This is a genomic window from Agromyces mediolanus (assembly GCF_014648575.1).
Classification (GTDB): domain Bacteria; phylum Actinomycetota; class Actinomycetes; order Actinomycetales; family Microbacteriaceae; genus Agromyces; species Agromyces mediolanus.
Genome location: NZ_BMRJ01000001.1, coordinates 1,505,600 through 1,553,570 on the forward strand (window position 1 = coordinate 1,505,600; position 47,971 = coordinate 1,553,570).

A 47,971-nucleotide genomic window follows, 5' to 3' on the forward strand; every position below is an offset into this window, starting at 1 on the left:
CGCCCTCGCCCATGTCGGCGGGCTTGCGGACGAAGAAGGTGCCCACGACGGCCGCGACGGAGATGATCGCGCCGACCAGGAACGCGGCGCGGATGCCGGCCGCCTCCGAGGTCTCGAGGGCGGCGCCGGTCGCGGCGACCGCCGCCGACTGCGCCGTCATCACCGTGATGAACAGGGCCGTGCCCGCGGCGCCCGCCACCTGCTGCACCGTGCCCACGATCGCCGAGCCGTGCGAGTAGAACCGCGGCTCGATCGAGCCGAGCGCCGAGGTGAACAGCGGCGTGAACATGAACGCCAGGGCGGCGGAGAGCACGATGTGCGCGACGAGCATCAGCCACCACGGGGTCTGCTCGCTGACCATCGTGAGCGACCACAGCACGCCGCTGACGACGATGCTGCCCGGCACGAGGAGCGGGGTCGGGCCCACGCGGTCGTAGAGACGCCCGACCGTCGGCCCGAGCAGGCCCATGACGAGTCCGCCGGGCAGGAGCAGCAGCCCGGTCGCGAGCGGCTCGAGGTGCAGCACGTTCTGCAGGTAGATCGGCAGCAGGATGATCGTGCCGAACAGCGCCGCCATCATGACGACCATGAGCGCGATCGACACTGCGAAGTTGCGCGAGTGGAAGGTGCGGAGGTCGAGCAGCGCCCGGTCGCGGCGCTGCAGGCGCAGCTGACGCCAGATGAACGCCCCGAGCGCGACGGCGCCGACGCCGAGCGCGACCCACAGCGGCACGGTGTCGCCGGGCGCCTTGCCGGTGACGACGCCGCCGAGGATGCTCAGGCCGTAGACGAGGCCGCCGAAGCCGAAGGCCGAGAGCACCACGGAGAACACGTCGAGCGGGAGCACCCGGGTCTCGCTGACGTTCTCGACCTTGCGGAAGCCGATCACGAGCATGACGAGGGCGATCGGCAGCACGAACCAGAACATGAACCGCCAGGAGAGGAAGTTCAGCACCAGGCCGGAGATGGTCGGCCCGATGGCGGGCGCGACCGACATCACGATCGAGACGCGGCCCATGAAGCGGCCGCGGTCGCTCGGCGCGACGACGGTCATGAGCGTCGTCATGAGCAGCGGCATCATGATCGCGGTGCCGGTGGCCTGCACGATGCGGCCGCCGAGGAGCACCTCGAAGCCGGGCGCCGTCGCGGCGATCAGCGTGCCCGCCGAGAACAACGACATGGCCGTGATGAACATCGAGCGGGTCGGGAAGCGCTGCAGCAGGAAGCCCGTGATCGGGATGACGACGGCCATCGTGAGCATGAACGCCGTGGTCAGCCACTGCGCGGCCGACAGCGAGATGTGCAGGTCGTCGACGAGGTGCGGGATGGCGACGCCCATGATCGTCTCGTTGAGGAAGACGACGAAGGTGGCGCCGAGCAGCAGCCAGATGACCTTGGTGTCGCGGGCGCCGTGCTCGGGCTGGGCGGCGCGGATGGCCGCGTCCTCCGCGGCGGCGGCGGGCGAGTCGGCGAGGGCCGCGTCGGCGGCGGCAGCGGTCGAGGCGGAGTCCGCCAGGCCGGCGGACGGGGCGGGCTGAACGGAGTCGAGGTCGGAAACGGCGCGTTCGGTCAAGGAGGTTCCCATCGAGAAGGGCGGCGCGGACGAGCGCCTGAGAGTGGTGCGTCGGTGCAGAGTGCAACCCGCCCTGGTTCAGGCGCTATTCCCAGATCGACCGATCGATAGGAACGAATACGAAACGCGGGGAATCGCGGCGGATTACGGGGCGGGCGCGGGCCCGTCGGTCGGGCTCGGCTCGGGGAGCCAGCCCTTCAGCAGCTGCTCTTCGGGAGCGAGCTCGTCTTCGATGCGGCGCTCGCGCTCGTCATCGGAAGGGGTGGGAGTTGCATCGCTCATGATTCCAAGATAGCGCGGCCCACCGACATCCGCACCGGTGCTCCGCCGACGGCGCCGGATCGCGAGGCGTCGCTCGTCGCTCAACCGCGGTGGCCGAGCCTGCGCACCGCGGCGACCGCCCGGCTCGCCGCGAGGACCGTCGTCTCGATCTCCCCCGCGGTGGTCGCCGCGCCGAGGGTGAAACGCACCGCCGTGCCCGCGAGCTCCGCCGGCACGCCCATCGCCGTGAGCACGTGCGAGGGCTCCGTGCGGCCGACCGCGCACGCGGATCCGCTCGAGGAGATCACGCCGTCGCGCTCGAGCTCGAGCAGCACCGCTTCGCCGCTCGCTCCGGGGAAGAGGAACGACGCGGTCGAGGCGAGCCGCTCGGTGGGGTGGCCCGTGAGGCGCGACTCGGGGATCTCGGCAAGGACGCGGGCGACGAGCCGCCGACCGAGTTCGTCCGTGCGGGCGGCGTGCTCCTCGCGCTCCCGTTCGGCGAGCTCGAGCGCCGTCGCGAAGGCCACGGCGCCGGCCACGTTCTCGGTGCCGGAGCGGCGGCCGCGCTCCTGCCCGCCGCCGTGCAGCACCGGCTCGAGCGGCACCCGCCCGCGCACGACGAGCGCCCCGACGCCCTTCGGCGCCCCGACCTTGTGCCCCGCGAGGCTGAGCGCGTCCGCGCCGAGGGCGTCGAGATCGAGCGGCAGCCGGCCGGCGGCCTGCACGGCGTCGCTGTGCACGACGGCCCCGCGCTCGCGGGCGAGGGCGGCGAGCTCGGCCAGCGGCTGCACGGTGCCGACCTCGTTGTTCGCGAGCTGGATCGAGACGAGCGTCGTGTCCGGCCGCAGCACGGCGGCGAGCGCCTCCGGGTGCACGAGGCCCGAGGCGTCCACCGGCACGAGGTCGAGGGCGAAGCCGTGCGCGCGCTCCAAGAACCGGGCGGACTCGAGCACCGCCTCGTGCTCGATGGCCGAGACGACGAGGTGCCGTCCGCGCGGCGCGGCGAGCGCCGGTCCCTTCACCGCGAGGTTGTCGGCCTCGGTGCCGCCGCTCGTGAAGACGACCTCGCCCGGTCGGGCGCCGGTCGCGGCCGCCACGCGCTCGCGCGCCCACTCGAGCGCCGCGGCCGCCTGCTCACCGAGCCCGTGGCTGCTGGAGGGGTTCCCGAAGGCGCCCGTCAGGTACGGCCACATCGCCTCGAGCGCCTCGCGGCGCACCGGGCCCGTCGCGGCATGGTCGAGGTAGATCACGTGGCCGGTCCGCCCTCCGCGCGCACGTCGAGGTCGAGCCCGAGGTCGAGGGAGCGGACCGAGTGGGTGAGGGCGCCGACCGAGATCACGTCGACCCCGGTCGCGGCGATCGCGGCGACGGTGTCGAGGGTCACCCCGCCCGAGGCCTCGACGATCGCGCGGCCCGCGATCCGCTCGACGCCCGCCGCGAGCTCGTCGAGCGAGAAGTTGTCGAGCATGATCGTGTCGGCGCCGCCGTCGAGCACGGCGTCGAGCTGGTCGAGCCGGTCCACCTCGACCTCGAGGTGCACGGTGTGGCCGAGCCGCTCGCGCGCCCCGCGCAGCGCCGTGGCGAGGTCGAGTCCGCCCGCCGTGAGGACCGCGAGGTGGTTGTCCTTCGCCATCACCGCGTCGGAGAGCGAGCGGCGGTGGTTGCGTCCGCCGCCGTCGCGCACCGCCCGGCGTTCGAGGCTTCGCAGGCCGGGCGTGGTCTTCCGGGTGTCGACGATGCGGGCGCGCGTGCCGGCGGCCGCGGCGACGTACTCCGCGGTCAGCGTGGCGATCCCGCTCATCCGCTGCACCAGGTTGAGGCCCACTCGCTCGGCGGTGAGCACTCCGCGCGCGGGGCCTCGCACGGTGGCGAGCGTCTGCCCGGCCTCGAAGCGCTCGCCGTCGTGCACGAGGAAGTCCACGTCGATCGCCGCGTCGACGAGCCGGAACGCGGCCCGGAAGGCGTCGGATCCGCTGAGCACGCCCGGCTCCCGGGCGACGAGCGCGGCGTCGGCGACGGCGTCCGCCGGGATGAGGGTCTCCGAGGTCAGGTCGCCCCAGGGGGCGTCCTCGTCGAGGGCGGCGGAGACGAGCCGGTCGAGCTCACGGTCGGTGGTCATCAGGCGGCCTCCTCGTACGGGGCGGGTGGGATCTGGGTGGCGGGCTCGTCGGTGCGGCAATGCGCGCCGACGCTCTCGCGTCGGGCGAGCGCCGCGGCGACGGTGCGGCGCGCGAGCTCGAGCAGGTTGCGGTCCTCGGCGCTCGCCCGGTCGCCTACCTCGGGTGCGCGCCAGCCCGCGAGGACGGATGCCGCCGCCTCGAGTCCGGCGGCCGAGCGCTCGAGCCCGGCGGCGTCCCACATGAGCGTGCGGAGCGCTCCCCGGTCCATCGCCCGCCCCGCCTCTCGACGTGCCCGACTTCGATCCACGTCGGGCGACTCGGGGGAGGTGGGGACGGGGGTCGGAACGGTGGGAGCGGCGAGGAGGGCGCGCGCGGCGCGCTCGGCGAACACAGCGGCCTCGAGCAGCGAGTTCGAGGCGAGCCGGTTGGCGCCGTGCACGCCGGTGCGGGCGCACTCGCCCACGGCGAAGAGGTTCGGCAGGGTGGTGCGGGCGTCGAGGTCCACGACGATCCCGCCCATCGCGTAGTGCGCGGCGGGCGTCACCGGGATCGGCTCGCGCGACCAGTCGAAGCCGGCGTCGCGGACGATGCGGTCGAGCCCCGGGAAACGGCGGGCGAGCACGTCCCCGCCGAGCGCCGTCGCGTGGAGCAGCGCGGGGGCCCCGCCCTGCTCGGCCATCGTGCGCCACACGGCGCGGGCGACGACGTCGCGCGGGGCGAGCTCGGCGAGCGGGTGCGCCTCGGCGAGGAAGCGCCGCCCCGAGGCATCCCGCAGCACCGCGCCCTCGCCGCGCACCGCCTCGGAGATGAGCGGGGTGCCCGGAACCGCGAGCGCGGTGGGATGGAACTGCACGAATTCCAGATCGGCGACCGCGGCCCCGGCGCGGGCGGCCGCGGCGACCCCGTCGCCCGTCGCGACGGCGGGGTTCGTGGTGTGCAGGTAGAGCTGCCCCGCCCCGCCGGTGGCGAGCACGACGTGATCGGCCCGGCGTTCGACGACGGCCCCGTCGGCGTCGAGCAGGACGGCCCCGACGACGCCCCCGCCCTCCACGAGGAGGTCGAGCAGCATCGTGCGCTCGTGCACCGCGACCGTGCGCCGTCGCACGGTCGCGACCAGGGCGGCCTCGATCGCCGCGCCGGTCGCGTCGCCGCCGGCGTGCACGATGCGCGCACGGGAGTGCGCCGCCTCGAGCCCGCGCTCCAGCCCGGACTCGTCGCGGTCGAAGCCCACGCCGAAGCGGATGAGGTCGCGCACCCGGGCCGGCCCCTCCTCGCAGAGCACGCGCACCACCGCTGGGTCGGCGAGCCCGGCGCCTGCGGCGATCGTGTCGGCGTAGTGCCGCTCGGCGGAGTCGTCGGGGAAGAGGGCCGCCGCGATGCCGCCCTGCGCGTACCGGGTGCTGCCCTCGGCGAGCTCGGTCTTCGTCACCAGCTCGACGGTGCAGCCGGCCTCGGCGGCGCGCACCGCGGTCCACAGGCCCGCGATGCCGCCGCCGACGACGAGCACGCTCGGCACGGTCAGCTCCGAGCCGCGGCGGGAGGCGCGCTCGGCGCCGTGGGCGCCGCGCCGCTCACGGGCGCCCCGCTCGGCAGGGCCCGCAGCATCCGCTCGAGCGCGACCTTCGCGTCGGCGGCGACGGCGTCGGGAACCTGGATGCGGTTCACGACTCGGCCCTCGACGAGCTCCTCGAGCACCCAGGCGAGATAGCCGGGGTGGATGCGGTACATCGTCGAGCAGGGGCATACCACCGGGTCGAGGCAGAAGATGGTGTGCTCGGGGTGCTCGGCGGCGAGCCGCTGCACGAGGTTGATCTCGGTGCCGATCGCGAAGGTGGTGCCCGCCGGGGCGGCCTGGATCGCCTTCACGATGTAGTCCGTCGAGCCGGCCGCGTCGGAAGCATCGACGACGGGCATCGGCGACTCGGGGTGCACGATCACCCGCACGCCGGGGTGCTCGCGACGCGCCTGGGCGATCTGCTCGACCGTGAAGCGGCGGTGCACCGAGCAGAAGCCGTGCCAGAGGATCACGCGGGCGTCGCCGAGCGCCGCCGCGTCGTTGCCGCCCAGCGGCTGCCGCGGGTTCCACATCGGCATCGCCTCGAGCGGCACGCCCATCGCCTTCGCGGTGTTGCGGCCGAGGTGCTGGTCGGGGAAGAAGAGCACCCGGCGGCCGCGCTCGAAGGCCTGCTCGAGCACGGTGCGGGCGTTCGAGGACGTGCAGACGATGCCGCCGTGCCGCCCGACGAAGCCCTTGAGCGCCGCCGAGGAGTTCATGTAGGTCACCGGCACCACGGGCAGGAGCCCGTCGGCGTCGGGGGTGTCGAGGTCGCCGTAGACCGTGGCGAGCTGCTCCCAGCAGGCCTCGACGCTCGCCTCGTCGGCCATGTCGGCCATCGAGCAGCCCGCCGCGAGGTTCGGCAGGATGACGGCCTGCTCCGGGCGCGACAGGAGGTCGGCGGTCTCGGCCATGAAGTGCACGCCGCAGAAGACGATCGCCTCGGCATCGGGCCGGGTCAGCGCGGCGTTCGCGAGCTGGAAGGAGTCGCCGACGAAGTCCGCGTGCTGCACCACCTCGTCGCGCTGGTAGAAGTGGCCGAGGATGACGACGCGCTCGCCGAGGGTCTGCTTGGCGCGGCGGATGCGCTCGTGCAGCTCCTCGTCGCTCGCGAGCCGATAGGCCTCGGGCAGCGCGCCCTGCCGGGGCGAGCCGGTGGGGATGACGTCGCCCATCGATGCGCCGGGCCCGTAGGAGGCGGGGCCGGCGTCGAAGGTCCAGGGGCCCTCGGCGAGTTCGGGTGCGCAGCTCTCGCCGCCGCTCGCGCCGCTCGCGATGAGACGGATGCTGCGGTCGACGGATGCCGCGCGGCGGGTGTCGAGGGAGGTGGGGCTCATGACGCGGTCCTCTCGGCGTCTCGGAACGGTTCCCGGATGCCCGGCGCGGGGCCGGCCGGGTCGTAGCGGTACAGCTTCGGCGGGCGGTGCGGAGTGCCGGCGCGGTGCTCGCCGGTCTCCTGCAGGCCGCCCGAGGCGAGCATGGTGCGGCGGAAGTTCGCCGGGTCGAGCGGGCGGCGGAGCACCGCCTCGTACACTTCGCGCAACTCGGCGAGCGTGAAGGTGCGGCCGAGCAGCGCGTGCGCGATCTCCGAGTACTCGACCTTCGTGCGGAGTCGCCAGAGCGCGTAGGCGATGATCTCGGCGTGGTCAAAAGCGAGCGCGGGCAGGGTGTCGGCCGGCACCCAGCGCACGTTCGGGCCGATGGTGGCGCGGGCGGCCTCGTCGCTCGGCAGCAGCGCCCAGTAGACGACGGAGACGACGCGCTCGCCGGGGGAGCGGTCGACGCCGCCGAAGGTGTAGAGCTGCTCGAGGTAGCTCGGCGCGAGGCCGGTCGTGGCCCGCAGGGTGCGGGCGGCGGCGGTCTCGAGCTCCTCGTTCGGCGGCAGCCAGCCGCCCGGCAGGGCCCAGTGGCCGAGCTGGGGCTCGCGGGTGCGGCGCACGAGCGGGGTCCAGAGCGCGGGCGGGCCGCCGGCGCGGTCGGCGCGGAGCGCGAAGATGACGGTGGAGACGGCGAGGCGCGCGGTGCTCGGCGGGGTCGTGGGCATCGCTGCTCCCTCCGGCGATTCCGTCTTCGAGTCAGGATGACTCGAAGGCCATGGACGGCAGCTTACAGTCAGGATGACTCGAAGGCGAATCCGTGCGCGCCGAGTCCCGCCCCCGGGAGCCGGGGCCGGTGCGGTAGGATCGGGCACACAACCGCATACCGGGCCATCGACGCGTCGCGGGAGAGCCACCGGCAGTCATCGTCGGGGGCACCGAAGGAGCAAGCCTCCCCGCCAATCTCTCAGGTACACGACACCGCGATGACGAGGCCGCTCTGAAAAGTGCCCGTTTCGGGCCGCCCACGGTGAAAGCGCACATCCCGCGCGAAACTCTCAGGCTCATGACAGAGGGGGAGTTCTCACGCGGCATCCGCCGCGCGTCTCGACGATCGAGGAGAACTCGTGTCCGATTCCGGAACCACCCCCGAAGAGCGCCGCAGCCCGCTCGACGCCGTGCACCGCGCCGCGGGCGCCTCCTTCACGGACTTCGCCGGCTGGCAGATGCCGGTGCGGTACTCCAGCGACCTCGCCGAGCACCACGCGGTGCGCGAGCACGCGGGCCTCTTCGACCTCTCCCACATGGCCGAGATCTCCCTGATCGGGCCGGGCTCCGCCGAGGCGCTCGACCACGCCCTCGCCGGCAAGCTCTCGGCGATCGCCGTCGGCCAGGCGAAGTACTCGCTGCTGCTCGCCGAGGACGGCGGCATCATCGACGACCTCGTCGTCTACCGCACGGGGGAGGACCGCTTCCTCGTCGTCGCCAACGCCTCGAACCGCGACGTCGTCGCCGCCGAGCTGATCGACCGCGCCGAGGGCTTCGAGACCTTCGTCTCCGACGAGAGCGACGACATCGCCCTCATCGCCCTGCAGGGCCCCGACGCGCTCGCCGTGCTGCTCGAGACGCCCGGACTCGGCGTCGAAGGTCCCGGCAACGACCAGGAGGACTTCGACCGGGCCATCACCGAGCTGAAGTACTACCGCTCCTTCCCTGCCACGTTCGAGGGCGAGCCCGTGCTCGTCGCCCGCACCGGCTACACCGGCGAGGACGGCTTCGAGCTCTATCTCGCGCCCGAGCTGGCGCCCAAGCTCTGGGAGGCGCTCGCCGAGACCGGCGGGCCCCGCGTCGTGCCGTGCGGCCTCGCGAGCCGCGACACGCTCCGCCTCGAGGCGGGCATGCCGCTCTACGGGCACGAGCTCGGCCGAGGCATCCTGCCCGCCCAGGCCGGTCTCGGTCGCGTCGTCTCCTTCGCCAAGGAGGCCGAGTTCATCGGCCGGGCGGCGGCCGAGCGCGGCCCGGCCGAGGACGCTCCCGTGCTCGTCGGCCTCACCGCGGAGGGCCGGCGAGCCCCCCGCGCCGGCTACGAGGTCTACGACGGCGAGTCCGCCGAGGCCCGACGCGTCGGCGAGATCACGAGCGGGGCGCTCTCGCCCACCCTCGGCCACCCCGTCGCGATGGCGTTCGTGGCGCCCGAGCTCGCCGAGCCCGGCACCGCCCTCTTCGTCGACGTCCGCGGCACCCGCATCCCGGCGACCGTCGTCGCCCTCCCCTTCTACCGACGCGCCTCCTGATCCGGCCTCCCGCCCGAGCACGGGCGAGCCGGCCGCAGGCGACACGACGAGCCATCCACCGACCCCACCACCGAGGAGCCCCATCATGACCGACGTCACCGCACTGCAGTACACCGAAGAGCACGAGTGGGTGAAGGTCGACGGCGACACCGTCGTCATCGGCATCACCGACTACGCCGCCGAGAAGCTCGGCGACGTCGTCTACGTCGACCTGCCCGCCGCGGGCACCGCCGTCAGCGCGGGCACCGTCGTCGGCGAGATCGAGTCGACCAAGTCGGTCGGCGAGCTCTTCGCCCCGATCGACGGCGAGGTCGTCGAGGCGAACCAGGCCGTCATCGACTCCCCGGAGCTCGTCAACAGCGACCCGTTCGGCGAAGGCTGGCTCATCAAGCTCTCCGCGCCCGAGCTGCCGACGCTCATGACCCACGCCGAGTACCGCGCCTTCGTCGGCGAGTAAGGACCCCAGCGCCCGATGAGCACCACCTCGACGTTCGACCTCGACGCCTTCGGGCGCCGCCACATCGGCACCACCGCCGCCGACCAGCAGCGCATGCTCGCCGAGCTCGGCTACGACTCGCTCGACGAGCTGATGTCGGCCGCCGTGCCGGCCTCGATCCGCATGGGCGAGGTGCTGAACTCCGCCATCCCGGCCGCGGCGACCGAGCGCGAGGCGCTCGCCGAGCTCGCGGCGCTCGCCGCGCAGAACACGGTGCGCACCTCGATGATCGGGCTCGGGTACTCGGGCACGATCACGCCGGCCGTGATCCAGCGCAACGTGCTCGAGAACCCGAGCTGGTACACGGCGTACACGCCGTACCAGCCCGAGATCAGCCAGGGCCGGCTCGAGGCGCTCATCAACTTCCAGACCATGGTCGAAGACCTGACCGGGCTCGACATCGCCAACGCCTCCATGCTCGACGAGGGCACCGCGGTCGTCGAGGCGATGCTCCTCGCCCGGCGCGCATCGAAGTCGCCGTCGAACCGCTTCGTCGTCGACGCCGACGCCCTCCCGCAGACCAAGGCGCTGCTCGCCTCGCGATCGGCGGTGCTCGGCATCGAGCTCGTCGAGGCCCCGCTGGCCGAGACGAGCGACGTCGCCGCGCTCGGCGAGCACTTCGGTGTCTTCGTGCAGTACCCCGGCGCCTCGGGCCGGGTCTGGGAGCCGTCGGCCGTGCTCGCCGCCACGAAGGCGCAGGGCGGCCTCGCCGTCGCCGCGGCCGATCTGCTCGCCCTCGCCGTGCTCACGAGCCCCGGCGAGCTCGGCGCCGACGTCGCCGTCGGCACCTCGCAGCGCTTCGGCGTGCCGATGGGCTTCGGCGGACCGCACGCCGGGTACATGGCCGTCCGCAAGGGCCTCGAGCGCCAGATGCCGGGCCGGCTCGTCGGGGTCTCCGTGGATGCCTCGGGCGCGCCCGCCTACCGGCTCAGCCTGCAGGCGCGCGAGCAGCACATCCGCCGCGAGAAGGCGACCTCGAACATCTGCACCGCCCAGGTGCTGCTCGCCGTGATGGCGTCGATGTACGCGGTCTACCACGGCCCCGCCGGTATCCGGCACATCGCGGTCTCGACCGCGCAGAAGGCCGCCGCGCTCGCCGAGGTGCTGACCGGCTACGGGCTCACGCTCGCGAGCGAGGCCTACTTCGACGCGATCGAGGTGCACGTGCCCGGCCTCGCGAAGAACGTCGTCGCCCGCGCCCGCGAGCTCGGCGTGCACCTCTGGGAGGTCGACGAGGCGACCGTGCACGTCGCGGTCGACGAGACGACCACGGAGGCGGAGCTCGCGCTCGCGGCCCGGGCCTTCGGCCTCCCCGAGGAGACCGTCGTGCCGGTCGACGTGCGCGCCCTGCCGGCCGGGCTCCCGGCGGGCCTCGCCCGCACGAGCGGCTACCTCACGCACCCGGTCTTCAACACGCACCAGTCCGAGACGCAGATGATGCGGTACCTGAAGACCCTCGCCGACCGCGACTACGCGCTCGACCGCGGCATGATCCCGCTCGGCTCGTGCACGATGAAGCTGAACGCCGCGACCGAGATGCAGGCCGTCACCTGGCCGGCCTTCGCGAACCTGCACCCCTTCGCGCCGGAGGCCGACGTCGTCGGCAGCCTCGGCCTCATCGAGCAGCTCGAGAGCTGGCTCGCCGAGGTCACGGGCTACGACACCGTCTCGCTGCAGCCGAACGCGGGCAGCCAGGGCGAGCTCGCGGGCCTGCTCGCGATCCGCGGCTACCACGACGCGAACGGCGAGCACGAGCGCGACGTCTGCCTTATCCCCTCGAGCGCGCACGGCACGAACGCGGCGTCCGCGGTGCTCGCGGGCATGCGCGTCGTCGTCGTCGCGACCGACGAGCTCGGCAACGTCGACCTCGACGACCTCCGCGCGAAGATCGCCGAGCACGCGGCGTCCATCGCGGCGCTCATGATCACCTACCCCTCGACGCACGGCGTGTACGAGCACGAGGTGAAGGAGATCACCCAGGCGGTGCACGACGCCGGCGGTCAGGTCTACGTCGACGGCGCGAACCTCAACGCGCTGCTCGGCTACGCGCGCTTCGGCGACTTCGGCGGCGACGTCTCGCACCTGAACCTGCACAAGACCTTCTGCATCCCGCACGGCGGCGGCGGCCCCGGCGTCGGGCCGGTCGCGGCCAAGGCGCACCTCGCGCCGTACCTGCCCGGGCACCCGCTCGCCCAGCGCCCCGACCACGCCGGCGGCTTCGTGCACGCCGGCGGACCGGTGTCGGCGGCGCCGTACGGCAGCCCGTCGATCCTGCCGATCTCGTGGGCGTACGTGCGGATGATGGGCGCGCAGGGGCTGCAGGACGCCACGGCGGCCGCGGTGCTCGCCGCGAACTACGTCGCCGCGCGGCTCCGCGAGCACTTCCCGGTGCTCTACACGGGCGAGCACGGGCTCGTGGCGCACGAGTGCATCCTCGATCTGCGGCCCCTCACGGCCGAGACGGGCGTGACGGTCGACGACGTCGCGAAGCGACTGATCGACTACGGCTTCCACGCCCCGACGATGTCGTTCCCGGTCGCGGGCACGCTCATGGTCGAGCCGACGGAGTCGGAGGACCTCGCGGAGCTCGAGCGCTTCGTGGAGGCGATGGTGAGCATCAAGACCGAGGCGGACGCCGTGGGACGGGGCGAGTGGCCCGCCGACGACAACCCGCTGCGGAACGCGCCGCACACGGCCGAGTCCGTCATCGCGGGGGAGTGGGCGCACCCCTACTCCCGCGAGCAGGCGGTCTACCCGGTGCGCTCGCTCGTGCGCAGCAAGTACTGGGCGCCCGTGCGCCGCATCGACCAGGCGTTCGGCGACCGCAACCTGGTCTGCGCGTGCCCGCCGGTGGAGGCGTTCGCCTGACGCGGAGCTGAGTCGAGGGGCGGATGCCCCGGGCGCGACGCGTCCGGGGCATCCGCCCCTGCCGTTCGGCGCGGCGCGGGTCTAAACTGAGGAACATTCACACGCGGAGGTGTCGGATGCTCCCCATGGACGCCCTGCTCGGGGCCGGATTCATCCTCTTCGTCGTGGGCCTCGCGGCCGCGACGAGCGAGCGCTTCGGGCTGGACACCCGCGCCGGCCTCCTCGAGCGCCGCGACCCGGCGACGGCGAACGCGATGCGACGCGCGCAAGCGGTCCTCGAGCTGCGGGGCGGGGGCTACGGCGACGAGTGCGTCGGCGCGGTCTGCACGCCGAGCCGACGGAGCTGGACCGACGGGGCCCGCGTGCGCGGCGCCGACACCGATCCCCGGGTCGAGGTCGCGGAGGAGCAGCTCCCGCCGATGCCGGCGACGGTCGTCGCCCTCGCGTCGGCGACGCACGTCCCCGGGGTCAGGCGGCCGGCGCCGCGAAGAGCCCCGGCCACCACGCGAGCGCCAGCGGATACCCGATGAAGGCCGCCATGTCGAGCACCCAGTGCGCGATGACGAGCGGCATCGTGCGCCCCCAGCGCACGTAGCACCAGCCGAACACGAGGCCCATCGCGACGTTGCCCGCGAACGGGCCGAAGCCCTGGTAGAGGTGGTACGTCCCTCGCAGCAACGCGCTCGAGACGATCGTCGCCCACGGTCCCACGCCGAGCTCCCGGAGCCGCGTGAAGAGATAGCCGACGACGATGATCTCCTCGGTGAGCGCCGCCTTCATCGCCGCGAGCACGAGGATCGGCACCGTCCACCAGTGGGTGTCGAGCGGGGCCGGCACCACGACCACGGTGATCCCCATCGCGCGGCCCGCGGCGTAGAGCGTGAGGCCGGGGATGCCGATCGCCGCGACGAGCGCGAGCCCGGAGGCCGCATCGCGCCCCGGTCGCGTGAAGTCGAAGCCGATACGGCGGAACGGGCTGCGGCCGGGCCGCCAGAGCAGATAGAGCGCGAGCGCGACGACGAACAGCCCGAAGAAGACGTCGAGGAACTGGTACGTGAAGTCGAGCCACTCGCGGCTCGAGCGGGACTGGTTGATCGCCGCCGACTGCTCGGCGAGCGGCGTCGTGTCGGTCACCCGCGCGACGATCGAGACGATCGAGTAGACGGCGGACGCGCCGAGCGAGAGGCCGAGCACGATGGCGAGCTCGACTCGCATGCGACGGGCGGCTGGCATGCGATCATCTTCGCACGGCGTCACAGAACGCAAGATTCCTGCGCATACGCGTCGGAATGCGGCGCGTCGAGGGTCGCCAGGTTTCGCGTCGGTAACGGTTTGGCCGCGGAGTTTGCTTCGAGTGAGAGGACTCCTTAGCCTCGATTTACCAGCGCTCGGGCGCGGCCAGAAGCCGTGCCTGCATGCGCACATCTCACAGGAGGAACATTGAAGATCAAGAGAATCGGCGTTGCCGCCATTGCTCTTGCTGCGGCCGGGGCGCTCACGCTCACCGGTTGCACGAGCGGTTCGCCGTCGTCGAGCGGTGCTGCCGGCGACTCGTCGGCCATCATCACGACCAACGGTTCCGAGCCCCAGAACCCGCTGATCCCGACCAACACCAACGAGGTCGGCGGCGGCAAGATCCTCGACGCGATCTTCGCCGGTCTGGTGTACTACGACGCCAAGGGTGCCGTGCACAACGACGTCGCGGAGTCCATCGAGTCCGACGACGCCCAGAACTACACCATCAAGATCAAGCCCGACCTGAAGTTCACGAACGGCGACCCGGTGAACGCCGAGTCGTTCGTCAAGGCGTGGAACTACGGCGCGGCGCTCGACAACGCGCAGCTCTCGAGCTACTTCTTCGGCGACATCGAGGGCTTCTCGCTCGACGAGAACCGCCCCGAGCTCTCGGGCCTCAAGGTCGTCGACGACCTGACCTTCACGGTCGCGCTCGTGCAGCCCGAGTCGGACTTCCCGCTCAGCCTCGGCTACTCGGCGTTCTACCCGCTCCCCGAGTCGGCGTGGGAAGACCTCGACGCGTTCGGTGAGAACCCGGTCGGCAACGGTCCGTACATGCTCGACGGCGAGGGCGCCTGGAAGCACAACGAGGAGATCAGCCTCGTCACGAACCCCGACTACGACGGTCCGCGCAAGGCGCAGAACGGCGGGCTCGACATCATCTTCTACGCCTCGCAGGACGCCTCGTACGCCGACCTGCAGGGCGGCAACGTCGACGTCGTCGACCAGATCCCGGAGGCGGCGCTCGCCAGCTACGCCGACGAGTTCCCGGACCGCTCGGTCAACCAGGCCGCGGCGATCTTCCAGTCCTTCACCATCCCCGCGCGCCTGCCGCACTTCTCGGGTGAGGAAGGCCAGCTCCGTCGCGCCGCCATCTCGATGGCGATCAACCGCGAGGAGATCACCGACGTGATCTTCGAGGGCACCCGCACCCCCGCGCACGACTTCACCTCGCCCGTCATCGACGGCTACTCGGAGGACGTGCCCGGCTCGGAGGTCCTCGAGTTCAACCCGGAGAAGGCGAAGGAGCTGTGGGCCCAGGCCGACGCCATCGCACCGTGGAGCGGCACCTTCCAGATCGCCTACAACGCCGACGGCGGCCACCAGGGCTGGGTCGACGCCGTGTCGAACCAGCTGAAGAACAACCTCGGCATCGACGCGTCGGGCAACCCGTACCCGACCTTCGCCGAGGCGCGCACCGAGATCACCAACCGCACCATCCAGACCGCGTTCCGCAGCGGTTGGCAGGCCGACTACCCGGCGCTGTTCAACTTCCTCGGGCCGCTGTACGGCACCGGTGCCGGTTCGAACGACGGTGACTACTCGAACCCCGAGGTCGACGCCCTCCTGAAGGAAGGCCGTGCGGAGACCGACATCGACGCCGCGAACGAGAAGTTCCAGCAGGTCCAGGAGATCCTGTTCAAGGACCTCCCCGCGGTCCCGCTGTGGTACTCGAACGTCAACGGCGCGTGGAACGACACCGTGGACAACGTGGAGTTCGGCTGGAACTCGGTTCCGCTGTACTACCAGATCACCAAGGCTGCGGAGTAGTTCCCAGCCTGCGACGACTCAGGGTTAGACTCTGAGGCGCCCGTGGGGCGGCGGTCATCAGACCGCCGCCCCACACCCACGTATCCTGCGGTGTCGCGATCGGCGTAGCATCGTAGGGCGACTCCACAACGGTGAGGTTTCTTCCAATAATGTCCACAACCGCAGAAGCCGAGGCCTGATCCATGGCCGGCTACATCCTGCGCCGACTGCTGCAGGCGATCCCTGTCTTGCTCGGCACCACCTTCCTGATCTACTTCATGGTCTTCGCCATGCCGGGCGACCCCGTCGTCGCCCTGTTCGGTGACAAGACCCCGCCCCCACAGGTCCTCGAGGCGGTGCGCGAGCGCTACAACCTCGACAAGCCGTTCATCGTCCAGTACCTGCTGTTCCTCGGCGGCATCTTCCGCGGCGACTTCGGCATCTCCTTCTCGGGCGAGCCCGTCTCCGACATCCTGGCCCGCACCTTCCCGGTGACGCTCCAGCTCGCCGCGATCGCCACGGTGTTCCTCGCCGTCGGCGGCATCCTCATCGGGCTCATCTCGGGCCTGCGCAAGGGCGGCATCTTCGACGCGAGCGCGCTCGTGGTGAGCCTCATCCTCATCTCGCTGCCGATCTTCGTCGTCGCCTTCACCGCGCAGTACATCTTCGGCGTCCAGCTCGGCTGGTTCAGGACGACCGTAGGCTCCGGAGCGCCGATCCAAGACCTGATATTGCCGGCGATGGTGCTGGCCACGGGAAGCTTCGCGCAGATCGTCCGACTGACGAGGGCGTCGGTCATCGAGACGGACGGCCAGGACTTCGTTCGCACCGCCGCGAGCAAGGGCCTGTCCCGGCGACGCATCGTCCCCGTGCACATCCTGCGCAACTCGCTCATCCCGGTCGTGACCTACATCGCCGTGGACTTCGGCGTGCTCATGGTGGGCGCCACCGTGACCGAGGGCATCTTCAACGTGCCCGGCGTCGGTCGCACCCTCTACCAGGCGATCATCCGCGGGGAGGGACCGACCGTCGTCTCCTTCGTGACCGTCATGGTGCTGATCTACCTCATCGTGAACCTCCTGGTGGATCTGCTGTACGCCGTTCTCGACCCGAGGATCCGCTATGTCAAGTAACACCCGATCCACCCAGCAGCACTACGTCGCCCCGGTCGAGGAGACCCCGCTCGTCGCCATCGACGCCGTCAAGGCCGAGGGCAAGCCCTCGAACCTCTGGCGCGACGCCTGGGCCGACGTCCGCCGCCGCCCGATGTTCTGGATCTCCGCGGCGATCATCCTGCTCGTCGTCGTGGTCGCCCTGTTCCCGGGCCTGTTCACCCAGGTGCCGCCGAACAACGACTGCCAGCTCTCGAACAGCAACGCCGGCCCCGCGCCCGGGCACCCGCTCGGCTTCACCAAGCAGGGCTGCGACATCTACTCGCGCATCATCCACGGCACCTCGACCTCGCTGTCGGTCGGCCTCATCGTGACGGTGCTCGTGGCGGTGCTCGGCATCCTGTTCGGCGCCTTCGCCGGCTTCTACGGCGGCTGGGTCGACTCGGTGCTCTCGCGTCTCGGCGACATCTTCTTCTCGATCCCCTACATCCTCGCGGCCGTCGTCGTCATGTCGGTGCTCTCGAAGTACGCGAGCATCTGGACGATCGCGTTGGCGATCGGCATCTTCGCGTGGCCGGCCACGGCGCGTGTGCTGAGAGCCGAGATCCTGAGGGTGAAGAACTCCGACTTCGTGATGGCGGCCACCGCCCTCGGCGTCTCCCGGTTCCGCATCCTGCTCCGGCACGTGCTGCCGAACTCGATCGCCCCGGTCATCGTGATCACCACCATCTCGCTCGCCTCGGCGATCGTCGCGGAGGCGACCCTGTCGTTCCTCGGCGTCGGCCTGCCGTCGAGCATCATGTCGTGGGGTAACGACATCAGCCAGGCGCAGCGCGACCTCCGCACCGCGCCGCAGACGCTGATCCTCCCGTCGATCGCGCTGAGCGTGACCGTGCTGAGCTTCATCATGCTCGGCGAGGTCATCCGCGACGCGCTCGACCCGAAGGCGAGGGCACGTCGATGACCGAGATCGAGACCCAGAAGACGATCGGAAGCTCCGTGCCCGAACCCCGTACCGACGACGAGCGACCCCTGCTCGAGATCAAGGATCTGAAGGTCGGCTTCAAGACGCAGACCGGCATGGTCACCGCGGTCGACGGCGTCGACATCACCCTCTACCGCGGGCAGAGCCTCGCGATCGTGGGGGAGTCGGGCTCCGGCAAGTCGACGACCGCGCACGCGATCATCAACCTGCTGCCGGGCTCCGGCGAGATCACCGGCGGCCAGATCCTCCTCGACGGGCAGGACCTGACCAAGGCGACGAAGCACGAGATGGAGTCCATCCGCGGCCGCAAGGTCGGCTTCGTCCCGCAGGACCCGATGTCGAACCTGAACCCGGTCTGGTCGATCGGCTTCCAGGTCGAGGAGGCGATCCGCGCGAACGGCATCGCGAGCGAGCGCAAGGCCGTCAAGGCGCGCGCGATCGAGGTGCTGAAGGAGGCCGGCCTCCAGGATGCGGACCGCCGCCTGAAGCAGTTCCCGCACCAGTTCTCGGGCGGCATGCGCCAGCGCGTGCTCATCGGCATGGGGCTCGCGGCGAACCCGCAGCTGCTCATCGCCGACGAGCCCACCTCGGCGCTCGACGTGACGGTGCAGCGGGTCATCCTCGACCACCTCGAGTCGCTCACCCGCGAGCTCGGCACCACGCTGCTGTTCATCACGCACGACCTGGGCCTCGCCGCCGAGCGCGCCGAGCAGCTCGTCGTGATGTACAAGGGCCGCGTGGTGGAGTCGGGCCCGTCGCTGCAGATCCTGCAGAACCCGCAGCACCCGTACACGCAGCGCCTCGTCGCCGCGGCGCCGAGCCTCGCCTCGCGCCGCATCCAGGCCACCGGCAGCATCAAGGCCGCCGAGGACTCGATGGGCGAGGACGCCGCGTCCGCGGCGGGCGAGGCGATCGACCTGATCGCCACGGCGGAGGCCCGGGCGGAGGCGCTCGAGACCGCCGCGGCCCAGCCGCCGGCGATCGTCGTGGAGGACCTGACCAAGGTCTACAAGATCCGCGGCACGGGCGACTTCACGGCCGTCGACAGCGTCTCGTTCCAGATCGCGAAGGGCACCACCACGGCGCTCGTCGGCGAATCGGGTTCGGGCAAGTCGACCGTCGCGAAGATGCTGCTGAAGCTCGAGGACTCGACCTCCGGTCGCATCCTCGTCGGCGGCGCCGATCTCGCGAACGTGCGCGGCAAGGAGCTCTTCGCGCTCCGCAGCCGCATGCAGCCGGTCTTCCAAGACCCCTACGGTTCGCTGAACCCGCTCCGCAACATCGGCAACACGATCGGCGAGCCGCTGATGACCCACAAGGTGGGCACCAAGGCGTCGCGCCGCGAGCGCGTGTTCGAGCTGCTCGACCAGGTCTCGCTGCCGCGGACCCTCGTCGGCCGCTACCCGAACGAGCTCTCCGGCGGTCAGCGCCAGCGCATCGCCATCGCACGGGCGCTCGCGCTGAAGCCCGAGATCGTCGTGCTCGACGAGGCCGTCTCGGCCCTCGACGTGCTCGTGCAGGCGCAGATCCTGCGCCTGCTCGCCGATCTCCAGGCCGAGCTCGGGCTCACCTACCTCTTCATCACGCACGACCTCGCGGTCGTGCGGGTCATCGCGGACAACGTCTGCGTGATGCAGAAGGGGCGCATCGTCGAGGCCGCGACCACCGACGAGGTGTTCGAGAACCCGCAGCAGCAGTACACCAAGGACCTGCTCGCCGCGATCCCGGGGGCGAACATCCCGCTCGGCGTCTGATCCGATCCGTTCGAGGGCCCGGCCGGTGTCAACCGGCCGGGCCTTCGGCGTGCCGACGCGGAGTCTGGGAACCGCGTGCCGAGGCGTTCTCCAGCGTGCGATACGATGTCAGGCGGCCGAGTCCGGCCGATCATCCACCGACAGGAGCTTTCCTTCATGGCGCTCGCCCACCGCACCGATCTGCGCAACGTCGCGATCGTCGCCCACGTCGACCACGGCAAGACGACGCTCGTCGACGCCATGCTCAAGCAGACGAACTCCTTCGCGGAGCACGCGCACGTCGACGATCGCGCCATGGACTCGAACGAGCTCGAGCGTGAGAAGGGCATCACGATCCTCGCCAAGAACACGGCGGTGGAGTACAACGGCGTGCACGCGACGGACGGCCCGGTCACGATCAACGTGATCGACACCCCCGGCCACGCCGACTTCGGCGGCGAGGTCGAGCGCGGGCTGTCGATGGTCGACGGCGTCGTGCTGCTCGTCGACTCCTCCGAGGGCCCGCTGCCGCAGACCCGCTTCGTGCTCCGCAAAGCGCTCGAGGCCCGCCTGCCGGTCATCCTCCTCGTGAACAAGACCGACCGCCCCGACGCCCGCATCGCCGAGGTCGAGGAGGAGAGCCACGATCTGCTGCTCGGCCTCGCCAGCGACCTCTCCGACGACGTGCCCGACCTCGACGTCGACGCGCTGCTCGACGTGCCCGTCGTGTACGCCTCCGGCAAGGCCGGCCGCGCCTCGCGCAACCGTCCCGCGAACGGCGAGCTGCCCGACAACGGCGACCTCGAGCCGCTCTTCGAGGCGATCCTTGAGCACGTCCCGGCGCCGAGCTACGACGACGAGGCCCCGCTGCAGGCCTGGGTCACGAACCTCGACTCCTCGCCGTTCCTCGGCCGCCTCGCGCTGCTGCGCGTCTTCAACGGCCGCATCAAGAAGGGGCAGACGGTCGCCTGGGTGCGCCACGACGGCAGCCACTCGAACGTACGCATCACCGAGCTGCTGAAGACGAAGGCGCTCGAGCGCTTCCCCGCGGAGGACGCCGGCCCCGGCGACATCATCGCCGTCGCGGGCATCGAGGACATCACCATCGGCGAGACGCTCGCCGACCCGGAGGACGTGCGCCCGCTGCCCGCGATCCACGTCGACGACCCCGCGATCTCGATGACGATCGGCACCAACACCTCGCCGATCGTCGGCAAGGTGAAGGGGCACAAGCTCACCGCCCGCATGGTCAAGGACCGGCTCGACCGCGAGCTCATCGGCAACGTCTCGCTCAAGGTGGTCGACATCGGCCGTCCGGACGCCTGGGAGGTGCAGGGTCGCGGCGAGCTCGCCCTGGCGATCCTCGTCGAGCAGATGCGCCGCGAGGGCTTCGAGCTCACGGTCGGCAAGCCGCAGGTGGTCACCAAGCAGATCGACGGCAAGGTGCACGAGCCCTTCGAGCACCTGACCATCGACGCCCCCGAGGAGTACCTCGGCGCGATCACGCAGCTCCTGGCCGCTCGCAAGGGCCGCATGGACAACATGTCGAACCACGGCACCGGCTGGGTCCGGATGGAGTTCATCGTGCCGAGCCGCGGCCTCATCGGCTTCCGCACCGAGTTCCTCACGATCACCCGCGGCACGGGCATCGCGAACGCGATCTCGCACGGCTACGAGCCGTGGGCCGGCACCATCACGACGCGCAACAACGGCTCCATCGTCGCGGACCGCGCCGGGGTCGTCACCCCGTTCGCGATCATCGCGCTGCAGGAGCGCATGTCGTTCTTCGTGAACCCGACCGAGGAGGTCTACGAGGGCATGGTCATCGGCGAGAACTCGCGCGCCGACGACATGGACGTGAACATCACGAAGGAGAAGAAGCTGACGAACATGCGTTCGTCGACGGCCGACACCTTCGAATCGATGACGCCGTCGCGCCAGCTCACCCTGGAGGAGTGCCTGGAGTTCGCCCGCGAGGACGAATGCGTCGAGGTCACGCCCGAGAAGGTGCGCATCCGCAAGGTCGAGCTCGACGCGACCGCGCGCGCTCGCGCCACCTCGCGGCTCAAGAAGCAGGGCTGACCCGGGATTCCAGGGACGCAGCACGGATGCCGCGGGCTTCGGCCCGCGGCATCCGTCGTCTCCGGGCGGGGCGCTTCGACGGGCTCAGCGGACCACGGAGTCGGGATGCCTCGCTGGGACTTCCTCCACAGGGTCCATGCATTCGGATGAAGCTTTCAGGGAATCCCGCGTACGGTAGCCGAGGCCCCCTGATAAAGATTCGATAACGAACGCACGAACCCGATACGAAACGCATGACGACTCCCCCTGCATCCCGCGGCCGCCGCGCGGCCGCTCGGCCGGCTCGACGCCGCCGCACCAGCCCCCCGCCCACCAAGCGCCTCCTCGCGACGCTCGGCATGACCTTCGCCGGCGGCATGATGGTCGCCACGAGCCTGCCGGCCCTCGCGGTCACCGCGACCTCCACCGAGCCGACCGCCTCGGTCTACGCGCCCGTCGTCGACGTGCTCGCGCCGAAGGTCCAGGAGCTCGAGGTCGGCGACGGCGTCATCGCCGCCGACGTGGCCGTCGACGAGTTCACCGCCGTCGCGGCGCCGCCGCCCATCGCCTCCTCGGTCGCCGGCTTCGGCACCGTCGAGATTCAGCGCACCGACGCCATCGTCTGGCCGGTCACCAACCCCGGTCGGATCAGTGACGGCTTCGGCCCGCGATCCGCCCCGTGCGCGGGCTGCTCGACGTTCCACAAGGGCGTCGACTTCATCCCCGGGGTCGGCACGCCCGTCATGTCGATCGCCGACGGCGTGGTCGTCACGGCGACGGAGAACGGCGGCGGCCTCGGCGTGAACGTCGAGGTGCAGCACAACATCGACGGCGAACTGCTGACGAGCTCCTACTCGCACATGCAGTTCGGTTCGCTCGAAGTGGCGACCGGCGACCGCGTGACCGCCGGCCAGCAGCTCGGCAAGATCGGTTCCACCGGCCAGTCGACCGGCCCGCACCTGCACCTCGAGATGTACGGGTCCGACGGTGCCCGCTTCGACGGCATGGCCTGGCTGAGCGCTCGGCTCGGCTGAGCCCTCGAAGGGACGGGGCGCGGATCAGCGCCCGGTGAAGTCCGGCTCGCGCTTCTCGAGGAAGGCGGCGACGCCCTCGCGCATGTCCTCGGTGCGGAACGCGTCGCGGAAGCCCTCGATCTCGAGCAGCGTCGCGGTCGCGGTCGGCGTGCCCGCCGCACCCACGAGCACCCGCTTGGCGAGGCCCACCGCCGTGCTCGCGTTCCGGCCGATGAGCTGCACGGTCTCGCGCGCGCCGGCGAGCAGCGCCTCGCGGTCGTCGAAGCGTCGCGTCACGAGCCCGACTCGCACGGCCTCATCGACGTCGAGCTGCCGGCCGGTGTAGATGAGCTCCTTCGCGAGGGCGGGTCCGACGGCGCGGGGGAGCCGCACGGTGCCGCCGAAGCCCGGGATGAGCCCGAGGTGCACCTCCGGCTGGCCGAAGCGCGAGGCCTCGGTCGCGTAGATGAAGTCGCAGGCGAGCGCCAGCTCGAGCCCGCCGCCGAGGGCGTAGCCGTCGACGCAGGCGATCACGGGCAGCGGCAGCGCCTCGATGGCCGCGGCCACGGCGTGCCCGTGCTCGGCGGTCTGCGCCCCCTCGTCCGGCGTGAGCCCGGCCATCGCCGAGATGTCGGCACCCGCCACGAACGCCCGACCGCCGGCGCCGACGAGGAGCACCCCGGCGAGCTCGCCGGGATCGGCGGTCAGCTCGGCGATCACCTCGGCGAGCGCATCGAGGACCTCGGGGGAGAGCGCGTTGAGCGCCTTCGGCCGGTCGATCGTGACGACGGCCGTCCGTCCGTCCCGTTCGAGCCGCACCACCGGTGCGGTGCCGCCTTCGCCCGTCGCCGTGCCGTCGTCGCTCGTCATGCCGCCTCCCACTCGCCCCGGCCGGGGCCTCCCGCCACACGCTACGCCATGTCCGCGGCGCAGGCTCGGCGGTAGACTCGGCGCATGTCCGCCGCGTATCCTCGTCTCCGTCTCGGCCTGCTCGCCGCCACCGCCGTCGTCACGGCGACCGCGCTCACCGGCTGTTTCGCGAATCCGGTCGAAGACCTCGTGAACCAGGGCATCGAGGGCGCGGTCGAGGAGGCCACGGGCGGCGACGTCTCGCTCGGCGGCGAGCTGCCGGCCGACTTCCCGGCCGAGGTGCCGCTGCCGGAGGGCGAGGTCGTCTTCGCGGCGGGCACCGCGGGCGAGGGCTGGGTGGTCACGATGACGTCCTCGGCCGCAGATCCGGTCGCCGACGCGGCCGCCGCCCTCGAGGGCGCCGGCTTCACCGTCGACACGACGCTCTCGGGCACCGACGCCGGCGCCTCGGTCTACACGAACGAGAAGTACCTCGTAGTCGTCGCGGGCGATGGCGAGAACATCGCGTTCACGGTGACGGCGAAGCCCCAGTGACCGGACACACGGCACCGGCGTCGGCCTGGAGCCGGGTCGGCGGGCTCCTCCTTGCGGCGCTGATCGGGCTCGTCTACGGCGCCGTCGCCACGATCGGGCACCGCCAGAGTCTTGAGCTCGGCGGCGTCGTCGTCCCCTGGGGGCTCGTCGCCGGCCTGCTCGGCGTGGCCGCGCTGCTCCTCGGCATCCGACTCGTGGCCGGCGGCCGCTGGGCGGCCGCGGCGGCGGGCGTCGGCGTCATCGCGATCGTCGCGCTGCTCTCGCTGCCCGGCCCCGGGGGATCCGTGCTCATCGCGAGCGGCCTCGTCGGCACCGTCTGGTCGGTGGGCCCCGCGCTCATCGCCGTACTGATCATCGCTTGGCCCTCGCTGCCGCAGCGCCGTCGGCCGCAGCTCGCCGCCGTCCCCGCGTCCTCCGGTGACGCCGCGACCGCGCCGTGAGCCTCGAGCCCGCTCTAGACTGAATCGACCGTTTCGAAGGGACGAGCCGTGACGTATGTGATCGCGCTGCCGTGCGTGGACGTGAAAGACCGCGCCTGCATCGACGAGTGCCCCGTGGACTGCATCTACGAGGGCGAGCGGTCGCTGTACATCCACCCCGACGAGTGCGTCGACTGCGGCGCCTGCGAGCCCGTCTGCCCCGTCGAGGCGATCTACTACGAAGACGACCTGCCCGACGAGTGGGCCGACTACTACAAGGCGAACGTCGAGTTCTTCGACGAGATCGGCTCGCCCGGCGGCGCCGCCAAGGTCGGCGTCATCGCGTACGACCACCCGATCGTCGCCGCTCTTCCCCCGCAGGCGCACTGAGCATGGCGCGGGGCGAGCTTCCCGACTACCCCTGGGACCTCATGGCGCCCTACCGCGACACGGCGGCGGCGCATCCCGGCGGCCTCGTCGACCTGTCGATCGGCTCGCCCGTCGACGAGACCCCCGCGGTCGTGCGCGAGGCGCTGGCCGCGGCGAGCGACGCGCACGCGTACCCGACCACCGTCGGCACCGACGAGCTCCGCACCGAGATCGTGCGCTGGTTCGCGAACCGCCGCGGCGTCACCGGCCTCACCGAGGCCAACGTGCTGCCCACGATCGGCTCGAAGGAGCTGGTGGCGCTGCTGCCGTTCCTGCTCGGCCTCGGCGAGGGCGACGTGGTGGTGCATCCGCGGGCCGCCTATCCGAGCTACGAGATGGGCGCCGTGCTCGTCGGCGCGACCGCGATGGCCGCCGACGATCCCGCGGAGTGGCCGGCCGAGACGAAGCTCATCTGGCTGAACAGCCCGGGCAACCCCGACGGCCGCGTGCTCGGCCTCGACGAACTGCGGGCCGCCCGCACCCGCGCCCACGAGCTCGGGGCCGTCATCGTGAGCGACGAGTGCTACGCCGAGCTGGGGTGGGAGGGGGAGTGGGCCGAGACCCCCGTGCCCTCGCTGCTGGACCCGCGGGTGATCGGCGACGACCGCCGCAACACCCTCGCGATCTACTCGTTGTCCAAGCAGTCGAACATGGCCGGATACCGCGCGGCGTTCGTCGCGGGCTGCCGCGGCGTCGTCTCGCGCATCACGACCGTCCGAAAGCACGCCGGTCTGATGGTGCCCTTCCCGCTCCAGCAGGCGATGGTGGCGGCACTGCGCGACGATCGGCACGTCGTCGAGCAGAAGGAGCGGTACCGGGCGCGCCGCGAGCAGCTGAAGCCGGCGCTCGAGGCGGCCGGCTTCCGCATCGACCACAGCGAGGCCGGGCTCTACCTCTGGGCCACCGAGGGGCGCGACGCCTGGGAGAGCATCGAGCGGCTCGCCGGCCTCGGCATCCTCGGCGGACCCGGCCACTTCTACGGCGTGCACTTCCCGCAGCACGTCCGGCTGTCGCTCACCGCGAGCGACGACCGCATCGCGGCGGCGGCCGCTCGTCTGCGCGGCTGACGCGCTGATCCACAGTCGATTGTCGGCATTCTCCAAGGATCCGGCGATGCTTTGGCGGGTGCGACAGTGTGCTCCGAGCGCGTCTAGGCTGTACTCGGGCAGCGGCCGCCAACCGGGCTGCACCCTTGAAGGCAGGTGACCGCACCATGACGATCACAGGAGGCGCCGTGACCGACGTCGTGAACTCCGCGGCCGGGCAGAACCCCGCGACCGCGACGCTGAACTACCCGGGCGGCACCGCCGAGTTCCCGATCACCCCTGCGGTGCAGGGCAGCGCCAGCATCGACCTCTCGACGCTCACGCGGCAGACCGGGCTCACCGGGCTCGACTACGGCTTCGTGAACACCGCGTCGACCCGCTCCGAGATCACCTACATCGACGGTGAGCAGGGCATCCTCCGCTACCGCGGGTACCCGATCGAGCAGCTCGCCGAGCACTCGACCTACCTCGAGGTCGCCTGGCTGCTGATCTACGGCGAGCTGCCGACGGCCGATCAGCTGGCCGACTTCGACGACAAGGTCCGCCGGCACACGCTGCTGCACGAAGACCTGAAGCGCTTCTTCTCGGCGCTGCCGCACACGGCGCACCCGATGTCCGTGCTGTCGAGCGCCGTCGCCGCGCTGTCCACGTACTACGAGGGCTCCTCCGACCCGCACGACCCCGACCACGTCGAGGTCACGACGCTGCGACTCCTCGCGAAGCTCCCGGTCATCGCCGCCTACGCGCACAAGAAGAGCGTCGGCCAGGCGTTCCTCTACCCCGACAACTCGCTGAACTTCGTCGAGAACTTCCTGCGGCTGAACTTCGGCAACATGGCCGAGCCCTACGTGCTCGAGCCCACGCTCGTTCGCGCGCTCGACCGCCTCCTCATCCTGCACGAGGATCACGAGCAGAACGCCTCGACCTCCACGGTGCGGCTCGTCGGCTCGACCGGCGCGAACCTGTACTCGTCGATCTCGGCCGGCATCCAGGCGCTCTCGGGTCCGCTGCACGGCGGCGCGAACGAGGCGGTCCTGCAGATGCTCGCCCGCATCCAGGACTCCGGCGAGGGCGTCGCGAAGTTCGTCGAGCGCGTGAAGCGTAAGGAGGACGGGGTGAAGCTCATGGGCTTCGGGCACCGCGTCTACAAGAACTACGACCCGCGCGCGAAGATCGTCAAGGAGTCGGCCGACGCCGTGCTCGAGAGCCTCGGCGTGAACGACCCCCTCCTCGACATCGCGAAGGAGCTCGAGCAGTTCGCGCTGCAGGACGACTACTTCAAGGAGCGCCGGCTCTACCCGAACGTCGACTTCTACACCGGCGTCATCTACAAGGCGATGGGCTTCCCGACGCGCATGTTCACGGTGCTCTTCGCGATCGGCCGGCTGCCCGGCTGGATCGCGCACTGGCGCGAGATGAACCTCGACCCGCAGACGAAGATCGGCCGCCCGCAGCAGCTGTACACGGGGGCGCCGGAGCGTCGCTACCCGGGCGCCTGAGGCTCCGTCGCTCGAACGCCGGCCGCGTGTGACGCGGCCGGCGTTCCGCGTTTCAGCCGCGGCTCAGCCGGCCGGACGGAGGGTCAGGGCGTCGACGGATGCCGCAGCCACCGCCTCCGGCGAGTACGCCCACGGGCGCTGCTCGCCCCGCTGCCAGAGCGGGGCCTGATCGTCGTAGTGCCGGTGGAAGGCGTGCCCGGACGCCCCGGTGAGGTTCACCCAGGTGGAGTCGTCGAAGTCGGCGAGGTCGACCACCATGCGCATCGAGGGCACCCAGTCGACGCCGTAGCCGAGCGAGGCATCCCAGCCGATCGCGTTCACGATCGCCGAGCCGCCGCCGAGCCGGTACGGGCCGCGGTTGAAGAGCCACTCGATCGGCGCGATGCCGGACTCGCCGAAGCTCTGGTTCGTGAGCGTCAGGGTGTGCAGCTCGCCCCAGCTCCACCGCTCGGGGTTCGAGCCGAGCAGGCTTCGCGTCTCGGACCAGGCGGTGCCGAGGGCGTCCGCGATCATCGCGTCGCGGCCGCTCACCCCGCGCTGCTCGTCACTCCACCACGGCGACTCCGGGTCGCTGAGCAGGGTGCCGACGACGCTGAACCAGCGGTCGCCGCCGACCGGGCGCGTGCCCTCGGGGAGCTCGCCGAACATGCCGTCGAGCAGGGTGCGCCAGAACACCGCGAAGTAGGCGGCCTGACCGCTGTCCGCGTCGGCATGGGCGTCCCAGCCGGCGAGGTAGTCGGCGCCGGCCTTCGCGTCCCCGGTCAGCTGCAGCTCCGCGATGAGCGGGAGGAACGCCTCGGCGTTGGCGTCTCGGGTGTCGAGCTGGATCGCGGCGAGATCCTCGGCGCCGAGCTTCGCGCCGCCGTCGAGGGCCTCGGCGAGGCGGCGTTCGATGCCGTCGGCGCGGTAGCCGAGATCCCAGTCCGCGGTGAGGAAGGGGCCGTCGGCGGTGACGGCGTTGTTCGCGGTGACGATGACGCCGCGCTCGGGGTTGAGGAGCGAGGGGAGCTCCTCGAAGGGGACGGCGCCGGCCCAGCGGTTCGCGCTCGTCCAGCCAGGCAGGGGCACGGTGCCGTCGCCCGCGGTGCGGATCGGGATGTCGCCGGGGGCCTGATAGCCGATGTTCCCGTCGACGTCCGCGTAGACGAGGTTCTGACTCGGCACGTCGAAGAGGGCGGCGGCCTGCCGGAACCCCTCCCAGTCCTGTGCGCGGTTCAGGGCGAAGATCGCCTGCGCCGTGCGGCCCGGGGTGAGCGCCGTCCACTCGAGCGAGAGCTCGATGGACCCGGTGCCCGGCTCCGCCGCATCGGCGGACTCGGCGATCCGCGCGAAGCTCTCGCCGATCCCGGTGACGAGGGGGCCGCGGCCGGTCGAGCGCACGGTCACCACGACGGGGTCGCCGCCGGCGACCTCGATCGTCTCCTCGCGGACTTCGAGCGGATGCCGGACCCCGTCGAGCTCGTACTCGTCGCCCTCGACGCGTTCGAGGAACAGGTCGGCGACGTCCGGGCCGAGGTTCGTGAACCCCCAGGCGATGCGGTCGTTGTGCCCGATGACGACGCCGGGCAGCCCGGAGAAGGTGTATCCGGCCACGTCGTATCCGCAGCGATCCGAGCGTTCGGCGCAGCGCAGCCCCATCTGGTACCAGATCGACGGCATCGCGGGCCCGAGATGCGGATCGTTCGCGAGCAGCGGGAGCCCCGACTCGGTGTGCGCGCCCGAGACGACCCAGGAGTTGGACCCGATCTCGCCGCCCGCCGTACCGAGCAGCTCGGGGAGGCCGTCGAGCGCGCCGCGGAGCTGGCGCAGCGCGGCGGCCGCCTCGTCGGTACGCCCGTCCGAGGCATCCGCGGGGCTTGTGCCGATGGGCGACGGCTCGCCGCTGGACGCGGGGGCGGCCGACGCGGCCGGCCCGCCGACGATGGTGGGCATCGAAGCGAAGGGGAACGCCGGGTGGAGCCGGGCGACCTCTTCGGGCGGCAGCTCCGTCGCGAGGAGGGCCCGATCGATCTCGTCCTCGAGGTTGCTGCGGAGGTCCCAGGCCATCGCCTTGAGCCACGCGATCGAGTCGACGGCCGTCCACGGCTCGGGGGAGTATCCCGGGTTCTGCAGGCCGAGCACCGCGTACTCGAGCGAGAGCTCGGCACCGCTGCGCTCGGCGAGGTAGGCGTTCACGCCTGCCGCGTAGGCGTCGTAGATGGCACGGGTGCCCTCGTCGAGGAGCGCGTACTCCTGCTCGGCGACGCCTCGCCAGTTCAGGGTGCGGATGAAGGTGTCGGTCGGCACCTGCGAGGCGCCGAAGAGCTCGGCGAGCCGGCCGGCGGTGACGTGGCGGCGGAAGTCCATCTCCCAGAAGCGGTCCTGCGCGTGCACGTAGCCCTGGGCGAGGAAGAGGTCGTGGTCGCTCGTCGCGACGATCGTCGGCACGCCGGCGTCATCGCGCTCGACGGTGACCTCGGCCTCGAGCCCCGGCACGTCGACGGTGCCGCTCGTCTGCGGGAAGGAGCGCTGCACCGTCCACGAGCCGACGCCCCAGCCGGCGCCCGCGAGGACGAGCACGGTCACGAGCAGCCCGATGAGGAACTTCAGCAGACCCGAACGACGGGTCCGCGGTGCATCCGTGCCCAATGCCACTCCCTCGTGACGCGCATGACGGCGGCCGCCACACGGCGGCCTGGGCACTCACTGTACCGGAAGCCCGCTTTCCGGTAGCGGCCGGGCCGTCAGGCGTGCAGCGCCTCGTTGAGCACGACCCCGCTGCCCGAGCGGGACAGCACCTCGACCCGGCCGTTCAGCGAGTTGCGCCGGAAGAGCAGCCCGGGCTGTCCGGAGAGCTCCAGCGCCTTCACCGTGCGCTCCTCGCCGTCGCCCACGATCGCGACCTTCGTGCCGGCCGTCACGTAGAGGCCGGCCTCCACGACCGAGTCGTCGCCGATCGAGATTCCGATGCCCGAGTTCGCGCCGAGCAGGGCGCGCTCGCCGATCTCGACGCGTTGGGTGCCGCCGCCCGAGAGGGTGCCCATGATCGAGGCGCCGCCGCCGATGTCGCTGCCGTCGCCGACGACGACGCCCTGCGAGATGCGCCCCTCGACCATCGAGGAGCCGAGCGTGCCGGCGTTGAAGTTCACGAAGCCCTCGTGCATCACCGTCGTGCCCGGCGCGAGGTGCGCGCCGAGGCGCACGCGGGAGGCGTCGGCGATGCGCACCCGCTCGGGCGTGACGTAGTCGAGCAGCCGCGGGAACTTGTCGAGGCCGGTGGCGTGGATGCCGTGCCGCTGGAGGGCGGGGCGGAGCCGGTCGAAGTCGCTCGGGTGCACGGGGCCCGCGTTCGTCCAGACGACGGCGGGCAGGTGCCCGAAGACGCCGTCGAGGTTCAGCCCGTTCGGACGCACCAGGAGGTGCGAGAGCAGGTGCAGCCGGAGGTAGGCGTCGGCGGTGCCGGCCGGCGCCGCGTCGAGCTCGATCTCGACGGTGACCGCCTCGATGGTGACGGCGCGCCGCTCGTCGGCGCCGGTGAGCGCTTCGATCTCGGCGGGGAGGATCCAGCGCTCACGGCCGGCGGGCAGGCCGCCGAGGGCGGGGGACGGGAACCAGGCGTCGAGCACCGTGCCGTCGGCGGCGATCGTGGCGAGGCCGTCGGCCCAGGCGCGGCGGTCGGAGGCGGGGGCGGCGTTCGCGGACATGCCTTCCAGCGTATCGATCACCGCCGCGATGTGACGCCGCCGGTCGGCCCGAGGCCCCGGAACCACCCGACCGGACCGGAGCCGCCCGCATAGACTCGGGGGATGCCGGATCCACACGCCACCCCCGCCCTGGACCTCGCCGCGGACGTCGTGACGATCACGCGGGCGATCTGCGACGTCCCGAGCGTCTCGGGAGCGGAGCGGGCGCTGGCCGACCTCGTGGTGCAGGCGCTCGCCGGGGCCGCCCATCTCGAGCTCGTCCGCGACGGCGACGCCGTCGTCGCGCGCACGAACCTCGGTCGGGACCGCCGGGTCGTCATCGCCGGCCACCTCGACACGGTGCCGATCAACGGCAACGTGCCGAGCCGCTTCGAGACCGACGCCGACGGCGCCGAGTACCTCTGGGGTCGCGGGACGGTGGACATGAAGGCCGGCGTCGCCGTGCAGCTGAAGCTCGCCGCCGAGCTCGCCGAGCCCGCCGTCGACGTCACCTGGGTCTGGTACGACCACGAGGAGGTGTCCGCCGCCCTGAACGGCCTCGGCCGCATCGCCCGCACCGCGCCGGAGCTGCTCGCGGGCGACTTCGCGATCCTCGGCGAACCGTCGAACGGGCAGGTCGAGGGCGGCTGCAACGGCACGCTCCGCGCCGAGGTGCGCACGAGCGGCGTGCGCGCGCACTCCGCCCGCAGCTGGGTCGGCGACAACGCGATCCACAAGCTCGCGCCGGCGCTCGCGAAGCTCGCCGCCTACGAGGCCGAGACGGTCGAGGTCGACGGTCTGGCCTACCGCGAGGGGCTCAACGCCGTGATCGTGCGCGGCGGCATCGCGGGCAACGTCATCCCGGACGAGGCGGTGCTCGAGGTGAACTACCGCTTCGCGCCGTCGAAGTCCGCGGCGGAGGCGGCCGAGTTCGTCACGGCCTTCTTCGACGGCTTCGAGGTCGTCGTGGTGGATGCGGCGGACGGCGCGCGTCCGGGCCTCGACGATCCGCTCGCGCAGGAGTTCGTGCGCGCCGTCGGCGCCGAGGCCCGCCCGAAGTACGGCTGGACGGATGTCGCCCGGTTCAGCGCGATGGGCGTCCCGGCGGTGAACTTCGGGCCCGGCGATCCGCTGAAGGCGCACGCCGACGACGAGCGCGTCGCCGTGGCGCAGATCATCGACTGCGAGCGCGCCCTGCGCGCCTGGCTGACCGCCGCCGGCTGAGGCCGCGATGCCGACGCCGCCCGCTCCGTCGCCGGAGACGGTCAGGGTCTCGCGGTGGTCGCCGCGGGTGCGCTGGCGACTCCTGCCCTGGTGGGGGCGGGTCGCGCTGATCTGGCTGGGCGCCCGCGCGGTGACGACGGTGTTCGTGCTGGTCTTCGCCGAGGGGCAGCTCGCGAACGCGTGGACGGGCGCGAAGCCGGACCTCTTCGCCTTCTCCAACCTCTGGGACGCCCGCTGGTACCAGATCATCGCGACGAGCGGCTATCCGGGCGAGCTGCCGCTCGACGAGCGCGGGCACGTCGCCGAGAACGCCTGGGCCTTCCTGCCGGTGTTCCCCGCGCTCGTCCGCGGCGTGACGTTCCTCGGCATCCCGTGGAACGTCGCCTCGGTGCTCCTCGCCTTCGCCGCCGGGCTCGGCGCGGCGCTCGTGCTGCACCGCCTGCTCTCCCGCTTCCTGGAGCCCGACCGGGCGATGTTCGCGATCGTGCTGTTCGCCGTCGCACCGGTCTCGCCGATCATGCAGTTCGGCTACGCCGAGTCGCTGGGCGCCCTCCTGCTCGCGGTGGCGCTGCTGCTGCTCGTCGAGCGCCGCTACGGCTGGCTCGTCCCGGTGCTGGCCGTGTGGGCGTTCACCCGGCCGGGCGCGCTCGCCTTCGCCCTGACACTGGGGCTGCACTTCCTGGTGCGGTGGCGGCGGCGGCGCGAGGACCCGTTCCCGGTGCGCGAGCAGCTGCTCGTCATCGCCGTCGGCCTGTTCGCCGCGGCCGTCGGGTTCGCCTGGCCCGGGGTCGTCTGGGCGGTGACCGGCGTGCCGGCCGGCTACACGGAGACGGAGCTGGCCTGGCGGGCCGGCTACATCGGGCACCAGGAGCTCGTGCCGTTCACCGCGTGGTTCCAGGGCGGCGGCTGGTGGGCGGAGTTCGTGGGACTGCCCGCGTGGCTCGGGTTGTTCGCGGTCGCCGCCCTGATCGTGGCGTTCGCGCTCGCCCTGTTCCTGCCGGCCGTCCGCCGACTCGGGGTCGACCTCCGGCTCTGGCTCGCCTCCTACGGGCTCTACCTGCTCGCGGTGTTCTTCCCGCAGTCGAGCACGTTCCGCATCCTGATGCCGATGTTCCCGCTCGTGGGCGCGCTCGCCGTGCCGCGCGCACGGTGGTACCGCTGGAGCATCGTCGTCGTGTTCCTGGCCCTGCAGTGGGTGTGGTTGCACGTGTGCTGGGCGGTGTCCGGGTACGACTGGAGTCCGCCCTGACGCGCGAGTGAATTCTTCACACAACTCGCCCGGGATTTCCGAAGGACTCCTGACATGGCAGATAATGGAAGCTCAGCCACGAAAGGGGTAACTCAATGGCGGCTATGAAGCCACGCACCGGAGACGGGCCGATGGAGGCTGTGAAAGAGGGGCGACTCATCATCGTGCGTGTGCCGCTCGAGGGCGGGGGACGTCTCGTGGTGTCGGTCAACGACGCCGAGGCGAAAGAGCTGTACGACGTGCTCGGGGGCGTAGTCAACGTCTGAGTCGCGTCGGGCCGGGTGCCGATGACGCACCCACGGCTCAGCGCCACGAGAGAGGCCCGAGCGCAGCAGCGCTCGGGCCTCTCGGCGTCCGCGGACCGGCTAGGAGCCGAGCCGCACGATCTGCAGCAGGCCGTCGCCGACCGGCGAGATGGCCGTCGCGACCGCGGGGGATGCCTCGAGCTCCGAGATGAGCGAGCGGAAGGCGGTCGCGGTCTCGTCCCGCTTCGCGGGGTCGGCCACGCGGCCGCGCCAGAGCGCGTGCGCGACGACGACGCTGCCGCCTGGCCGGGCGAGCCGGAGGCCGTGCTCGACGTACTCGATCACCGAGGCGGTGTCGGCGTCGACGAACACGAGGTCGTACGAGCTCTCGTTCATGCGGGGGAGCACCTCGCCGGCGCGGCCGGTGATCAGCCGGATGCGGGCCGCCTGCACGCCGGCGTCGGCGAAGTGCTGGCGCGCGTGCTGCTGGTACTCGGTCTCGGTGTCGATCGAGGTGAGCATGGCGCCGCGGGCGTGCCGCAGCATCCACAGCCCGGAGACGCCGACGCCGGTGCCGAGCTCGATGATCGACTCGGCGCGACTGGCGGCGGCGAGCAGGGCGAGCTGCGCGCCGACCGCGGGCGAGACCGGGTCGATGCCGAGCTCGAGGGACTGCTGTCGGGCGCGGACGATCGCGTCGCTCTCGACGACGGCGTCGTCGGCGTACTTCCAGTTCAGGTCGTGTTCGGACACTTCCGGTCTCCCGCTCTCTCAACCCCCAAGGATAGGGGTGGGAGCCGGGTGCACCGGTGCGCCTCGCCGCCGACTATCCTGTATGGGTGTTCGGTCTGACGTTCGAGAAACTCCTCATCATCGGGGTGATCGCCGTCTTCCTGCTCGGGCCCGAGCGCCTGCCGCACTACGCGGCGCAGCTCGGTCGTCTCGTGCGCTCGCTCCGCGACCTCGCGAGCGGCGCGAAGGACCGCATGCGCGAGGAGATGGGTCCGGACTTCGACGACGTCGACTGGAAGAAGCTCGACCCGCGCCAGTACGATCCGCGACGGATCATCCGCGAGGCCCTCTCCGACGTCGACCCCTTCGCCGAGGAGGCGCCGAAGCCGGTCGTCGCCCGCGCCTCGGTGAACGAGAACTCCGCGTACCTGCAGCGCAAGCGCAAGCGGGAGGCCCTCGGCGCCGACGAGACGGCGCCGTTCGACTCCGAAGCGACCTGAGTCGGGAGTCGGCCGTGCGAGGGCTGCCGGCGCCGAGCACGGCGCCGAGGCATCCGTCCCTCAGCGGCGGCGCAGCGCCGCCAGCCCCCGGGCGAGCAGGAGCAGCAGCGGAGCCTGCTCGCGGTACTCGCCCGCCCAGCGGGGGAGCTGCAGCAGACCCGTCGTCGCCGAGATCGTGACCGGCTCGACGAAGCGCAGCAGGCCCTCCGGACCGTTGCGCCGGCCGACGCCGGACTGCTTCTGCCCGCCCATCGGCGCATCGACCGAGGCGAACGTGCCGCGGTAGCCCTCGTTGATGTTCACGCTGCCGGCCTCGAGCCGCTCGGCAACTCGCTGACCCCGCGCGACGGATCCGGTGAAGATCGCCGCGTTCAGCCCGTACTCGCTCGCGTTGGCGGCCTGGATCGCCTCCTCCTCGCTGTCGACGAGGTAGAGCGAGGCGATGGCGCCGAAGGTCTCCTCGGCGTACACGCGCATCTCTGGCGTGACGCCCGTCAGCACGGTCGGCGAGAAGAACCAGGGGCCGACGTCGGGGCGCGGCGTGCCGCCGACGAGGACGGTGGCGCCCTTCGCGACCGCGTCGTCGAGGTGGCCGGTGACGCGCTCGAGCTGGGCGGCGGAGGCGAGCGAGCCGAAGTCGGCGTCGAAGTCCAGCGCCGACCCGAGCTTCGCCGCCGCCAGTTCGGCGACGAGGGCCTTCTGGAACGGGCCGGCGACCGCGCGGTGCACGTAGATGCGCTCGATCGACACGCAGAGCTGGCCCATCGCCGAGAAGCAGGCGTGGGCCGCGTTGGCCGCCGCCCGCTCGGGATCCACGTCGTCGAGCACGATGAGCGGGTTCTTGCCGCCGAGCTCGAGCGAGGCCCCGACGAGGCGACGCCCGGCCTTCTCGGCGATCTTGCGCCCGGTGGCGGTCGACCCGGTGAAGCAGACGTAGTCGACCTCGTCGGTCAGCGCCTCGCCGACCTCGCCGGCCGGGCCCGCGACGACCGCCCAGAGCGCCTCCGGCACGCCGGCCTCGATGAAGGCGCGGCGCAACGCGAGGATGGAGAGCGCGCCCTGGTCGTCGGCCTTCTGCACCACGGCGCAGCCGGCGGCGAGGGCCGGCACGACGTCCATGGCGGCGAGGCTCAGCGCGTAGTTCCACGGCGTGATGACACCGACGACGCCCTTCGAGCGGTAGCGCACCCGGGTCGTCGCGACGGTCGGGATGCCGCTGCGCCGGCGTCGTCCGCGCAGCACCCGCTTCGCGGCGAGGGCGTTGTAGCGGGTCACGGACGCCGCCTGGAAGATCTCCTCGAAGCCCTGCCCACGGGTCTTGCCGCTCTCGAGCTGGATGAGGTCGAGGAGCAGCTCCCGCCGCTCGAGCAGCAGCTCGTGCGCGCGGAGGAGGACCCGACGGCGGTGCGCGAAGCCGGCACGGCCCCAGGCGAGCTGCGCGAGCCGCGCGCGAGAGATCGCGTCGCGCACGTCGTCGGCGCTCGACTGCGGCAGCTCGTGGAGCGTCTCGCCGGTGGACGGAGTGGGCACGGGGCGGGTGACGGAGCCCGAGGCGACCACATCGTCGTCGAGGCTCGCGTACAGGGCGTCGAAGGCCGTCTGCGCTGGCATGCGCACAGTCTAGGTCAACTGTCCCACTTCGAGCCCTGATGCCCTAGGCTGCCTCCATGCCCGCACCGGAGCGCACGCTGTCGCGCGGTGTCGTCACCCGCTACGCGATCGGCTCGATCGGCACCGGCGGCTTCGCGACGCTGCCAGGACTCGTCCTCGTCTACTACCTGACCGACACCCTCGGCGTGGCCGCGCTCGCGGCCGGCGCGGTCGTCACCGCCGCCAAGGTGTGGGACGTCCTCATCGACCCCTGGATCGGCGGACGCAGCGACCGTGCGCTCGCCACGAGCGGCAGCCGCCGGCGCGGCATGCTGATCGGGGCGATCGGGCTGCCGATCGGCTTCGCGCTGACCTTCGCGGTCGTGCCCGGCCTCGGCCCCGTGGCATCCGGGATCTGGGTGTTCCTCGCGTTCCTCGCGACCGCGACCTTCTTCAGCCTCTTCCAGGTGCCCTACATCGCCCTGCCCGCCGAGCTCACCCGCGGCTACGACGAGCGCACGAGGCTGCTCACCTGGCGCGTCGTCGTGCTCACCGTCGCCATCCTGCTCTTCGGCGCCGGCGGCCCCGAGCTGCGCGGCGCCATCGCCGACGAGCACCTCGGCTACCTCGTCATGGCGGTCGTCGCCGGGCTCGCGATCGGCGCCGGCATGCTCGTGGCGACGACGATCGCCCCGCGCCGGAGCGGCGCGCCCCCCGCGAGCGCCCCCGCGCCCGACCGTGCCGCGACGACCGCCGCGGGCGCGCTCGCGGGCTACCGGGAAGGCTTCGCCGCCCTCCGTCGCAGCGCCCCGTTCCGCGCGCTGCTCGGCACCTTCGTGCTGCAGGGCCTCGCCACCGGCCTCATGCTGGCCGGCGCCCAGTTCGTCGCGACCTGGGTGCTCCGCGACGAACAGGCCGTCACGCTCCTGTTCGTCTCCCTCATCGCCCCCGCCGTGCTCGTGACGCCGCTCTGGCAGCTCGTCGCGCGGCGCATCGGCAAGGAGCGCGGCTTCGTCGTCGCGAGCGCGCTCTTCGCGCTCGCCGCGACGAGCATGGTCGCGCTCGTCTGGGCACCCGGTGCGTGGGTGTACGCGCCCGTCGCGATCGCCGGGGCTGCGTACGCCGGCATGCAGTCGCTGCCCATGGCGATGCTGCCCGACGTCATCTCGCACGACGCGCGCCGGAGCGGCCTCGATCGGGCCGGCAGCTTCGGGGGCGTGTGGACCGCGGGGGAGACCGCGGGCATGGCGCTCGGCGCGACCGTGCTCACGATCGTGCTCGCGCTCACCGGCTACCTGGAATCGACCGCCGGCGTCACCGTGCAGCAGCCGGACTCCGCCGTCGCCGGCATCGCGATCGCCTTCAGCGTCGTTCCCGCCGTGCTCGTCGCCGCGAGCCTCGTCTCGCTGCGCGGCTACCGGCTCCGGCGCGAGGACATCGACGACGACGCCGGCGCCGCGCTCGCCGGAGAGGAGAGGACGACCGCATGAGCTTCCAGCAGGACCCGAGCGAGGTGCTCGCGCGCCTCGGCGCGCTCCGCGAGGGCGACGCGCCGACCCACGGCGGACGGGTGCTCTCCTACGTCTACGACTCCGGCCGGGCGGAACTCGACGAGCTCGCCGCCGGTGCCGCCCGACTCGTGCAGCCGGTGAACGGGCTCGACCCCACCACCTTCACCTCGGTCGCCGTCATGGAGCGCGAGCTCGTCGCCTTCGCCCGAGAGGCCTTCCACGGCGACGCCGAGGTCGTCGGCTCGGCCACCTCCGGCGGCACCGAGAGCTGCCTGCTCGCCGTGAAGACCGCCCGAGACGTCTGGCGGGCGGCAGGCGGCACCGGACGGCCCCGCCTCGTCGCCCCGTCGACCGTGCACGCCGCCTTCCATAAGGCCGCCGAGCTCTTCGACCTCGAGCTCGAACTCGTCCCCGTGAGCGCCTACGACGGACGCCCCGACCCCGCGGCCTTCGCCGAGCGTCTCGGGCCCGACGTGGCGCTCGCGGTCGTGAGCGCCCCCTCGTATCCCTTCGCCTCGCTCGACCCCGTCGCCGAGATCGCGGCGTTCGCCGAGGCTGCGGGCGTCCCGCTCCACGTCGACGCCTGCATCGGCGGCTTCGCGCTCGCGTTCTGGCCCGAGCCGCTCCCCGCCTGGGATTTCCGCGTCCCGGGCGTCACGAGCCTCTCCGCCGACCTGCACAAGTACGGCTACGCGCCCAAGGGCGTCTCGGTGCTGCTCACCCGCGGTCGCGACCGCCAGCGGCACCAGTACTTCGCGACGACGGGATGGCCCGGCTACCCGGTCGTGAACCCCACCCTCGCCGGCTCGAAGCCCGCCGGTCCGCTCGCCGCGGCCTGGGCCATCACGCAGGCGCTCGGGCGTCCGGGCTTCGCCGAGCTGACCGCCGAGGCGGCCAGAGCGACGGCCGCGATCATCGACGCCGTGCGCGGCATCGCCGGCTTGCGCCTCGTGGGCGAGCCGATCGGACCGCTGCTCGCGGTCGAGTCCGATCTCGACGTCGAGCCCGAGCAGCGGGTCGACCCGCACCGCTGGGCCGACGCCGCGCTCGCCGCGGGCTGGCAGCTGCAGCTGCAGCCCGGCTTCGCCCAGCCCGGGGGAGCGGCGCTTCCGCGCACCGCGCATCTCACCGTCACGCCCGTGACCGAGCGGGTGCTGCCCGAACTGCTGCCGGCGCTCGTCGGCGCGGCCGACGCGGTGCGCGGCCTGCCGCCGATCGACGGCGCCGCGGTACTCGGCGAGCTCCTCGCCGCCCGGCCGGAGCTTGCCGCGGCGCTCCTGCCGAGCGCCGAGGGCGGCGCGGGCGCAGCCGGACCGCTCGAGCCGAGCTCGGACCAGGCGGCCGCGCTCTTGGGCTCGCTGGGGCTGCTCGGCGGCGAGGCGCCGCTCGCGACGCGACTCGCGCCGGTGCTCGCCCTCGTCGAGGTCCTGCCGAGGCCGCTCACCGAGCGGTTGCTCGTCGAGCTCCTGGCGCGCGCCGTGGAGCCCGTCGAGGCATCCTGACCCCGGCCTCTCGGGGCGGGACGGGGCGGGCTCAGCGGAGCGAGACGTCGAGACGCCGGCCGGCGAGATTGCGCGGACGGGCCGCGAGCTCGCCCGCCAGCTGTTCGATCGCGCGTGCGGCCGGATCGTCGGGTGCGGCGTGCACGACCGGATCGCCGGCGTCGCCGCCCTCCCGGAGCGCGACCGACAACGGCACGCTCGCGAGCAGCGGCACCGGGGCGTCCTGCCCCTCTGAGAGCCGCCGGGCGACCTCGGCGCCGCCGCCGGAGCCGAACAGCTCGAGCACGGTGCCGTCCGGTCCGGCGAGGCCGGCCATGTTCTCGACGACGCCGATGAGCCGCTGACCGGTCTGCCGGGCGACGACCCCCGAGCGCTCGGCGACATCGGCTGCCGCCGGCTGCGGGGTCGTCACGACGACCACCTCGGCGTTCGGCAGCAGCTGGCCGAGCGAGATGGCGATGTCGCCCGTCCCCGGCGGAAGATCCACGAGGAGCACGTCGAGGTCACCGAAGTACACGTCGGTGAGGAACTGCGAGAGCGTGCGGTGCAGCATCGGTCCGCGCCAGGCCACGGCGACCGAGGACGCGCGCTGGCCGGGCTCCGTCGGCTCGATGAACATGCCGATCGAGATGGTCTTCACCCCGTGCGCCACGGGCGGCAGAATCATCTCGTCGACCCGCGTCGGCTTGGCCGGGGTGCCCTCCGCGTCGACGAGGCCCAGGAGGGCGGGGATCGAGAAGCCGTGCACATCGGCGTCGACGAGGCCCACCGCGAGACCGCGCGCGGCGAGCGCGACGGCGAGGTTCGCCGTGATCGTCGACTTGCCGACGCCGCCCTTGCCGCTCGTGATCGCGATCACCCGCGTCAGGGTGCCCGGCCCGAAGGGGTTGCCCCGCGGGCGGCCGGCGCGCAGTCGCTCGGTGAGGGCGTTCCGCTGGGCGGGCGTCATCACGGTGAGTTCGACGTCGGCGTTGCCGGCGCCGGCCACGGACTCGGCGGCCGTGCGGACGTCGCGCTCGATGCGGTCGGATGCCGGGCAGCCGACGATCGTGAGCCGGACGACCACCCGGACGCGGCCCGACTCGTCGGCCGTCACCGACTCGATCATGTCCAGCTCGGGCAGCGGCCGGCGGATCTCCGGATCGGTCACGCCGCCGAGCGCCGCGGAGACGCGACGCTCGAGCTCGGCGGGGGACCTCCCGCTCGCGCCCGTGTGCGCCGCGGCGCCCGCGTCGGGGTCAGGATGCGGCATGCTCCGCCTCCTCCTCGTCGCGGCGGTCGAGCTCGTCGAGGATCTGGCGCAGCTCCTGACGGATGAACTCCTTGGAGGCGAGCTCCTTCACGGCGAGGCGGAGCGCGACGACCTCGCGGGCGAGGTACTCGGTGTCGGCGAGGTTGCGCTCGGCGCGCTGACGGTCCTGCTGGATCTGCACGCGGTCGCGGTCGTCCTGGCGGTTCTGCGCGAGCAGGATGAGCGGCGCGGCGTAGCTCGCCTGCAGGGAGAGGATGAGCGTCAGTACCGTGAAGCCGAACGCCTGCGAGTCGAAGCGCCACTCCTCGGGGGCGTAGCTGTTCCACATCAGCCAGGCGACGCAGAACACGGTGAGGCCGAGCAGGAACCAGGGCGTGCCCATCGCCCGCGCCACCCACTCGGTGAAGCGGCCGAATCGGTCGCGGTCGCCCGAGAGGCGGAAGGGCGACGATCGCAGCATGCCCTTCGGGGTGTCGAATCGCCGGTCGTCGTCAGCGCGTGCCATCGCCTGCCCTCCTTCCCTGCGGGATGGGGATGCTCCCCGTGGTCAGCTGCGCGCGGGCGGTCGCCCGGCGAGTGAGTTCGTCCTCCTCGGGGTGACTTCGCCAGTCGTCCGGAAGCAGGTAGTCGAGCACGTCATCGATGGTCACCACCCCGACGAGTCGATGCTTCTCGTCGACGACCGGCACCGAGACGAGGTCGTAGCTTGCGAGGATGCGGCTGACCTCCGCGGCCGAGGTGTCGGCACGCACCGGCTCGAGGCCCTGGTCGATGAGCGAGCCCAGTCGCTCGTGCGGCGGGTAGCGGAGCATCCGCTGGAAGTGCACGATGCCGAGGAAGCGCCCGGTCGGCGCCTCGTACGGCGGCAGCGTGACGCAGACCGCGGCGCCGAGCGCGGGCGGCAGGTCGTGCCGGCGGATGAGCGCGAGCCCCTCTGCGACGGTCGCGTCGGCCGAGACGATGATGGGCTCCGTGGTCATCAGACCGCCGGCGGTGTCGGGGCCGTAGGAGAGCAGGAGACGCACGTCCTCCGCCTCCTCGGGCTCCATGAGTTCGAGCAGGTGCTCGCCGCGCTCCTCGGGCAGCTGGGCGATGAGGTCGGCGGCGTCGTCGGGCTGCATGCGGTCGAGCACGTCGGCGGCGCGGTCGTCGCCGAGGCCCGCGAGGATCGTGACCTGCTCCGACTCGGGCATCTCCTCGAGCACGTCGGCGAGGCGCTCGTCGGGGAGCTCCTCGGCGACCTCCTGGCGGCGCTGGGGCGGCAGGTCGAGCAGGGTGTTGGCGAGGTCGGCGGGCTTCAGCTCGGAGTACGTCGCGATGAGCTGCTCGGCGGACTGCGCCTCTCCCGGCGCGTTCGCCTCGCGCACCTCGCGCCAGGTGACGTAGGCGGACTGCCCCTTCGCGAACGGCGAGGCGCTCGCCTTCGGCCGACGCACGAAGAGCTGGTCGACCTCCCACTCGCCGGGCTCGCGCTCCTCGATCGCGACGTCCTCGATGGTGGCCTGCCCGCTGCCGTCGTTGAAGGCGACCTTGCGGCCCAGCATCTCGGCGATGACGCGCACCTCACCGCCGCGCTGCTCGAAGCGGCGGAGGTTGATGAGCCCGGTCGTGATGACCTGGCCGCCGCCGATGGAGGTGACGCGGCCGATGGAGAGGAAGACGCGGCGCTTGCCCGGCACCTCGACGATGAGCCCGACGACCCGGGGCGGGTCCGATTTGCGGTAGACGACGAGGACATCGCGCACGCGGCCGACCCGATCGCCGGCGGGGTCGAAGACGGCGCACCCGGCAAGTCGGGCGACGAAGACTCTCGTGGCGCTCACGGATACCAACCTAGTCCCCGGTCCTGAACGCGGAGCCCGTCGGAGCCCCGGCGCTCCGAGCTCATCGAGGGGTGGGGTGGTTCCCCGAGTTCGTCGAGGGGTGGGGTGGTTCCCCGAGTTCGTCGAGGGGTGGGGTGGTTCCCCGAGCTCGTCGATGGGTGGGGTGGTTCCCCGAGCTCGTCGAAGGGGCTTCCGCTTCGACAAGCTCAGCGGACCAAGCGCTTCGACAAGCTCAGCGGACCAGCCGGTCGTGTTCGCTCCTGGCGCGTCCGTTCCGGGCACGATTCTCCGGCTCAGCCGAGGTGCGCGTGGGACAATGGCGCCATGAGCAGCTCTTCGCCGTTCGGCGGCCGCCTGGCCCAAGCGTTCCCGACCCTGCCCAAGGGTGAGACGGTCGCGAGCTACGAGACCTACGCCGAGGCGCAGGCCGCCGTCGACCGGCTCGCGAAGGCCGAGTTCCCGGTGAAGGAGCTCGCGATCGTCGGCACCGACCTCACGAGCGTCGAGCGCATCACCGGCAAGCTCACCTGGGGGCGCGTCGCGGGCGGCGGTGCGCTGTCCGGCGCGTGGTTCGGCCTCTTCCTGGGCCTGCTGTTCTTCATCTTCGCGCCGAGCGGGCCGACGCTCGGCATCCTGGGCGCCGCGGTGCTCATCGGAGCCGGCTTCGGCATGGTCTTCGGACTCGTCTCGTACTCGATCAACCGCCGACGGCGGGACTTCACCTCGGTCATGCAGGTGCTCGCCACCAGGTACGCGATCATCGCCGAACCGCAGCACGTCGACCGCGCACGCAATGTGCTCGGCGTCGACGCGCCGCCCGCCGCGACGCAGACCGGCGGCGGCTGGTCGACCGGCTGGTCGTCGCGCGACGACGCCGCCCGATCGAATGCGAGCGCCACGCCCGTCGTGGATGCGCCGACGGCGACTGCCGGACCGGCGGCTCCCGGGGCCCCGGCCGAGGGCTCTGGTGAGGAGGGGCGCCCGCTGACCTACGGCGAAGCACTGGACGCCGAGCGGCGCGCGAAGGCTCGCGAGGCGGCGGCCCGGGCGGCGGAGCAGCGTGCCGCAGCTGAGCAGGCTGCGCGCGAGGCTGCGGCGGCCGAGGCATCCGCGCCCGCCGACTCCACGGTCGAGCCGCCGAACTCCGACACCGAGCGCCCGCGCGACTGAGCGGGAGTTCCGAGCGACCCTGAATCGGGCATCGCGTTGAGTTTCGCCGGAAACCTCCAGAAACGCGATATATCGTGTCGCGCATGGTGACCGAACGTGCGCTCGAGGTCGAGATCGCCGCGGGCGAGCGGCCCGACCGGCCGCTCAGGCGGATGCTCCGCGCGCTCCGCAGTGCGATCGGCCGCAGACCCTGGCTGTTGCGCGGCTATCGGATCGGCGTCGGCGTGCTCGGCGGCCTGGTGCTCGTCCCGCTCCCGGGCCCGGGTTGGCTGATCGTGTTCCTCGGCCTCGCCGTGCTCGGCACGGAGTTCGCGTGGGCGCAGCGCATCGCCGCGTGGCTCAAGCGTCGGCTGGCGAGCTTCTGGGCGTGGTGGCGGGCGCGCCGAGCAGCGCGCGCGTGAGCGGGAACGGCGCGGAGCCGGCATCGCCGGTCCGCGCCGTTCCGTCGTGGCTGGTGGCGCAGCGCCTCAGCCGCGCGCGCCCCGGACCCAGGCCTCGACCTCGGCGGCCGTGCGGGGGATCGCGGCGGACAAGTTCACCGCGCCGTCGGCGGTGACGACGATGTCGTCCTCGATGCGAACGCCGATGCCGCGGAACTCCTCGGGCACCGTCAGGTCGTCGGGCTGGAAGTAGAGGCCGGGCTCGATGGTGAACACCATGCCCTCCTGCAGCTCGCCGTCGAGGTAGAGCTCGCGTCGTGCCTGCGCGCAGTCGTGCACGTCGAGTCCGAGGTGGTGGCTCGTGCCGTGCACCATGTAGCGGCGGTGGAACTGGTTCTCGGGCTGCAGCGACTCCTCGGCCGACACGGGCAGGAACCCCCACTCGGCGGTCTTGCGGGCGATGACGGCCATGGCGGCCGCGTGCACCTCGCGGAAGACGATGCCGGGGCGCACGATCGCGAAGGCGGCGTCGGCGGCCTCGAGCACCGCCTCGTAGACCTGGCGCTGCACAGCGCTGAACTCGCCGTTCACCGGGAAGGTGCGGGTGATGTCGGCGGTGTAGTAGCTGTCCATCTCGACGCCGGCGTCGAGCAGCACGAGATCGCCGGGGACGACGGGGCCGTCATTGCGGGTCCAGTGCAGGATCGTCGCGTGCGGGCCGGCCGCGGCGATCGAGCCGTAGCCGACGTCGTTGCCCTCGAGGCGGGCGCGGGTGGCGAAGACGCCCTCGATGACGCGCTCGCCGCGCACCTCGCTCGTGATGCGGGGGAGTTCCTGCAGCACCTCGGTGAAGCCGCGCTGGGTGGCGTCGACGGCGGCGCGGAGCTCCGCGAGCTCGTACTCGTCCTTCGTGAGCCGCAGCTCGCTCAGGGCGCGCGCAAATTCGGCGTCGGGCTCGTGCTCGCCGCCGACCTCGAGCGAGAAGGGGGCGTCCTGCGCGTTCTCGCTGAGCGCGCGCTCGGCGGCGAAGCGGATGCGTGCGTGATCGATGCGCTCGGTGACCGCGGGGTCGGCCTCGCGGACGATCAGGGTCGCCGTGTCGGTGGCGTCGACGACCGCGTCGAAGCCGGAGAGGTCGGCGGCCGCGATCGCGAGCTCGGCGGCGACGTGCGCGACCGAGGGACGGGCGCCGATCCAGAACTCGCCGATCGCCGGGTTCGCGTAGAACTCCTCGGAGTCGCGGCCGGCGCGCTCGCGGAAGTAGACGGTGGCGTCGTGCCCGCCGACGCTGTTCGGCTCGAGCACGAGCACGGCGCCGGGCTCACTGTCGGAGCCCCAGCCGGTGAGGTGCGCGAACGCCGAGTGGGCGCGGAACGGGTAGTCGGTGTCGTTCGCCCGCTGCTTCATGTCGCCCGCCGGCACCACCAGGCGCTGACCCGGGAACTGGGCCGAGATCGCTGCGCGGCGCTCGGCCGCGTACGGCGCCTGGCGGCGTGCAGCGGGGAGCGCCTCGTCGCGCTCGGCCCAGCCGCTGCCGATGAAGTCCTTGAAGCCCTCGGAACCGGGGGTCGTCGAACGGTTCGCGTTGCGTCCGCTCTGCTCGTCGCTGTGCTCGCTCGCGCCCTCGGGCGCGGTCGTCGTCGAAGTATCGCTCGTGGCCATGCCCCCATTCTCGCACCAGGAAGGTGGATGGCGGCCGGGAGCAGCCCTGCCGGAGGAGGGCCGCGCTGAGACGACGGCGGGCTCAGTCGCCGGCGCGGACGAGGGAGGCCACGACGGGCCGGTGGTCGCTGCCGGAGGCGTCGAGCGAGTCGACGACCTGGAAGGACTCGACCGTCCAGTCCGGCGTCGCCAGCACGTGGTCGATGGGACTGCCGAGCAGCGCGGGCACGTCGGTCGGCCAGGTGCCGACCCCTGCGGCCCCCGCGGCGTTCGCGGCGTCGGCGCAGCGGCCGAGGTCGCCGCCCTCGCTGCCGAGCCCCGCGAAGTGGTCGACCGTGGCGTTGAAGTCGCCCGCCATGATCACGTTGTCGCCGGCGCACTGCTCGGCGATCCAGCCGAGGTCGCTGCGCCAGTTGCGCAGCTCCCAGCGCACCGGGGCGACGGCGTGCACGGCGACGATCCGCGGGCCGTCGCCGTCGACCGGCACCGCGACGAGCGAGGGCACCGTGTTGGTGTTGTCGGGCGGCCCGGGCCAGTCGGGGCTGACGACCGTGTACTCGCCGAGCTCGCTCGAGACGAGCAGCGTCGTCGATCGGGCCTTCGCGATGTCGTCGAAGGCTTGCCAGTGCACCCACATCGGGCGGCCGCCCTCGCGCATCGCGAGCGCGACCTCTTCGCCGAACGGCTCGGTGGTCTCGGGCAGCACGACGATGTCGGCGCCGCGCTCGAGCGCGAGCTCGGCGACGACCGCGGCGTCGGGCTCTTCGCCGAGCGTGTTCCACGCCAGCACCGTGACCGCGTCGGCCGACGAGGCATCCGAACCGCCGATCCCGCGCACCGCGAGCACCGCCGCGTTGCCGCCCGCGAAGAGCAGACCCACCGTCAGCATGGCGACGGCGAAGGGGCGGACGCGGCGGCCGAGGGCGAGGAGCGCGAATACGACGGCCGCGACGACGCCGACGAGGACGCCCGCGCCCCGCAGGGCGACCACGTGCGCGGCGACCCACTGGTCCTGCAGGCCGACGCCCTGCGGCCAGACGAGCACGGCGCCGATGACGGCGGAGGCGAGCACGACGAGCCAGCCGAGCAGACGGAGCAGCATCCCTCCAACCTAGGCGGCGGCCCGCGGCGACGCCGGGGCATCCGCCGTGCGATCGCTGGGAGTCGGCTGAGGCGGAGCTGTGGAGGAGGAGGGATGCCTCGCCGGCCCCCACGCGGCCGGGAGCCGCGTCCCGCGGGCATAGCATGGAGGGATGGCCGAAGCCCCCGCCGTCGCCCTCGAAGCCGATCTGCACGTGCACTCGACGGTGTCCGACGGCACGGGCGCGCCCGCGCAGCTCCTCTTCGAGGCGGCTGAGGCCGGGCTGCAGGCCATCGCCCTCACCGACCACGACTCGACCGCGGGGTGGGCCGAGGCCGCGGCCGCCGTCCCCGCGAGCGGGGTCGCGCTCATCCCCGGCATGGAACTCTCCACGCGCGAGGGCTACCACAGCGTGCACATGCTCGGCTATCTGTTCGACCCCGAGCACCCGGCCCTCGTGGCGGAGACCCGACGCATCCGCGAGTCGCGGCTGAGCCGCGCCGAGCAGATCGTGCGCCGCATCTCCCGCGACTACCCGCTCACCTGGGACGACGTGCTCGCGCACTCCGCGGAGGGCGCGACCATCGGCCGGCCGCACATCGCCGACGCCCTCGTCGCCCGGGGGCACGCGCCCGACCGCTCGGCCGCGTTCGCCGGCATCCTGCACCCGCGCTCGGGCTACGCCGAACCGCACTACGCGCCCGACCCGATCACCGGGATCCGGCTCATCCGCGAGGCCGGGGGAGTCCCGGTGCTCGCGCACCCCGGCACGCGAGGCTCCGACGCGGTGGTCGCGCCCGGGCGGCTCGCGCAGCTCGTCGAGGCCGGGCTCTTCGGCCTCGAGGTCGACCATCCCGAGAACGAGCCCTCCGCGCTGCCGCGGCTGCGCGAGCTCGCGGCGCAGTTCGGTCTCGCGATCACCGGGTCGAGCGACTACCACGGCGACGGCAAGCCGAACCGGCTCGGCGAGCAGCGCACCGCGCCGGAGGTCGTCGCACGCCTGATCGCGGAGGGCCGAGGCAGCACCCCGGTCCTGCCCTAGGCGCGCCCGCCCGGCGGGCAGCCCGGAACGGCGGAACGCCGGCCGCCCGAGGGCGACCGGCGTTCCGGATGGAGCGGCGGTCAGGCCTGCGGAGCCGCCTGGCTCGCGCCGGCCGAG

42 protein-coding genes and 1 riboswitch are annotated in these 47,971 nt (G+C 72.4%); of the genes, 24 read left to right on the plus strand and 18 right to left on the minus strand.

Annotated features, from left to right (window positions below; translation table 11 throughout):
* The 7 genes from IEY71_RS07145 to IEY71_RS07175 form a co-directional block, all read right to left on the minus strand.
* Positions 1–1,516 (minus strand): DHA2 family efflux MFS transporter permease subunit (locus IEY71_RS07145; RefSeq protein ID WP_373292257.1); only part of this gene is annotated, 1,516 nt, incomplete at its 3' end.
* Positions 1,517–1,717: 201 nt separating this feature from the next.
* Positions 1,718–1,855 carry a hypothetical protein gene (locus tag IEY71_RS07150; protein WP_189084548.1) on the minus strand — a complete coding sequence of 46 codons (138 nt, stop codon included), beginning with the start codon at positions 1,853–1,855 and terminating at the stop codon, positions 1,718–1,720.
* Between the two features lie 80 nt (positions 1,856–1,935).
* Complete coding sequence (locus IEY71_RS07155; protein WP_189084549.1) at positions 1,936–3,084, minus strand: cysteine desulfurase family protein; 1,149 nt, start codon at positions 3,082–3,084, stop codon at positions 1,936–1,938.
* Positions 3,081–3,953, minus strand: a complete 873-nt coding sequence (nadC, locus tag IEY71_RS07160; RefSeq protein WP_189084550.1) for a carboxylating nicotinate-nucleotide diphosphorylase — start codon at positions 3,951–3,953, stop codon at positions 3,081–3,083. The genes IEY71_RS07155 and nadC overlap by 4 nt, the downstream gene beginning before the upstream one ends.
* Positions 3,953–5,470: an L-aspartate oxidase gene (gene nadB, locus IEY71_RS07165; protein ID WP_189084551.1), complete on the minus strand. Its 1,518-nt coding sequence runs from the start codon at positions 5,468–5,470 to the stop codon at positions 3,953–3,955. The genes nadC and nadB overlap by 1 nt, the downstream gene beginning before the upstream one ends.
* A gap of 2 nt (positions 5,471–5,472) precedes the next feature.
* Positions 5,473–6,846 (minus strand): quinolinate synthase NadA, encoded by a 1,374-nt coding sequence (gene nadA / locus IEY71_RS07170; RefSeq protein ID WP_189084552.1) that lies wholly within the window; start codon positions 6,844–6,846, stop codon positions 5,473–5,475.
* Entirely contained in the window at positions 6,843–7,553 is a 711-nt protein-coding gene (locus IEY71_RS07175; RefSeq protein WP_189084553.1) for an NUDIX hydrolase, read from the minus strand. The genes nadA and IEY71_RS07175 overlap by 4 nt, the downstream gene beginning before the upstream one ends.
* 167 nt (positions 7,554–7,720) lie before the next feature.
* Positions 7,721–7,819: riboswitch (glycine riboswitch) on the plus strand.
* Positions 7,820–7,952: 133 nt separating this feature from the next.
* Here IEY71_RS07175 and gcvT point away from each other — a divergent pair.
* The 4 genes from gcvT to IEY71_RS07195 all read left to right on the plus strand — a co-directional run bounded on the left by gcvT (position 7,953) and on the right by IEY71_RS07195 (position 13,013).
* Positions 7,953–9,119 (plus strand): glycine cleavage system aminomethyltransferase GcvT, encoded by a 1,167-nt coding sequence (gene gcvT, locus IEY71_RS07180; RefSeq protein WP_189084554.1) that lies wholly within the window; start codon positions 7,953–7,955, stop codon positions 9,117–9,119.
* Positions 9,120–9,204: 85 nt separating this feature from the next.
* Positions 9,205–9,576, plus strand: a complete 372-nt coding sequence (gene gcvH / locus IEY71_RS07185; protein WP_189084555.1) for a glycine cleavage system protein GcvH — start codon at positions 9,205–9,207, stop codon at positions 9,574–9,576.
* Positions 9,577–9,591: 15 nt separating this feature from the next.
* Complete coding sequence (gene gcvP, locus IEY71_RS07190; protein WP_189084556.1) at positions 9,592–12,483, plus strand: aminomethyl-transferring glycine dehydrogenase; 2,892 nt, start codon at positions 9,592–9,594, stop codon at positions 12,481–12,483.
* A gap of 125 nt (positions 12,484–12,608) precedes the next feature.
* Positions 12,609–13,013, plus strand: a complete 405-nt coding sequence (locus IEY71_RS07195) for a hypothetical protein (RefSeq protein ID WP_189084557.1) — start codon at positions 12,609–12,611, stop codon at positions 13,011–13,013.
* Here the strand turns inward: IEY71_RS07195 and IEY71_RS07200 are convergent.
* Complete coding sequence (locus IEY71_RS07200; RefSeq protein ID WP_189084558.1) at positions 12,952–13,716, minus strand: CPBP family intramembrane glutamic endopeptidase; 765 nt, start codon at positions 13,714–13,716, stop codon at positions 12,952–12,954. The genes IEY71_RS07195 and IEY71_RS07200 overlap by 62 nt on opposite strands.
* A gap of 207 nt (positions 13,717–13,923) precedes the next feature.
* Here IEY71_RS07200 and IEY71_RS07205 point away from each other — a divergent pair, with 207 nt between their 5' ends.
* From IEY71_RS07205 to IEY71_RS07230, 6 genes are all read left to right on the plus strand, one after another.
* Entirely contained in the window at positions 13,924–15,549 is a 1,626-nt protein-coding gene (locus IEY71_RS07205) for a peptide ABC transporter substrate-binding protein (RefSeq protein ID WP_189084559.1), read from the plus strand.
* 182 nt (positions 15,550–15,731) lie between these two features.
* Complete coding sequence (locus tag IEY71_RS07210; protein ID WP_189084560.1) at positions 15,732–16,661, plus strand: ABC transporter permease; 930 nt, start codon at positions 15,732–15,734, stop codon at positions 16,659–16,661.
* On the plus strand, positions 16,651–17,604 hold the full coding sequence (locus IEY71_RS07215) for an ABC transporter permease (protein WP_189084561.1): 954 nt from the start codon (positions 16,651–16,653) through the stop codon (positions 17,602–17,604). The genes IEY71_RS07210 and IEY71_RS07215 overlap by 11 nt, the downstream gene beginning before the upstream one ends.
* Entirely contained in the window at positions 17,601–19,379 is a 1,779-nt protein-coding gene (locus tag IEY71_RS07220) for a dipeptide ABC transporter ATP-binding protein (RefSeq protein WP_189084562.1), read from the plus strand. The genes IEY71_RS07215 and IEY71_RS07220 overlap by 4 nt, the downstream gene beginning before the upstream one ends.
* Positions 19,380–19,535: 156 nt before the next feature.
* A complete protein-coding gene (typA, locus tag IEY71_RS07225) occupies positions 19,536–21,440 on the plus strand; it encodes a translational GTPase TypA (RefSeq protein WP_189084563.1) in 1,905 nt (634 codons plus the stop codon).
* 233 nt (positions 21,441–21,673) lie between these two features.
* Entirely contained in the window at positions 21,674–22,453 is a 780-nt protein-coding gene (locus IEY71_RS07230) for a M23 family metallopeptidase (protein ID WP_189084564.1), read from the plus strand.
* 24 nt (positions 22,454–22,477) lie between these two features.
* Here the strand turns inward: IEY71_RS07230 and IEY71_RS07235 are convergent, their stop codons facing one another.
* Positions 22,478–23,302 carry an enoyl-CoA hydratase/isomerase family protein gene (locus IEY71_RS07235; RefSeq protein WP_189084565.1) on the minus strand — a complete coding sequence of 275 codons (825 nt, stop codon included), beginning with the start codon at positions 23,300–23,302 and terminating at the stop codon, positions 22,478–22,480.
* Positions 23,303–23,386: 84 nt separating this feature from the next.
* Between IEY71_RS07235 and IEY71_RS07240 the strand changes: the two genes are divergently transcribed.
* The 5 genes from IEY71_RS07240 to IEY71_RS07260 all read left to right on the plus strand — a co-directional run bounded on the left by IEY71_RS07240 (position 23,387) and on the right by IEY71_RS07260 (position 27,229).
* The gene (locus tag IEY71_RS07240; RefSeq protein ID WP_189084566.1) at positions 23,387–23,836 is read left to right on the plus strand and encodes a hypothetical protein; all 450 of its coding nucleotides are present in this window, start codon (positions 23,387–23,389) and stop codon (positions 23,834–23,836) included.
* On the plus strand, positions 23,833–24,276 hold the full coding sequence (locus IEY71_RS07245; RefSeq protein WP_189084567.1) for a hypothetical protein: 444 nt from the start codon (positions 23,833–23,835) through the stop codon (positions 24,274–24,276). Before IEY71_RS07240 ends, IEY71_RS07245 begins: the two co-directional genes overlap by 4 nt.
* Before the next feature lie 48 nt (positions 24,277–24,324).
* A complete protein-coding gene (gene fdxA / locus IEY71_RS07250; protein ID WP_189084568.1) occupies positions 24,325–24,645 on the plus strand; it encodes a ferredoxin in 321 nt (106 codons plus the stop codon).
* A gap of 2 nt (positions 24,646–24,647) precedes the next feature.
* Entirely contained in the window at positions 24,648–25,751 is a 1,104-nt protein-coding gene (dapC, locus tag IEY71_RS07255; protein WP_189084569.1) for a succinyldiaminopimelate transaminase, read from the plus strand.
* A 146-nt stretch (positions 25,752–25,897) separates the two neighbouring features.
* Complete coding sequence (locus tag IEY71_RS07260; RefSeq protein ID WP_189084570.1) at positions 25,898–27,229, plus strand: citrate synthase; 1,332 nt, start codon at positions 25,898–25,900, stop codon at positions 27,227–27,229.
* Between the two features lie 63 nt (positions 27,230–27,292).
* Here IEY71_RS07260 and IEY71_RS07265 read toward each other — a convergent pair whose 3' ends face one another.
* Together IEY71_RS07265 and dapD are read right to left on the minus strand one after the other, a co-directional pair.
* Complete coding sequence (locus tag IEY71_RS07265) at positions 27,293–29,863, minus strand: penicillin acylase family protein (RefSeq protein WP_373292250.1); 2,571 nt, start codon at positions 29,861–29,863, stop codon at positions 27,293–27,295.
* 89 nt (positions 29,864–29,952) lie between these two features.
* Entirely contained in the window at positions 29,953–30,912 is a 960-nt protein-coding gene (dapD, locus tag IEY71_RS07270) for a 2,3,4,5-tetrahydropyridine-2,6-dicarboxylate N-succinyltransferase (RefSeq protein WP_189084572.1), read from the minus strand.
* A gap of 102 nt (positions 30,913–31,014) precedes the next feature.
* On the opposite strand from dapD, the gene dapE reads away from it, so the two are divergent.
* From dapE to IEY71_RS07285, 3 genes are all read left to right on the plus strand, one after another.
* Positions 31,015–32,115, plus strand: coding sequence for a succinyl-diaminopimelate desuccinylase (gene dapE / locus IEY71_RS07275; RefSeq protein ID WP_189084573.1), 1,101 nt, complete (start codon positions 31,015–31,017; stop codon positions 32,113–32,115).
* A gap of 67 nt (positions 32,116–32,182) precedes the next feature.
* Positions 32,183–33,364, plus strand: coding sequence for a putative hexosyltransferase (locus IEY71_RS07280; protein ID WP_229781566.1), 1,182 nt, complete (start codon positions 32,183–32,185; stop codon positions 33,362–33,364).
* Between the two features lie 95 nt (positions 33,365–33,459).
* Entirely contained in the window at positions 33,460–33,630 is a 171-nt protein-coding gene (locus tag IEY71_RS07285) for a DUF3117 domain-containing protein (protein WP_189084574.1), read from the plus strand.
* Between the two features lie 99 nt (positions 33,631–33,729).
* On the opposite strand, the gene IEY71_RS07290 is transcribed toward IEY71_RS07285, so the two are convergent.
* Positions 33,730–34,362, minus strand: coding sequence for an O-methyltransferase (locus IEY71_RS07290; RefSeq protein WP_189084575.1), 633 nt, complete (start codon positions 34,360–34,362; stop codon positions 33,730–33,732).
* Between the two features lie 86 nt (positions 34,363–34,448).
* Here IEY71_RS07290 and IEY71_RS07295 point away from each other — a divergent pair, with 86 nt between their 5' ends.
* Positions 34,449–34,841 (plus strand): sec-independent translocase, encoded by a 393-nt coding sequence (locus IEY71_RS07295; RefSeq protein ID WP_189084576.1) that lies wholly within the window; start codon positions 34,449–34,451, stop codon positions 34,839–34,841.
* Positions 34,842–34,901: 60 nt separating this feature from the next.
* Here IEY71_RS07295 and IEY71_RS07300 read toward each other — a convergent pair whose 3' ends face one another.
* Complete coding sequence (locus IEY71_RS07300; protein ID WP_189084577.1) at positions 34,902–36,452, minus strand: succinic semialdehyde dehydrogenase; 1,551 nt, start codon at positions 36,450–36,452, stop codon at positions 34,902–34,904.
* Positions 36,453–36,508: 56 nt separating this feature from the next.
* Between IEY71_RS07300 and IEY71_RS07305 the strand changes: the two genes are divergently transcribed.
* Both IEY71_RS07305 and IEY71_RS07310 read left to right on the plus strand, forming a co-directional pair.
* The gene (locus tag IEY71_RS07305; protein WP_189084578.1) at positions 36,509–37,921 is read left to right on the plus strand and encodes an MFS transporter; all 1,413 of its coding nucleotides are present in this window, start codon (positions 36,509–36,511) and stop codon (positions 37,919–37,921) included.
* Complete coding sequence (locus tag IEY71_RS07310) at positions 37,918–39,444, plus strand: pyridoxal phosphate-dependent decarboxylase family protein (protein WP_189084579.1); 1,527 nt, start codon at positions 37,918–37,920, stop codon at positions 39,442–39,444. The genes IEY71_RS07305 and IEY71_RS07310 overlap by 4 nt, the downstream gene beginning before the upstream one ends.
* Before the next feature lie 31 nt (positions 39,445–39,475).
* On the opposite strand, the gene IEY71_RS07315 is transcribed toward IEY71_RS07310, so the two are convergent.
* From IEY71_RS07315 to IEY71_RS07325, 3 genes are read right to left on the minus strand one after another with little or no spacing between them, the layout of a single operon-like run.
* Positions 39,476–40,696 carry an Mrp/NBP35 family ATP-binding protein gene (locus IEY71_RS07315; protein ID WP_189084580.1) on the minus strand — a complete coding sequence of 407 codons (1,221 nt, stop codon included), beginning with the start codon at positions 40,694–40,696 and terminating at the stop codon, positions 39,476–39,478.
* Positions 40,683–41,201: a DUF1003 domain-containing protein gene (locus IEY71_RS07320; RefSeq protein WP_189084581.1), complete on the minus strand. Its 519-nt coding sequence runs from the start codon at positions 41,199–41,201 to the stop codon at positions 40,683–40,685. Before IEY71_RS07320 ends, IEY71_RS07315 begins: the two co-directional genes overlap by 14 nt.
* Positions 41,188–42,519, minus strand: coding sequence for a magnesium transporter MgtE N-terminal domain-containing protein (locus IEY71_RS07325; protein WP_189084582.1), 1,332 nt, complete (start codon positions 42,517–42,519; stop codon positions 41,188–41,190). Before IEY71_RS07325 ends, IEY71_RS07320 begins: the two co-directional genes overlap by 14 nt.
* 324 nt (positions 42,520–42,843) lie before the next feature.
* Between IEY71_RS07325 and IEY71_RS07330 the strand changes: the two genes are divergently transcribed.
* Positions 42,844–43,689: a YflT domain-containing protein gene (locus IEY71_RS07330; protein WP_189084583.1), complete on the plus strand. Its 846-nt coding sequence runs from the start codon at positions 42,844–42,846 to the stop codon at positions 43,687–43,689.
* Between the two features lie 83 nt (positions 43,690–43,772).
* Positions 43,773–44,090 (plus strand): PGPGW domain-containing protein, encoded by a 318-nt coding sequence (locus tag IEY71_RS07335; RefSeq protein ID WP_229781567.1) that lies wholly within the window; start codon positions 43,773–43,775, stop codon positions 44,088–44,090.
* Positions 44,091–44,156: 66 nt separating this feature from the next.
* Here the strand turns inward: IEY71_RS07335 and IEY71_RS07340 are convergent, their stop codons facing one another.
* Both IEY71_RS07340 and IEY71_RS07345 read right to left on the minus strand, forming a co-directional pair.
* Positions 44,157–45,731 carry an aminopeptidase P family protein gene (locus IEY71_RS07340; protein WP_189084584.1) on the minus strand — a complete coding sequence of 525 codons (1,575 nt, stop codon included), beginning with the start codon at positions 45,729–45,731 and terminating at the stop codon, positions 44,157–44,159.
* Between the two features lie 82 nt (positions 45,732–45,813).
* Complete coding sequence (locus tag IEY71_RS07345) at positions 45,814–46,833, minus strand: endonuclease/exonuclease/phosphatase family protein (RefSeq protein ID WP_308426126.1); 1,020 nt, start codon at positions 46,831–46,833, stop codon at positions 45,814–45,816.
* 151 nt (positions 46,834–46,984) lie between these two features.
* Here IEY71_RS07345 and IEY71_RS07350 point away from each other — a divergent pair, with 151 nt between their 5' ends.
* Entirely contained in the window at positions 46,985–47,854 is an 870-nt protein-coding gene (locus IEY71_RS07350; RefSeq protein WP_189084585.1) for a PHP domain-containing protein, read from the plus strand.
* Positions 47,855–47,971: the final 117 nt, after the last annotated feature.

Bases quoted from the DNA above. Each gene is read 5' to 3' on its own strand.
- IEY71_RS07150 (WP_189084548.1), bottom strand. From the start codon at position 1,855: ATGAGCGATGCAACTCCCACCCCTTCCGATGACGAGCGCGAGCGCCGC.
- nadC (WP_189084550.1), bottom strand. From the start codon at position 3,953: ATGACCACCGACCGTGAGCTCGACCGGCTCGTCTCCGCCGCCCTCGAC.
- nadA (WP_189084552.1), bottom strand. From the start codon at position 6,846: ATGAGCCCCACCTCCCTCGACACCCGCCGCGCGGCATCCGTCGACCGC.
- IEY71_RS07175 (WP_189084553.1), bottom strand. From the start codon at position 7,553: ATGCCCACGACCCCGCCGAGCACCGCGCGCCTCGCCGTCTCCACCGTC.
- gcvH (WP_189084555.1), top strand. From the start codon at position 9,205: ATGACCGACGTCACCGCACTGCAGTACACCGAAGAGCACGAGTGGGTG.
- gcvP (WP_189084556.1), top strand. From the start codon at position 9,592: ATGAGCACCACCTCGACGTTCGACCTCGACGCCTTCGGGCGCCGCCAC.
- IEY71_RS07195 (WP_189084557.1), top strand. From the start codon at position 12,609: ATGGACGCCCTGCTCGGGGCCGGATTCATCCTCTTCGTCGTGGGCCTC.
- IEY71_RS07200 (WP_189084558.1), bottom strand. From the start codon at position 13,716: ATGCCAGCCGCCCGTCGCATGCGAGTCGAGCTCGCCATCGTGCTCGGC.
- IEY71_RS07210 (WP_189084560.1), top strand. From the start codon at position 15,732: ATGGCCGGCTACATCCTGCGCCGACTGCTGCAGGCGATCCCTGTCTTG.
- IEY71_RS07215 (WP_189084561.1), top strand. From the start codon at position 16,651: ATGTCAAGTAACACCCGATCCACCCAGCAGCACTACGTCGCCCCGGTC.
- IEY71_RS07220 (WP_189084562.1), top strand. From the start codon at position 17,601: ATGACCGAGATCGAGACCCAGAAGACGATCGGAAGCTCCGTGCCCGAA.
- typA (WP_189084563.1), top strand. From the start codon at position 19,536: ATGGCGCTCGCCCACCGCACCGATCTGCGCAACGTCGCGATCGTCGCC.
- IEY71_RS07230 (WP_189084564.1), top strand. From the start codon at position 21,674: ATGACGACTCCCCCTGCATCCCGCGGCCGCCGCGCGGCCGCTCGGCCG.
- IEY71_RS07235 (WP_189084565.1), bottom strand. From the start codon at position 23,302: ATGACGAGCGACGACGGCACGGCGACGGGCGAAGGCGGCACCGCACCG.
- IEY71_RS07240 (WP_189084566.1), top strand. From the start codon at position 23,387: ATGTCCGCCGCGTATCCTCGTCTCCGTCTCGGCCTGCTCGCCGCCACC.
- dapC (WP_189084569.1), top strand. From the start codon at position 24,648: ATGGCGCGGGGCGAGCTTCCCGACTACCCCTGGGACCTCATGGCGCCC.
- IEY71_RS07260 (WP_189084570.1), top strand. From the start codon at position 25,898: ATGACGATCACAGGAGGCGCCGTGACCGACGTCGTGAACTCCGCGGCC.
- dapD (WP_189084572.1), bottom strand. From the start codon at position 30,912: ATGTCCGCGAACGCCGCCCCCGCCTCCGACCGCCGCGCCTGGGCCGAC.
- dapE (WP_189084573.1), top strand. From the start codon at position 31,015: ATGCCGGATCCACACGCCACCCCCGCCCTGGACCTCGCCGCGGACGTC.
- IEY71_RS07285 (WP_189084574.1), top strand. From the start codon at position 33,460: ATGGCGGCTATGAAGCCACGCACCGGAGACGGGCCGATGGAGGCTGTG.
- IEY71_RS07300 (WP_189084577.1), bottom strand. From the start codon at position 36,452: ATGCCAGCGCAGACGGCCTTCGACGCCCTGTACGCGAGCCTCGACGAC.
- IEY71_RS07305 (WP_189084578.1), top strand. From the start codon at position 36,509: ATGCCCGCACCGGAGCGCACGCTGTCGCGCGGTGTCGTCACCCGCTAC.
- IEY71_RS07310 (WP_189084579.1), top strand. From the start codon at position 37,918: ATGAGCTTCCAGCAGGACCCGAGCGAGGTGCTCGCGCGCCTCGGCGCG.
- IEY71_RS07315 (WP_189084580.1), bottom strand. From the start codon at position 40,696: ATGCCGCATCCTGACCCCGACGCGGGCGCCGCGGCGCACACGGGCGCG.
- IEY71_RS07320 (WP_189084581.1), bottom strand. From the start codon at position 41,201: ATGGCACGCGCTGACGACGACCGGCGATTCGACACCCCGAAGGGCATG.
- IEY71_RS07330 (WP_189084583.1), top strand. From the start codon at position 42,844: ATGAGCAGCTCTTCGCCGTTCGGCGGCCGCCTGGCCCAAGCGTTCCCG.
- IEY71_RS07335 (WP_229781567.1), top strand. From the start codon at position 43,773: ATGGTGACCGAACGTGCGCTCGAGGTCGAGATCGCCGCGGGCGAGCGG.
- IEY71_RS07340 (WP_189084584.1), bottom strand. From the start codon at position 45,731: ATGGCCACGAGCGATACTTCGACGACGACCGCGCCCGAGGGCGCGAGC.
- IEY71_RS07345 (WP_308426126.1), bottom strand. From the start codon at position 46,833: ATGCTGCTCCGTCTGCTCGGCTGGCTCGTCGTGCTCGCCTCCGCCGTC.
- IEY71_RS07350 (WP_189084585.1), top strand. From the start codon at position 46,985: ATGGCCGAAGCCCCCGCCGTCGCCCTCGAAGCCGATCTGCACGTGCAC.